Annotated in this window: 51 protein-coding genes (1 of these 51 only partly in view); 31 read left to right on the top strand and 20 right to left on the bottom strand. The window is 41.6% G+C overall.

All coding sequences use genetic code 11. From position 1 onward, the window contains the following. The 3 genes from GL182_RS04905 to GL182_RS04915 form a co-directional block, all read left to right on the top strand. Nucleotides 1–76 carry the end of a SusC/RagA family TonB-linked outer membrane protein gene (locus tag GL182_RS04905; RefSeq protein WP_163378423.1) on the top strand. It extends 3,011 nt beyond the left edge of the window, so only the last 76 of its 3,087 coding nucleotides appear in the window; its start codon lies beyond the left edge, outside the window; the stop codon is at nt 74–76. Between the two features lie 45 nt (nt 77–121). Continuing rightward, the gene (locus GL182_RS04910) at nt 122–1,870 is read left to right on the top strand and encodes a RagB/SusD family nutrient uptake outer membrane protein (protein ID WP_163378424.1); all 1,749 of its coding nucleotides are present in this window, start codon (nt 122–124) and stop codon (nt 1,868–1,870) included. Nucleotides 1,871–2,135: 265 nt separating this feature from the next. Beyond that, entirely contained in the window at nt 2,136–2,810 is a 675-nt protein-coding gene (locus GL182_RS04915; RefSeq protein WP_163378425.1) for a phosphatase PAP2 family protein, read from the top strand. On the opposite strand, the gene GL182_RS04920 is transcribed toward GL182_RS04915, so the two are convergent. From GL182_RS04920 to GL182_RS04930, 3 genes are all read right to left on the bottom strand, one after another. Then, nucleotides 2,811–4,364, bottom strand: coding sequence for an ArnT family glycosyltransferase (locus GL182_RS04920; protein WP_163378426.1), 1,554 nt, complete (start codon nt 4,362–4,364; stop codon nt 2,811–2,813). It lies immediately after the preceding gene. Nucleotides 4,365–4,781: 417 nt separating this feature from the next. After that, entirely contained in the window at nt 4,782–5,183 is a 402-nt protein-coding gene (locus tag GL182_RS04925) for a hypothetical protein (RefSeq protein WP_163378427.1), read from the bottom strand. Further along, entirely contained in the window at nt 5,180–5,575 is a 396-nt protein-coding gene (locus GL182_RS04930; protein ID WP_163378428.1) for a hypothetical protein, read from the bottom strand. Before GL182_RS04930 ends, GL182_RS04925 begins: the two co-directional genes overlap by 4 nt. A gap of 471 nt (nt 5,576–6,046) precedes the next feature. Between GL182_RS04930 and GL182_RS04935 the strand changes: the two genes are divergently transcribed. Then, nucleotides 6,047–6,439, top strand: coding sequence for a 3D domain-containing protein (locus GL182_RS04935; RefSeq protein ID WP_163378429.1), 393 nt, complete (start codon nt 6,047–6,049; stop codon nt 6,437–6,439). 56 nt (nt 6,440–6,495) lie between these two features. On the opposite strand, the gene GL182_RS04940 is transcribed toward GL182_RS04935, so the two are convergent. Then, nucleotides 6,496–6,648, bottom strand: a complete 153-nt coding sequence (locus GL182_RS04940; RefSeq protein WP_163378430.1) for a hypothetical protein — start codon at nt 6,646–6,648, stop codon at nt 6,496–6,498. A 58-nt stretch (nt 6,649–6,706) separates the two neighbouring features. Here GL182_RS04940 and GL182_RS04945 point away from each other — a divergent pair, with 58 nt between their 5' ends. The 4 genes from GL182_RS04945 to GL182_RS04960 all read left to right on the top strand — a co-directional run bounded on the left by GL182_RS04945 (nt 6,707) and on the right by GL182_RS04960 (nt 10,398). Then, on the top strand, nt 6,707–7,081 hold the full coding sequence (locus GL182_RS04945; RefSeq protein WP_240469589.1) for a beta-lactamase family protein: 375 nt from the start codon (nt 6,707–6,709) through the stop codon (nt 7,079–7,081). 377 nt (nt 7,082–7,458) lie between these two features. Continuing rightward, on the top strand, nt 7,459–9,072 hold the full coding sequence (locus GL182_RS04950; protein WP_163378431.1) for an AAA family ATPase: 1,614 nt from the start codon (nt 7,459–7,461) through the stop codon (nt 9,070–9,072). A gap of 348 nt (nt 9,073–9,420) precedes the next feature. Then, nucleotides 9,421–9,708, top strand: a complete 288-nt coding sequence (locus tag GL182_RS04955; protein ID WP_163377523.1) for a hypothetical protein — start codon at nt 9,421–9,423, stop codon at nt 9,706–9,708. Between the two features lie 99 nt (nt 9,709–9,807). Then, a complete protein-coding gene (locus tag GL182_RS04960; RefSeq protein ID WP_240469591.1) occupies nt 9,808–10,398 on the top strand; it encodes a four helix bundle suffix domain-containing protein in 591 nt (196 codons plus the stop codon). 251 nt (nt 10,399–10,649) lie between these two features. On the opposite strand, the gene GL182_RS04965 is transcribed toward GL182_RS04960, so the two are convergent. The 8 genes from GL182_RS04965 to GL182_RS05000 form a co-directional block, all read right to left on the bottom strand. Beyond that, a complete protein-coding gene (locus GL182_RS04965; protein ID WP_163378432.1) occupies nt 10,650–11,045 on the bottom strand; it encodes a hypothetical protein in 396 nt (131 codons plus the stop codon). Nucleotides 11,046–11,048: 3 nt separating this feature from the next. Then, nucleotides 11,049–11,567, bottom strand: a complete 519-nt coding sequence (locus tag GL182_RS04970) for a hypothetical protein (RefSeq protein WP_163378433.1) — start codon at nt 11,565–11,567, stop codon at nt 11,049–11,051. 142 nt (nt 11,568–11,709) lie between these two features. Beyond that, complete coding sequence (locus GL182_RS04975; RefSeq protein ID WP_163378434.1) at nt 11,710–12,081, bottom strand: hypothetical protein; 372 nt, start codon at nt 12,079–12,081, stop codon at nt 11,710–11,712. Continuing rightward, the gene (locus GL182_RS04980; RefSeq protein WP_163378435.1) at nt 12,082–12,618 is read right to left on the bottom strand and encodes a hypothetical protein; all 537 of its coding nucleotides are present in this window, start codon (nt 12,616–12,618) and stop codon (nt 12,082–12,084) included. It abuts the gene before it with no gap. Between the two features lie 261 nt (nt 12,619–12,879). Continuing rightward, nucleotides 12,880–13,395 (bottom strand): hypothetical protein, encoded by a 516-nt coding sequence (locus tag GL182_RS04985; protein WP_163378436.1) that lies wholly within the window; start codon nt 13,393–13,395, stop codon nt 12,880–12,882. A 17-nt stretch (nt 13,396–13,412) separates the two neighbouring features. Further along, nucleotides 13,413–17,507, bottom strand: a complete 4,095-nt coding sequence (locus tag GL182_RS04990) for a DUF6443 domain-containing protein (protein WP_163378437.1) — start codon at nt 17,505–17,507, stop codon at nt 13,413–13,415. Next, the gene (locus GL182_RS04995) at nt 17,504–20,992 is read right to left on the bottom strand and encodes a hypothetical protein (RefSeq protein WP_163378438.1); all 3,489 of its coding nucleotides are present in this window, start codon (nt 20,990–20,992) and stop codon (nt 17,504–17,506) included. Before GL182_RS04995 ends, GL182_RS04990 begins: the two co-directional genes overlap by 4 nt. A 61-nt stretch (nt 20,993–21,053) precedes the next feature. Further along, nucleotides 21,054–21,686, bottom strand: coding sequence for a hypothetical protein (locus tag GL182_RS05000; protein WP_163378439.1), 633 nt, complete (start codon nt 21,684–21,686; stop codon nt 21,054–21,056). A gap of 573 nt (nt 21,687–22,259) precedes the next feature. Between GL182_RS05000 and GL182_RS05005 the strand changes: the two genes are divergently transcribed. From GL182_RS05005 to hsdR, 13 genes are all read left to right on the top strand, one after another. Then, the gene (locus tag GL182_RS05005; RefSeq protein WP_163378440.1) at nt 22,260–22,478 is read left to right on the top strand and encodes a hypothetical protein; all 219 of its coding nucleotides are present in this window, start codon (nt 22,260–22,262) and stop codon (nt 22,476–22,478) included. A gap of 95 nt (nt 22,479–22,573) precedes the next feature. Next, on the top strand, nt 22,574–22,774 hold the full coding sequence (locus tag GL182_RS05010; RefSeq protein ID WP_163378441.1) for a hypothetical protein: 201 nt from the start codon (nt 22,574–22,576) through the stop codon (nt 22,772–22,774). 468 nt (nt 22,775–23,242) lie between these two features. Then, entirely contained in the window at nt 23,243–23,539 is a 297-nt protein-coding gene (locus GL182_RS05015) for a Bor family protein (RefSeq protein ID WP_240469594.1), read from the top strand. Nucleotides 23,540–23,936: 397 nt separating this feature from the next. Then, the gene (locus GL182_RS05020) at nt 23,937–24,419 is read left to right on the top strand and encodes a hypothetical protein (RefSeq protein ID WP_163378442.1); all 483 of its coding nucleotides are present in this window, start codon (nt 23,937–23,939) and stop codon (nt 24,417–24,419) included. A 225-nt stretch (nt 24,420–24,644) separates the two neighbouring features. Then, complete coding sequence (locus tag GL182_RS05025) at nt 24,645–24,956, top strand: hypothetical protein (protein WP_205603576.1); 312 nt, start codon at nt 24,645–24,647, stop codon at nt 24,954–24,956. A 3-nt stretch (nt 24,957–24,959) separates the two neighbouring features. Beyond that, the gene (locus GL182_RS05030; protein ID WP_163378443.1) at nt 24,960–25,367 is read left to right on the top strand and encodes a putative toxin-antitoxin system toxin component, PIN family; all 408 of its coding nucleotides are present in this window, start codon (nt 24,960–24,962) and stop codon (nt 25,365–25,367) included. Between the two features lie 863 nt (nt 25,368–26,230). Further along, nucleotides 26,231–27,268, top strand: coding sequence for a hypothetical protein (locus tag GL182_RS05035; protein WP_163378444.1), 1,038 nt, complete (start codon nt 26,231–26,233; stop codon nt 27,266–27,268). A 149-nt stretch (nt 27,269–27,417) separates the two neighbouring features. Next, the gene (locus GL182_RS05040; protein WP_163378445.1) at nt 27,418–27,885 is read left to right on the top strand and encodes a hypothetical protein; all 468 of its coding nucleotides are present in this window, start codon (nt 27,418–27,420) and stop codon (nt 27,883–27,885) included. Between the two features lie 11 nt (nt 27,886–27,896). After that, nucleotides 27,897–28,082, top strand: coding sequence for a hypothetical protein (locus GL182_RS05045; RefSeq protein WP_163378446.1), 186 nt, complete (start codon nt 27,897–27,899; stop codon nt 28,080–28,082). Nucleotides 28,083–28,319: 237 nt separating this feature from the next. After that, nucleotides 28,320–29,822: an N-6 DNA methylase gene (locus tag GL182_RS05050; RefSeq protein ID WP_163378447.1), complete on the top strand. Its 1,503-nt coding sequence runs from the start codon at nt 28,320–28,322 to the stop codon at nt 29,820–29,822. Next, entirely contained in the window at nt 29,819–30,970 is a 1,152-nt protein-coding gene (locus tag GL182_RS05055) for a restriction endonuclease subunit S (protein WP_163378448.1), read from the top strand. Before GL182_RS05050 ends, GL182_RS05055 begins: the two co-directional genes overlap by 4 nt. Continuing rightward, the gene (locus GL182_RS05060) at nt 30,967–32,382 is read left to right on the top strand and encodes a P-loop NTPase fold protein (RefSeq protein ID WP_163378449.1); all 1,416 of its coding nucleotides are present in this window, start codon (nt 30,967–30,969) and stop codon (nt 32,380–32,382) included. The genes GL182_RS05055 and GL182_RS05060 overlap by 4 nt, the downstream gene beginning before the upstream one ends. Next, nucleotides 32,382–34,856 (top strand): EcoAI/FtnUII family type I restriction enzme subunit R, encoded by a 2,475-nt coding sequence (gene hsdR / locus GL182_RS05065; RefSeq protein ID WP_163378450.1) that lies wholly within the window; start codon nt 32,382–32,384, stop codon nt 34,854–34,856. Before GL182_RS05060 ends, hsdR begins: the two co-directional genes overlap by 1 nt. Nucleotides 34,857–35,028: 172 nt before the next feature. Here hsdR and GL182_RS05070 read toward each other — a convergent pair whose 3' ends face one another. Continuing rightward, nucleotides 35,029–35,952 (bottom strand): YncE family protein, encoded by a 924-nt coding sequence (locus tag GL182_RS05070; RefSeq protein ID WP_163378451.1) that lies wholly within the window; start codon nt 35,950–35,952, stop codon nt 35,029–35,031. Nucleotides 35,953–36,019: 67 nt separating this feature from the next. Between GL182_RS05070 and GL182_RS05075 the strand changes: the two genes are divergently transcribed. The 6 genes from GL182_RS05075 to GL182_RS05100 all read left to right on the top strand — a co-directional run bounded on the left by GL182_RS05075 (nt 36,020) and on the right by GL182_RS05100 (nt 41,118). After that, complete coding sequence (locus GL182_RS05075) at nt 36,020–36,163, top strand: hypothetical protein (RefSeq protein WP_163378452.1); 144 nt, start codon at nt 36,020–36,022, stop codon at nt 36,161–36,163. Nucleotides 36,164–36,268: 105 nt separating this feature from the next. Further along, complete coding sequence (locus tag GL182_RS05080; protein ID WP_163378453.1) at nt 36,269–37,156, top strand: dienelactone hydrolase family protein; 888 nt, start codon at nt 36,269–36,271, stop codon at nt 37,154–37,156. Nucleotides 37,157–37,784: 628 nt separating this feature from the next. After that, nucleotides 37,785–38,390 carry a zeta toxin family protein gene (locus tag GL182_RS05085; protein ID WP_163378454.1) on the top strand — a complete coding sequence of 202 codons (606 nt, stop codon included), beginning with the start codon at nt 37,785–37,787 and terminating at the stop codon, nt 38,388–38,390. A 281-nt stretch (nt 38,391–38,671) separates the two neighbouring features. Further along, nucleotides 38,672–40,117: a transporter substrate-binding domain-containing protein gene (locus GL182_RS05090; protein ID WP_163378455.1), complete on the top strand. Its 1,446-nt coding sequence runs from the start codon at nt 38,672–38,674 to the stop codon at nt 40,115–40,117. 391 nt (nt 40,118–40,508) lie between these two features. Continuing rightward, nucleotides 40,509–40,754 (top strand): hypothetical protein, encoded by a 246-nt coding sequence (locus GL182_RS05095; protein WP_163378456.1) that lies wholly within the window; start codon nt 40,509–40,511, stop codon nt 40,752–40,754. Next, nucleotides 40,708–41,118 carry a hypothetical protein gene (locus GL182_RS05100; protein WP_163378457.1) on the top strand — a complete coding sequence of 137 codons (411 nt, stop codon included), beginning with the start codon at nt 40,708–40,710 and terminating at the stop codon, nt 41,116–41,118. The genes GL182_RS05095 and GL182_RS05100 overlap by 47 nt, the downstream gene beginning before the upstream one ends. 278 nt (nt 41,119–41,396) lie before the next feature. On the opposite strand, the gene GL182_RS05105 is transcribed toward GL182_RS05100, so the two are convergent. The 5 genes from GL182_RS05105 to GL182_RS05125 form a co-directional block, all read right to left on the bottom strand. After that, entirely contained in the window at nt 41,397–41,855 is a 459-nt protein-coding gene (locus GL182_RS05105; protein ID WP_163378458.1) for a DUF305 domain-containing protein, read from the bottom strand. A gap of 79 nt (nt 41,856–41,934) precedes the next feature. Further along, a complete protein-coding gene (locus tag GL182_RS05110) occupies nt 41,935–42,090 on the bottom strand; it encodes a hypothetical protein (protein ID WP_163378459.1) in 156 nt (51 codons plus the stop codon). 312 nt (nt 42,091–42,402) lie between these two features. Continuing rightward, entirely contained in the window at nt 42,403–42,795 is a 393-nt protein-coding gene (locus tag GL182_RS05115; protein ID WP_162342883.1) for a type II toxin-antitoxin system HigA family antitoxin, read from the bottom strand. A gap of 12 nt (nt 42,796–42,807) precedes the next feature. Further along, nucleotides 42,808–43,101: a type II toxin-antitoxin system HigB family toxin gene (locus GL182_RS05120; RefSeq protein WP_163378460.1), complete on the bottom strand. Its 294-nt coding sequence runs from the start codon at nt 43,099–43,101 to the stop codon at nt 42,808–42,810. A gap of 538 nt (nt 43,102–43,639) precedes the next feature. Beyond that, nucleotides 43,640–43,990 carry a hypothetical protein gene (locus GL182_RS05125; RefSeq protein ID WP_163378461.1) on the bottom strand — a complete coding sequence of 117 codons (351 nt, stop codon included), beginning with the start codon at nt 43,988–43,990 and terminating at the stop codon, nt 43,640–43,642. A gap of 316 nt (nt 43,991–44,306) precedes the next feature. Here GL182_RS05125 and GL182_RS05130 point away from each other — a divergent pair, with 316 nt between their 5' ends. The 4 genes from GL182_RS05130 to GL182_RS05145 all read left to right on the top strand — a co-directional run bounded on the left by GL182_RS05130 (nt 44,307) and on the right by GL182_RS05145 (nt 48,386). Then, nucleotides 44,307–45,155: a hypothetical protein gene (locus tag GL182_RS05130; RefSeq protein ID WP_163378462.1), complete on the top strand. Its 849-nt coding sequence runs from the start codon at nt 44,307–44,309 to the stop codon at nt 45,153–45,155. A 25-nt stretch (nt 45,156–45,180) separates the two neighbouring features. Continuing rightward, nucleotides 45,181–45,471, top strand: a complete 291-nt coding sequence (locus GL182_RS05135) for a hypothetical protein (protein WP_163378463.1) — start codon at nt 45,181–45,183, stop codon at nt 45,469–45,471. Between the two features lie 830 nt (nt 45,472–46,301). Continuing rightward, a complete protein-coding gene (locus GL182_RS05140; protein WP_163378464.1) occupies nt 46,302–47,924 on the top strand; it encodes a hypothetical protein in 1,623 nt (540 codons plus the stop codon). Nucleotides 47,925–48,194: 270 nt separating this feature from the next. After that, the gene (locus tag GL182_RS05145) at nt 48,195–48,386 is read left to right on the top strand and encodes a type ISP restriction/modification enzyme (protein ID WP_262889320.1); all 192 of its coding nucleotides are present in this window, start codon (nt 48,195–48,197) and stop codon (nt 48,384–48,386) included. Between the two features lie 697 nt (nt 48,387–49,083). Here the strand turns inward: GL182_RS05145 and GL182_RS05150 are convergent. Next, the gene (locus GL182_RS05150; RefSeq protein WP_163378466.1) at nt 49,084–49,767 is read right to left on the bottom strand and encodes an RDD family protein; all 684 of its coding nucleotides are present in this window, start codon (nt 49,765–49,767) and stop codon (nt 49,084–49,086) included. 286 nt (nt 49,768–50,053) lie between these two features. Continuing rightward, a partial coding sequence (locus GL182_RS24040) for an ATP-binding protein (RefSeq protein WP_240469620.1) occupies nt 50,054–50,171 on the bottom strand: 118 nt, incomplete at its 5' end.

Here is a 50,171-nt window from a genome sequence, read left to right on the forward strand (position 1 = left end):
TCAGACCTTTGGCATAGACCGATTTACCTATCCAAGGGCAAGAACAATTCTGTTAGGATTAAATTTAACATTCTAATAATAAATCCAGGAATTTTTCCATCAAGTTGAAAACTAAAACAAAATGAAAAATATAAGATTTAATAAAAAATTACCGGTAATTGTGTTTTTTCTCACATTTTTCGGTTGTACTACTTTAGAAGAAGAAGTACTTGATGAGTCGCTGACCGGCACGGGGCAGGCAGAAATTGTAAGCGGATCTCTGGCACCGGTTTATGGCTTTCTGAGGTATCAGGTTTGGTTACATACTTCAAACTTTGGCTTACAGGAAGTAGCTTCTGATGAAGGAATTCTCCCTTACCGTGGGGGAAGAGACTGGTATGATGGAGGCAAGTTCATCGCGGTTCATCAACACCTGATGACTCCCAGTAACGGACTGGTGGGGGATACCTGGACCAATATTACCTTATGTTTATCCAGGGCAGTAATCGCCGCCGAAAGGCTAAGCCTGGAGGCTGAAAATGGTAATTCGGAAGCCCAGGATGCCTATTATGAAATGGTAGCCATGAAGGCATACCTGAATATGCTCGCTCTTGATAACTGGGGGCTTGTTTTCAGGAAGGAAAATTCAAGCGAAATATCTGAAATTTTAAGGGGGCAAGAGGCAATTGATCATATTGAAAGTGAGCTGCTTTCTGTGGTGGATGTCCTTAACAATGACAAAGGTCCCGGTAGGTTAACCGCAGATGCCGTTAAGGCTTTGTTGGCTCGATTATATTTGAATGCTGCCGTTTATCGGGATCCCTACGGAACACCTGATTTTAGAAAAGAGGATATGGATAAAGTGATACAATATACCGACGCGATTATTTCCGGTCCTTATGCCTTGTCTGCAGAATATTTTGATTTGTTCAGCGATGGAAACCATACCAATCCCGAACTCATATTTGCAATGGACCAAAGGGGTACCTTACAAACCGATCACCAAAGATGGGCCTATTGGCCTATATCCGGCGACCTGATTCCAAGACCGGAATTTCCAAATACACGTGGAACAGACGCCGTAGCTGCTACATCTGATTTTTATCAGACCTGGGTAGATGCCTATGGCAATGTAGATCCTGCCGATGCCGATGCCCGTTTTTTTAAAGAAAATACAGTAATACCCAAGGAACTTAGAGACCTTACCGGGGTAAGCCCGCAGAATGACTCGGATCACTATTATTGCGTGCCTGCCGAGGACTTTGAGATCGACAGGGGAATACTCCGTGGAATCATATGGGGTCCCAGGAAAGACGAAGGAGGTAATATTCTCACCTGCGATGATGGTTCGGTACGGATATATCCCGTTATCAATAATAGAACAAGTGGTGCCAACCTGACCTATGTAGACCATACGCTCAGGGTAGATTTTTCTGATGAGGGAAGTTTACACAATACAGGTTACCGATTTTCTAAATACCAGTTCAGCCATACGGCTCCTAATTGTTGTTCCAATAGCAGTGTAGACCTGGTTTTGATTCGCCTGGGAGAGATTTACCTGATGCGGGCTGAAGCCAGGTTGAGAAATGGTGACAATGCAGGGGCTTTGGCAGATGTAAACACCTTAAGGACCTCCAGAACTGCCCGTCCTGAGCAAGTCCCGGAGCCGTTGACCGCCATCGATTTGGATGTGTTGTTCCGTGAAAGCGGCTTTGAATTGTATTGGGAAGGCTTTAGGAGAAACTACCAGATTCGATTTGGTAAATATGAGGGTGCCTGGACGGGTAAGTCCGACAGCGATGTCAACAAAAGATTGTTTCCTATTCCTCAAAGAGCCGTGGATGGCGCTTCCAACGAAGAAGGATTTTTAGTGCAAAACCAAGGTTATTAACCATTCAAAAGTACGGCAGGTATATTTTTTCTTGCCGTACTTTTTTTACCTGTTTATATCGCAATACTTTAATCAGGGAGGTCCTACCATTGATAAACCGGGCATGGAGAAAGCAACTCAGGCACAGAAAATGATCAACTGGTAGCCGATCTTTTGAATGGCGTTTGGCCCTTGCAATCTGTATGCTGAAAAGGAAAAAATAATAAAATACCCGTAACAATGATTTAACCAGAGCCCTTTATTTTATGCTTAGCTTTCTGATGTTATGAAAAAGAATAAAACCAAAGGCGAAGCATATATTAAGGCGTACTGTCTTTTTTTAATTCTCGTTTGTGCTTTTCTTCCATTTTACGAAAAAGGGTCATTTGAAGTATCTATCAACAGGGCACATACGCCATTTTTGGATCAATTTTTTGTTTGGATTACGCAAATGGGAGATGGGGTAATCTTGATTTTTCCTATACTGATATTGCTGTTTGTTAAATTCAGCTATGCCATTTTTCTGGCGCTGTCGACCATTATTCATATACTATTTGTTCACCTGGGAAAGAGGGTGTTTTTTCCGGGAATGCCACGACCCATTGAATTTCTTGCAGGTATAGAGCTTCATATGGTGCCGGGTGTATCTACCCATCATTGGAATACCTTCCCTTCGGGGCACACGGCTTCCATCTTTATGTTGACTTGCGCATTGTCATTTCTGAGCCCTAAGCAAAAATGGTTGCAGATCGTTTTTCTACTCCTTGCCATCCTTACCGGGTTCAGTAGGATATATCTGATGCAGCACTTTCTAACAGATGTATTGGCAGGTGCTGTTTTAGGGGTGATAGCTGCCTACTCTGGCAGGTGGATAACCTTAAAATTCTTTTCAAAGAAAAAATTCAGGAAAAGTCTTCTATCGAATCGGAAAAGGAAGATTGCCAAACCAGTCATGGAATAATCAATCCACCATAAGAATGATGGTTACTGTATTTTCAAAGAGATCTTCCCCTTCATACACCTGGGTTGTTTTTACTCCAAGGTTCTGAAATTCAGGTAGACTTTTCTTGTTGGTTAAGATCAAATCTCCCTTTCTCAACTGATGCATGTGATGTGCTACATCAGGGACTCTCTTATTCAAATTGAAAATAAAGGCAGGATTAAAGGTCTGAAAGTGAAAAACCCTTTCAGTTTTATTCCAGACTTCCCTGGAATTCCGGACCGGATTTTTTAGATCTATGGCCGGCAGCGCCTGCGTGAAAAGCACAATGGAGAAGGTGACGAAACCAAAACTGGCCGTTATCCATCCATATTCCCACCTTGTCGAAATAGTAATCACCAATGCCGTTAAACCTATCAATGCCGGGACAATAAACCAACCAGAGATCGCGTCTATTTCTTTTATGGTCAAAAGATCAAGGGCTAAAAATAAGCCAACAGGAATAAGTATAATGATAAGCGAGGATATATAGGAGGGGAATTTTAATCCCCGGGGATCCATCTCAGCAAGGTGCCAACCTGCGATAATTCCTAGAAATGGATATACAGGAGCGGTATAGTTTGGTAATTTGGTTCCAGAAAGCATAAAAAATAGCACGGTGACTGCGGTAAAAATGGAAGCCAACGAAACAATCACAGGGGGGGTTCTTTTTATCCATACCTTTTTAAAGGCTGAAAATAAAACCAGGGAAGCTGGTAAAAACCCTAACCAAACAAAAAGAAAAGTCAAATAAAAACCTCCTCCATGGCCCTCCATGGGTTTGGAAAACCGGTGTAGGTTATGATGGAAAATAAATTCTCTTAACCAGATTCCGTCCGTTTTCCATGCAATGAGAACGTACCAGGGTAAAGTAACCACCAGGAACAATAGCCAGGCCTTCAGGTCCAATATCGCCTTTAAATGTATTTTGAGTGGTTTTTTATCCATCATCATGAAAAGCAGGATGGTGATCCCTACCAGGACAATGGCCACCGGCCCCTTACTCAAGGTGGCTAACCCTAAGAAGAGGGCAGATGCCCTCAAACAATTTTTTGACAATAGTTTGGAGGAAATAAATTTTTCATAATAAAGGATGGTCAGAAAGACGAATAGAATCAAAAATGCATCGGGTACCGCTAAGTGGAATTGTAAAATCCAGTGAATAGAGGAAAGCAGCGCCAATCCGGCAAAAAATCCTGCCTTTTTACCAAAGGATTTTGCAGAAAAAAAATAGACAATTACAAAACATATCCAGCCTAAAAGGGCCGGGAAAAATCTTGCCCCAAATGGCCCTACCCCAAAAAGCTTGTATCCCAGCATGAAAAAGTAGTAATGGAGTGGAGGTTTATCGAAGCGGGGCAATCCATTGAAGGTGGGTAAAATCCATTCCTGCTGCCGTTGCATTTCCATGGCGGCAGCAGCATTTTTAGCCTCGTCCAATATATAAATACTGAAACCTCCAATTCCGATCACATGGACAATAAGACCAAATAATATAAAGGCAAACGGAAACCAGGGTAGGTCATATAGTTTCATGTGTTTATAATTTGTCTTTAAGCGGTCAGATGGAATCTCGCAATGATAATCATCCCTCTGTGTGTCGCCTCCGACATGCTCGATTTCATGTGTTTATAATAGTCTTTACTGGCCATAACTTGCCCCGGTCAGATCGGGCTGGAATCTTCACATGATTTCCCCGACAGCTACCGGGGCATCCCAGGGTGTGTCGGGTATTTCATGTTCGGTTTCATCATGGCAAATAAAAACAGTAATTTTGATATGTTTTCAAATTCCCTGTTACCCTTATGTTAGTTCATGTCCTTGGAGCAAAGAAGTCTGTATAATACCCATTTTTACCCAAAAGGATGAACCCTTCTAAGGGTCGTTGATTGGTCGTTGAAATTTAGATTACCAGGTGCTGAAAAAACCGGATGGAGTCCTGAGACCAAATGCCTACTTGTACTGGGGCCATGCCCGGTTGGCCAGCATGCCGCCAGATACCAGTAACAACAGCTGAAGAAACAAACCTGGTGCTGTTTCCAGGCTTCTGCCAATGACAAAGAGCAGCAGCACCATGGAAAAGAAAGCGAACATTCCGGTTATTTCTTCTTTCTTGTCACTGGCTTTTCTGTTAAAGAAAATCTTGGCTATCAGCCCTCCAAATAGGAAGGTAAACCAGATCAGCCGGTGCCGGAGGTCTTTGACCACATAGCTGAAGGTAGGAAAGTCCTTGCCTTCCAAAGTGACCAGCACAATATCAATCACTACCATCAATCCCAGCATGCTCGCCACAATGATCTTGATCGTTCGTATTTCAGACAAATGCCTTTTTAAAAACCTTTTGAATTTGCTCATGGCGTTACCGTATAATTCATGGACCAGAAAAAATGTCCGTACAGGAAACCTGCGATTAACAGCGTTGTCAAAAAGGCCTTGGATTTCTTAAAGGGTACCTGGAACGCAATCAGTACCATCAATAGGGTGAGGCCAAACAGGATCAAAACCGGAAACATGCCATTGGACATTTTGAAGGCCGCATTGGAGGTTCCCAAAAACAGGTGCCCGCCTATGGCTCCCAGGGCAAAGGGGATAAAGAAGGATTTGCCCCTGGACCATTCCAGCAAGAGTTTATTCGAGGTATCCTGATCAATTTCATTGAGCATTAGCAGGATTTCAAGTACAAAATAGGTAATGGTAATACCTATCATGATATTGACTACCGATATGTATGGGGCACCTTCGATCATCAGCCTGTCGATTTCAATATTAAATGTAGGGGTTTCTTGGATAAAATGATATTCGTCGCTAATTTATTTTTTACGAAATAAGATATGGAATTGGATTGCTTTCTCGGATGATTAGGTGTTATATTCATTGTTTTAGGGGTTTTCTGATCCTTTTCCGGTAACTTTAATTCAAGATAAATCCCTAAAAAACCACCTAACGATACCAGAATTATTTTCTCCTAAAAGTTTCAATCATCGAATAGTCACAAATCCTTCATTCTGCGACCTTTGACTTTCCAGGAAAGAAACATTTGTGCGTTAATTTTTGTTAATAACGGCGTACAAGGCGTCTGCCAATTTACAATATGATATATGGTTTGAGCATTGACGGGCCTTAAACCAGCTGATGTTGATGATAAAAAGGGTCTTGTTTGAAAGTCATTCTGGCCCTTTGTGCAATTTCAGGGCCATATACATACTCCGACTTATATCATGGATACTAATAAAAAATACCTGCACCTAACCTTCTCCATAGTTTTTCTTCTACTGGCATCCTGTGTAGAGACCAAAACCATGGAAGTCACCGCAACTGCTTACAATTCAGTGGAGAGGCAGACCAAAAAAGGAGATGCGGTGACCGCCGCCTGGGGAGACAAGTTGAAACCCGGAATGAAAGCCATCGCCGTATCCAGGGACCTGCTGCAGGAAGAAGGCATTGAGCACGGTTCAGACCTTCGGATAGAAGGATTGCCCGGAAAATACAAAGTGCTGGACAAGATGAACAGGCGCTGGAAAAAGAAGATTGACATTTACATGGGTGAAAATGTGGCAGAAGCAAGAGAATGGGGCAAGAAGAAGGTCGAGATCAGCTGGGAAGTTGATTGAACAGGCAAAGTTTTCACAATGGGTATTTCCTGATATTTATTCCAGCTCAATCTTTTTTATTTACAGGTGAAAAATGCCGGAGAAAGAAATACAAATTGGTCCTTAGAGATGGTATATTCAGCGGCACCATCTTCCAGTTCACCAAAGGGTGCCGGTACCTTATCTGTCAGATGGAACAATTGAGCCTCGAATACGCTTTCACAATCCAAACCCTAGGATGCTTTGCCCAAATGAATCGCCCAATCCCGGTCATTTTTTCCAAGCACCTTGCTAGTCTCCGGAAATACAACGGCGTTTTTTCCCTTATATTCCCCTTTTCAGGGAAGTTCAGTCAAATCAAAATATTGGCAGGAAGTAAACATTAGAACTGACACTAAACCTAATGCCAGTACTATTTTTGAAAAAAAGCATTTTCATTCGTATGGCCTGGGCTGGTTTCTTTCGGATAGAAACGGGTTTGTTATAGTCGAACATACCGGAGGTTTGCCCGGAATGCTTTCAAACACGATTTTAATTCCTGAATTAAATGTGGGAATTCTGGTTCTCACCAACACCGACCCGGGGGGCTTTAGTTTTTATTCAATGGCCAACTTTTATATGGTGTTTTTAAAGGCATCTATCCCAATTAAGCTCATATCCTAAACCAACCGTTGGTGAAATGGTATTTTTCCGGTATATTGGAATGGCGTTTTTAGTGATTGGCGTTTTTTTCAAAGGAATGAAAGGAGGATTCCGGAAGAAAATGCGATGAGGGCTGGTATTGGGCTGTTTTTATCGGGTAGTGTACAAAGGGGAACAGCACTATCCATATATACAGTAGGTAATAGGAAGCAAAAGGGATCGGAAGGAGTAGGCCTTATGTATGGTATGATGGAGTTAATATATACCTGACAGGTTAGTTTGGAATAAGGGCGATAAACTGGTTTTTATGCAATCCTATTTTTAAAATAAGGTGGGTAAAATAGTAACAATAAACAGGTTGGGTGTAATTAAAAAACGACCGTAATCAAATTAACTAAATGACTGAAAATAAATATAAGTTCAACATACCTACATCAAATAATGGAACTTTAAAAATTCCATTGACCGAAGGAAGTACAGTTTTTGTTTTAGGAGCAAATGGAGTCGGAAAATCAACATTAATGCATAATTTGTTTAGTCAAAATCAGAATCACGCTAAACGCATACTTGCTCATAGACAAACTTGGTTCACAGATAATGCAATGAATATGACGGCTTCTCAAAAGAAGTCAACTGAAAATAGCATAAGAACAAGCGATACTCGTACATACTCAAGATGGAAAGATGATTATTCAGGGGCAAGAACTTCTTTGTCAATTTTTGATTTGATAAATTCACATAATATTAGAGCAAGAAATATTGCTGATGCTTTTGATGACGATAATATAGAACTTGCGAAAGAGCATTCGAGAAATCAAGCACCTATTGACGCAATAAATGAATTATTAGCAATATCAAATATTCCAATAAAAATTACTCTTGGTAAAGACGAACAACTATTTGCCTCAAAAAATGGTAGTGAACCATATAGCATCGCAGAGTTATCTGATGGCGAGAGAAACGCACTTTTAATTGGATCAGATGTTTTGACTACTGAACCTAATTCATTAATTATTCTTGATGAACCAGAAAGGCATTTACACAGGTCAATTATTTCTCCATTATTAACCTCATTGTTTAGAAAAAGAGAAGATTGCGTTTTTGTTATTTCTACTCACGACATTCATTTACCAATTGATTGTCAAGAATCTAGCACACTTTTAATTCGTAGTTGTCAATGGAAAGGAAAAAATATTAAAGATTGGGATGCTGATTTGATAACAGCTGACTTGTCTATTCCCATTTCTATTAAAACAGATATTCTTGGGTCCAAAAGAGAATTACTATTTGTAGAAGGCCAATCAACAAGTTTAGATAGACAAATCTACCAACTCATTTACCCAAATGTTTCTGTTATACCACAAGGAAATTGTAGAGAAGTAGAAAAAGCAGTTAACGGAATAAAAAAAACAGAAAACATTCATTGGATTGATGCTTATGGCTTAATAGATACAGATGATAGAACACCAGAACAAATTCAAGCATTATTAGAAAAAGGAGTTGCTGCTATTCCTTTTTACTCGGTAGAAGCATTATATTATCATTTATATATTATTGAAAAAGTTGCCCAAAAAATCTCTGAATTAACAGGTCAAAATTCCACAACATTATATAAAAACGCTACAGAAAATATAATTTCAGATATCTCACAGCATAAGGAGAGGCTTTGTTCTAAACTCTGCGAAAAAAAGCTTCGTAATGACATAATGTTATCTACGCCAAAACATAAAGATATTCAAGAAAGAGGGCAGTTCAATGTAACATTTGATTTAAACCAAATCCTACAAGATGAAGAAAACTATTTCGACAGCCTTGTTACAAATAGTAATCAGTTAGAATTAATTACTCGCTATCCGATTAGAGAAACCCAAGTTTTAAATAGGATAATATCAGGCTTGGGACTGAATAAACAACAGTATGAAAATACAGTTAGAAAATTAATTCTTGACTCAACCGAAATAAAAGCTTTTTATAGAACGCTATTACAACCTTTGACAGAACTTATCGAATAAAAACTGCGCCCAATCGAGTAGCCCGACCTGAGCCATTTGGGTCAGGTTGAGGCTCTCTTACCATCAAGCGTGCTGGTTTCGTACTTGGCTGTACACGGGATTGTAGGTTGAGATTTGAGATAAGGGGAAAGCATGAGTTCATACCCCTTTCTTCTCAGACGTGACAAAGTAATAGTGGTTATCTTAGGTTTTTAAGCCGCAGACCGTCGTTCCTTTAAACCAACTATTTCCTCCCATACTCCCTCAAACTGAATTTTTAATCAAATTTCAACCGCTTAAATTTGTATTTTACATTCAAAAAATATATTTTCATCATGGTAATTATGTTTAACCTAAATTTAATAGACCATGAGTACTAAAAACTCAATTTCCATTCAAATCCCTGAGGAGGAGCTGACATCCATCAGGGATGCTTTAAACACACTTAAAAGCACACTCGGCCCCTATCTTGTTGCACTTAGCCCTTCCGAGCGGCAGACCATACCCAAAATGGGAGATGGCACCGCCCCTTTTGTAGAAAAGGTGATGGAATATGCGCAGGATGACGGACAGTTTTTACCCCCTTTTCTGGATTTGCAGGAAATGGATAAGGACTGGACACGTAGTATTATCGGTTGGGACCTAGGGCATAATTAATAAACTTGGCTAATGAATTTTTCTCAATTGCATCGTGAAGAAATGGGGTTATTGTAACTACAGTATTTAGAAGATGTAAGCAGGTGATTTTTTGAAATCATGGATTTATCGATGAGCAACGAAGGAAAAAATCCCGAAGGTTTTATCCCCCCACACGGAGGTTATCGTAACCTATTCAGCTATCAGAAGGCAGAAATCATTTATGACGGCACGGTTTATTTTACCAATCGGTACTTTCATAGGTATGACCGAACAGTAGGTCAAATGGTGCAAGCGGCCCGTAGTGGTAAGCAGAACATTGCCGAAGGCAGTATGGGTTCTGCTACATCCAAAGAAATGGAAATTAAGCTCACAAATGTAGCCCGGGCAAGTTTAGAGGAGCTTCAGATTGACTATGAGGATTTTTTGAGAAGCAGATCGCTTCCGATTTGGGATAAGCATCATCGCCTTGTCAACCGCATGCGCGAACTAAATAAAAGCACACCAACACCAACCTACGACACATTCAAAAAAGCCATCGAGCACAAAGATCCGGATATTAGTGCGAATGCCATGATTACGCTAATTAAAATCTGCACCTATCTCTTAAAACAGCAAATTAAGCAATTGGAAATTGCTTTTGTCAACAACGGAGGGCTCAGAGAACGAATGACCCGAGCCAGGATTGAACAGCGGAAGAAAGGCCAATAAGTTGTTGGGACATATTAGGACACTTGGGATGCTGTTTCACGAGTCCCAAGTGTCCTGAAAAAATCAACTAACCAAACCCCAAACTTGGTGGCACGAATTGACCGAAACGCATCGCTCTCTGATAGGACCGGAGAAATTCCGAAATCCTAAAAAAACCGAAACTCCTCCTGGCGAATTCGCAGCTGCCGGGTACCAACGATCAATCAAGTCAGCGAAGGAGAAGTTGCCTCGCTAACCGGACAGATTGCTTTTCAATTTTCTACCTCTCTCTTTTTCAAGAACTCCGGTATTTCATCCCAGCCTTCGTAGGGGGCTTTTAGCGTGTCGGGGACGGGATAGTCCCAGAGTATTTTGCTTTTTCTAATATCCTTAATTGGAACTTCTATAAGATAAGTGTTCTGGTCTTTTTTTATTTCATTATTTCCTATTCCATTCTGTGAATTATTTACCTTCCCTTGAAAGGTGAAGGAAAATCTTACTTTTGTTCCTTGTCCATAGGGTTTGTATGTGCTCCCTAATTCACCGATGGTGTAAGCCTTATCCAATGAATTGTAATAATCATTGAATAACCGATCCGCAATTACAATTACTATCAAGGTAATTGCGATCTTTATAAGATTTATTACTATTACTTTCTTTTTCACCATAACTTATCTATTTGGTGATGCGGCTTCGCTTACCATTGTTCTTAATCCTCCATTAAATACTGAAACAAAATTCACCACACTATTATTGATTTCAGATGATTTCAGTAGCCTGTTGTACCCTGCGTTAAATCCGCCTACCCCAAAATCAATCGAAGTATCCCATATCGATTTTTCTCCACCAATTCCAAATATAGTCTTTAAACCTTCCTCGGATTCATAATCGATTAAGGCCTGCCCGATAAAAGCCTTCCCTCCAAATAAGCCGGCTAGTCCTATATCTGCATAATCAATGGTCTCAAAATTTCCACTAAAAACCAAACTCGTCCCCATCTGCAACCCAGCTTCAATCCCCATCCGTTGAACGACCTGGGCACCCAATCCATCCACCAAGCCCCTCACCAGCGCCGGCGAAGCAAAGGCCGCTACCATGCTACCGGTAATGCCATAGGAAACCATCATGCCAATGCCATCCAAATACCGGCTGTTTCTTGATGCCAGCGCTTCGGATTCGCTGAAATGCAACTTCCTGCCCCGCTGGTACAGGTCTCTGGCTGCGTGCAGCCCTTCCCTGTAGGCGATTAAGCCCAGGTTTCGGTAAACGGGGTTGCGGCTTTGTCGCAGGAGTTGCAGTTGGGATTCCAGCTTTATCCGATTTATCTACGATTCAGTTACCTTCCCTCTTTTTCAAAAACTCGGGGATTTCCTCCCAGCCTTCGTAAGGCGCTTTTAGGGTGTCGGGGACAGGATAGTCAAGCAACATTTTAGCCTTGTTGATTTTTTTTACAGGAATTTCCACCAAATAAAACTCCCCTTCACTAACCGAATAATTTTCTTGAGAACTAGTGTTTGTTAATTTCTCTCCTTGAAATTCAAAATTAAAATTGACATAAAACCCTTGCCGTAAACCAGTTTCCTTTCCTACTACACACCCAACGGCATACTTTTTCTCCAAAGAATCGTAATTCTTCTGATAGAAAAATGCGATAATTATCCAAATGAAAATAAAAGCAACAATTTTCAGCGTAATTTTTAACATCTATTCCCTTGTTTTTATTATTTCACCAACCCCCAATGTTATTGTATTATTAAAATTGGAAATGGTGTTAATGACAACCTTATCAATATCAGAATTATCTAAGGTGTTTTTCCATTTCCAATTGAAGCCGCCTACTCCGAGATCAACCAAACTTGCAGTAGTCGATTTCGTGCCTCCGATTCCGATCTCACTTGCTAATCCCAAAGCATCCTGAAACCCGGCTTTTGTAGTAAAATCGCCAAAGCCTTGAAAAAGAAAGGCACTTTTTCTAAACACTCCAGCTGCTGCTATATCAAAAAGGTCAACCTTAGATAAGTCGCCATTACCCAGGTAACTGAAAACCATTTGTTGGCTTGCTTCAATACCCATCCGTTGAACGACCCGGGCACCCAATCCATCCACCAAGCCCCTCACCAGCACCGGCGAAGCCACTGCTGCGACCATGCTGCCGGTAATCCCATAGGAAACCATCATGCCGATCCCATCCAAATACCGGCTGTTCCGTGAAGCCAGGGCTTCGGATTCGCTGAAATGCAACTTCCTGCCCCGCTGGTACAGGTCTCTGGCTGCGTGCAGCCCTTCCCTGTAGGCGGTTAAGCCCAGGTTGCGGTAAACGGGGTTGCGGTTTTGCCGCAGGAGCTGCAGCTGGGATTCCAGCTTTATCCGATTTATCTACGATTCAGTTACCTTCCCTCTTTTTCAAAAACTCGGGGATTTCCTCCCCGCCTTCATAGTGGGCCACCGACGCTTCCGTGTCCGGGTAGAAAATAAATATTTTTCCATTTTAGCACTTTCCAATTAAGGAAGCGGAGGTAAAATACGGAAACTCAAAAAAACTAGGACAATCGTTCCAGCCACAAAGGCCAGGGATAAAAACCCATATTTTCGCTTTTCCTGTTTTGATCGCTTATCAAACTTTTTGAAGTATTTAATGTATTTTTCATTTTGGAAAACAAATAAATGGCAAATAGAGTAGGCCAAAATAAGGCAGAATACAAACGAGTGCCAGGTAAAATTAAAGGGGTAATTTAGCAAGCTATTCACAACGAGAAATATTACCCAAATCAAAAAAAAGATTAACATAGTTAATGTCGCACCAGATATCATTATCCCAAAACCATACCGCCTATCTGTCCAGAATTTATTTCCAAATTCCTTTAAGCTTGAACCTTGATCTTTAAAATTTTTTTCCACGGCCGGTATTTTCCCTAAAAGCAAGAAAGGGTTTATCTTATTGGACAGCAAGTGAAGTCTATAATCTAATTTATAGATGCAGTAATGTACAATATTTAACCAAAGTTCAATTTTTTCCATAATAAGTATAATTAATGCTATGGGTTATGAAGTTGATCAATTGCAGTCTCCCCAACAAATTCGCCGAAATAACTTCCTCCCAAGCCTAAACCAAAACCACCTATAACCCCTCCTATTACGGCACCTGGAATTGCTCCAACCCCTCCAAAAAAAGAACCGGCTGCTCCTCCAATCAATACTCCCGCTTTAGCTCCGGCTACTCCTCCCAAAATACTCCCTGCACTGCCCGCAACTGCCTTTTGCGCATTATAACCAAATTTCTCGCCGTCAAGCTGGTATCCGTTTAATGTTAAATAAAAACCAATTCCTGCGGATCCAATCAATGTGGCTTTACCGGCTAATCCATAAGCCTTTGCCGCTCGAAATGCTCCAGCCCTGCTTCCTGTATATTGGTTTCCTCCCCAGCGGGCCGAATAGTACTTTTCGTTTTGGCCAAGCCAGAAACCTTGGCTTGTTGAGAGTCCCTCCAGTCCTCCGTATAGCCCCCCGCTGATAGTCAATGCAAGATTTACGCGATCGTGATCGGCCCAATTTTGTTCTAAACCGGAGGATTCGACAGTAAAACCGTCAAGCATTCCTCCATCCCTTGTCCATTCCCCATTACCAAAAATATATTCAGCTCCTCCAGTGGAATGATAAACCTGACCTTCATATGGGTCCTTTACCTTTTCCTCACATTCAGGACACCTTCCATCCGGATCATTGTACCTGATCGGATTGTTCCACATGGCAGCATATGGAGACTTGTCTAATTGCTTTCGGTGGTCCGTTAAGGGATCCACCACATTCCATCGTCCAACAGTTGGATCATATAGTCTGGAACCAAAATCATACAGATTAAGACCGGAATCGGCTATTAATTCCTTTCCATTAAACCCATATTTACTTAACTCCCTATCCTCCTTACGGTATTCCAGTCCACTGAGCTCTAGCCCCCAGGGATCGTAATGGTCTTCCTGCACCACCAGGGGACTCAGGGTCTGCACGCGGAAGTCGTCAAACCAAACATCTGTCTCCGTCTCGTTTACCAAAAAGGCTTCCAGATAACCTGCCTTTTCAATATAAAAATTTGTCTCCAGAAATTCATGTTTCCCAGCCGCTTTTTTTGTTAAAGCCTGCTTTTCCTTTCCGTAAAGGTTTCCTTCTTTGTCGTACAGTACGTACAACAAATAAGCTTCTGGTACCGGCTTGGTCTGCAGCTCTTTGATCAGCAGGTCTGCCAGCGAAAGCCACAGCACCGGATTACCGGCAGGCACCGGAGTATTCCCAAACTCGGTCAATTGATCCAGCAGCCGGGTTTTGGCTCCGGAGGAGACAAAGGTCTCTGGTTTGATCGTGTGTCCTGGGCTGTCCCGGTATTTACCCCTGACCGATAGGGTGATTTGCTCTCCAATCTCCACCTTTTGCCTTCTGGCAGGGCCAAGGATTCGTCCCCGGCCTGCATGCAGCCAGGCGGAATGACTGCCTCCCGGTGTGCTGTTGTTTTCCACCCCGGCCTGACGGCTTTGGTCTATTCCTTCAAAATGCTTGTTTTCCTCTTTGCTTCTACTGGGTTCCATGCTGGCCAGAACGGTGGACCTTACCGGTTTTCTGAGCACCTGCCTTACATTCCCCAGGTGGTCCCTGATAAAAAACTCGGGAACCCACTTTCCTTTTTCCCAAACTGACCTTCCTTCCGGGTGCAACAACTGTCGGGGTTTGCCGTCAACCAGAACCAGTTCGCCCAGTTGGTCGGTTCGCCCGGCTGGTTTTCCTTTTTTTTCCAGCTGCCTGTATAGCAATTGTCCTTCGGCCGAATAGGCAAACAGCAGTTTTTCGCCTGAGTCAAACACCATTTCTTGGGGAAGGTTCAGGTGGTTGTACCGGATGCGCTTGATGCCCTTGTCCGGGTTGGCTGTCAGGTTGCCATTGGGGTCGTAGCGGTAATCTCCAGGGACTGGAGCGGAGCTAAAATCCTTTGCATCAAAACCTGCGTCGGGTACCGCATCACTGATGCTTTCCAAGAGGTTGCTGTGAGGTGCATAGTGGTAACTGAGCCGGTCCACTTCTCCGAAGCTGTCTTTTCCCTGCCTGTTGTGCCGGGTAAGGCCAAGGATATTACCATTGGTATCGTAGCGCATTTCCTTAAGGCTGTACCTGTCATTTTCGGTATTTTTACCTGGAACGGCATAGCGCGCTTCCTTCAGTCGGCCTGCCGGATCATAGGCAAATCGATAAGCCCGGTGTTGCTGGTCCCTTCCGCTCCATACCATTTCGGATATATTACCATTGAACAAGGGCTGAGGGCCGGTTTCATAAGAGAGGCTCATGGCAAACAAGCCGGGATCCTTACTCTTGGGCCTGATGGCAGTACTCCAGCCCTGAATATGCCTTTCATATTGGAAAGTGGCCAGGCCACCGGGATGCTTTTCTTCGAGTTGACCGGTCAATCCGTAGGAGTAGGAGGCCAGCAGGGTTTCCGGCTCCTGAGCCAAGCGTCGGTATATGGCATTTAAGTAGCCTTCCGGACTGTAGCTGTACCGGTCAGAATAATCGAATGCCAGGCTTCCTTTGATGTGGGTATGGGTTTCCACAAGTCGGCCAGCAAAGTCATATTTGTTGGTCTGTTTGGTTTCTCCTCCCAGGTGATCTTCTGTCAGCAAGAGGATCTCTCTGCCCTCTTTGTCGTAGTGTACGGCTCTTTCTGTCAGGTATTCTGCCCTGATCAGCCCTCCTGTATAGTGTCCGGTGGCAGGGAGAGGGGACCTGGATGATGCAGGCTCCTGGAATGCCTTCTTGCTATTGCTGTAGTCGTCGTAATAGCTGACGGTAAGGATCTCACCTTCATCCCGGGGAAAGCTTCCTGTAGTTACCTGCTTTTCCGGCTGTGAACCGATGCCTGCAGAAAAGGAGCGGCTTCCTTTTGCCACAAACTGAAAGCCTGGTTTCAGTACCACGGCTTGCGCAGCCGTGTAGCGTTGGTGCCCGTCAAAGGAACTAGCCGTTATTGTTTGTCCGAACCGTACCCTGCCAGTCTCCGGTTTGGCTTGATCATGCCGGGGGCTTTCGGCATCCAGGTCATTTTGCAGGGTTTTTCTGTCTCTGCCATCTGCAACGATGCCCGTCTGCACAGGTCTGTTGTGGACATCATATTGGGTGTACCTCCACCGGCCGGATGCTTTCAGGTTGCCATCTCTGCTTCCCACTAGCCGACCCCTCTGGTCATAGAGGAATTGTTCGGTTTCCTTTCCTGGGCTTTTTTTCTCGATGAGGCGCTTCAGTCCATCAAAACTATACAGAAAATACAAGCCATCGGACAAGTCGGTTTCCAGGGAACGCTGCCAGTTGCCGTCCAGGATTTCTACTGCTTTGGGAGGGAGTATCACCCTTAAATCCAGCAGCTTGTCATATACAAAGTAGGTACAGTGCCATCCTGCATGGGCTTTTGAGGGATTCGGTGTGGCCTGGGTCTTTTTCAGGATTTCCCTGCCCAACCTGTCTGTGTAGATCAGACTGCGGATTCCTTCTCCATCGGTAATGGTGCTGACCCAAAGCTCTCCTGCTGCATAGCTTTCCTGCGTCAAGGGCAGGCCGTCACCATTCACCGTCCAGCGGCGGACCTGCTCCTCGGCAAGGTTGGGCCGTTGATGCAATTTTGTCTCCCTGCCCGATCCGGGTCTCCAGGCTTTCCCGGGAGGGGAAATGGCCTGAGGTAAATGGAGAGCAGAAGATTCATAAACCGTCTGCTGATAGCCATAGGCATCTCCGGAGTAGGCCTTGCGGTGATAATCGGCATGTTCTGCTTCGTAATCTGAGCGGAATGCACCGGGCACCATTTCTGCGGTGGTGGCATAGGGGAGGTATTCCCGGTGTGGCCTGCCGAAGGAATCGTAATGATGGGGCTTGACAATGTCCCCACCACCGGGCGAAGCCCCCTGTTTTACCGTTTGCAGGTCTCTGCCCAGTCCGTCCAGGTATAGGGTGGATATTTTCACGGAGGGAGCAGACGGTAATGAGGATGTCTCCTTTAGCGGCACTTCAGGGATGAAGGTACGGATGCTGTTCTCCTGGGCAGTGGCAGTCATGCCGGCACAGGAAAACACGGTCAGCAGGATGAGGATTATGTTTTTCATGGCATGGCCTGGTTTTGGGCTTGGTAGCTGTAGGCGTAGTGTTCCAGAATATCCCTATCCATGTTTCGGATGGTTGCCAACCTGCCCATGTCATCGTATTCATAGTAGCGGGTATGGTGTCTTTGGTCGGTTTTACTGCTGATGCCGATCAGGGGTTCATGGGTATAGGTTTCCATAAAGGCATCTTTGGGGTGAAGCCTTAATTCGTCTATCAGGACACCCTGTCCGGACAGGGTAAGCTTGTCGCTGGTCACCTCTCTTTGAATCAATTGCCATTCATCGGTCAAGATCTCCGTTTTGCCCAAAAAGCTCCAGGAGCCGGAAGTCCGGCGGCTGGTTTTTTTTGCCCAAAAGGAAAGTAGAAACACCTTTTCATTATTTGCCGGTATGTTGGATTTGCTGATGGCTCCCCTTCCCAGGTGATACAGGTTGGCTCCGGTTTTGGCACTATTGCTGCCATAGGGTTCACCACTGAATGTCCATCCTCCCTTATCGTCAGTTTCGAAGGAGGTGTAAGCAATTTCCGAAGCAGCTGCATTTTGTACAGCGGCCGCCATCAGGTTCCCCTCTTCAAACCAGAGAAAACTTTGCCTGGGACCAGTCCGGGGCTTCTGCTCCAGGATATTTCCAAATGGATCATAGGACAAAATGTTGAGATCCTGGTATTCGGGATGCTCAGCATGCTTTTTGAGTAGTCCTTCCGGCAAGATTTTCCCGTGGTACCGTTTCAAATGGAGCTGTTGCTGCTCGACAAGCTGCCCTGCCATTTTTTTGACCTGGGCCAGACTGGGAGTAATCCTGTGGGCCTCCATCAAGCCTGTAAGCATGGCTTGCCCGCCGGAAGCATTCAAGGCTTCAGGAAGATTGAAAGGGTAATAATAATATTCCTCCAGGCTTGTGTTTGAAGATAGGGAATGGGTCTTCTTTAGGGGTAATAGGTAGTTTTCATCATAGCTAATGGTACTGGTTTTCTCAAAGGCAGCACCTGTCTGAGGATCATACCTGATCTCCTTTATTCCGATGCGGGGATTCCAGATCGTGGTATTGAAATATTTGAGGTACCGGACATCCTGACATCCTCTGGGCCCGTAACCCATGCAGGAAAAAACAAAATTTTCATGGGAGGCCCTTTCAGATGCCTGATAGGTATAGGTCAATTCCCGGGATTTTCGGAAACCCTCTTTGCTTTGGACATAATAAATCACGCCGGCGGGTACACCCCGTTTGACTTCAGCGCTGCGGACGATGCCAAAGGGAGCCACATAGCGGGACTGATCCGGAAAATCCTTTGGGGAAAGGTATTGGTAATCTGTGCGAAGAATTTCCCCTTGCTTATTTTCCCTGATCTCCTTGACGTTGGCATAGCCAAAGAAATCCGCACCCGAGGATAAAGGCAGCTGAGAATAGGACCGTAATTCAAATTTCAAACAGTGATCCACCAAAATATCATTTCTACCCGGAACCTTTTGGATGCTGGTATTGAAAGTGATAAAATCGTATTTTGGAAAGGTGGCCAGCGAACCTGATGTGATGCTGTCCTCCGATTGCTCATAGCGGTAAAGGATGGTTTCGGATTGGTTACCAAAGTCTTTGGTAATGGATTTGACCCGCAAGCCTCCTGTAGGAACTTCTATCTGACCGGTTTCCTCCTGTTTTGGTGGATTTTTTCTTCCTGAAACAGTAGCCACTACTCCCTCTGTCATTCTGGCAGGGCCCTCTACATGCAGTTGGTATTGGGTTCCTGCTTTCAGCCAAATCTCACCAGTAATGCGCCCATTTCTGATGGTTTTGTAAAGTAAACTTATAAAAGACTTCTCCTCAGGGGAATACAGGTAAACATCCATTGAGCCGCGGCAATCTTTTCCTCGTGCATCACAATCTCCTAAAGAAGCTACGTGGACGGTGTATTGGATCAATTTGTGCGTATCCTCTGTGGATTCCTGAGGTTCCACCTGGAAATAAGCCTTGGGGTTTTTGCTGTTTACCGATGCGGAATATATGGGTTGATCCTTTTCCAGGACTACCGGACTAAAATAATTGTAGTAATCACCTGAACGGACTACTGCCGTATTGCTTTCCATTTCATAGCTGATGCTTCCTCCGGTCGGATAGGAGATTTTTTTTAGGCATCCCATTGCGGCCTTTTCCGGAACTACCAGTCGGTTGGCATTGGCTTGCCGGAATTTCAAATACTGGGGGATAAGGCTCCTGTTGCTTTCTCCATTGTAAAAACCCCAATGGTCCTGGGCATTGGAAAACAAATGCGGTAGGGCATTGCCGTTATATTCCAGGAAATATTCCAGTCCCTGACTTGTGGTATTTTCAATGATTTTTGTAAGCCGAAGCCGTCTGCCGGGCGTAGCCCTGTCAATGAAATCCGGAAGGTTGATGTGTTCGCCAGACAAGGTCGATTGGTAATAATCATGGTCAAACGAAAACGATTTGATGAGTCGATCCCTGTTATTGAACACCTTGATGCCCGAAAGTCTTTTGGAGGCAGCATCTTGCCGGTCGTTTTTGCTTTCGATCAGCACTTTACCCAAGCCAAAATGGATCGCCTGCAATTGTTTCCCCCGGATGGTCACTTCAGAAAACCCATTGGTTATTTTGTTGGTGCCGCAGACTCCCTTTCCGGAAGTTCCACTTAAAAAGTAGGAAGCCGATTGGTTGGATCTGGAATAATAGGAATCGGTATAGCCTTCGTAAAGGAAGGTGATTTGCCTGCCCCTATAGGTGATGATTTTACTCAGGTGCCAGGCGGAATGATAAATGGAACGAAAAAGTGTCGACTTGCTTTCAGAGATTACTTCTGTGATGGTTTGTTCCAGGTCTTCAAAAATGTACTGGTTGCCATTTCCGTCCCATACCTTCCACCGGACAATGTCCCTGTTAACCTGATCAAATTGAATTTTTAAATGGCTGGCTCGCAGGAAGGCAACATCCCCATTTTTGCCAAGCACAAATTTCCCAGCGAAGTCACCGAAGGCAAAATGAAAGATATCCTGCTCAAAATCAATGGTTCCATTTTGTGTGCGGTAATAATAGTCCGCCAATTGGCTGGTAGACAGTTGATCAGGTGCCACATCATGCTGGATATAGCCACTGCTTGACAGGTTATGCTCATCCGGGAGACCCTTCATGGTCCTGCTGATGCTTCCTCCTGCATTCAGGGCCCAACCCAGGCCTGCCCATCCCGCCCTTTCTTCCACGCGGATGCCGCCGGCGTGGTAACTGAGGGTAATGGGTACTTCCAGGTCTTGTTCCACAAGGTTATAAAGGGGGATGTTGATATCGGGAATCCCTGAATAATGTGATATGCGGGTGTCGGCAAATTTGGCCAGGGCACTCACCTCCGGAGAAGGAGGGTTGACCTGAGGTCTGAAAGAGAGGTCCTGGCCTATAGTGACTGCAGGCATCAGGTTCATTTGCACATAGATGGCTAAGCAAACCCACCGGTGTTGGTTGCATTTATTGATGGTTTTCATAGTAGGATCAATGAGGTTTTAAAAATTAATATTATTTCTAACCGATAACCGGATTGCCGGCTTATTCAGCGATTGGAGCAGTTTTGGTTTGTGCAATTTTTTTCTCCAACTCGGTGATTTTTTCTTCGCAGCTGATCAGGTACAGGGTCAGTTCCTCTACTTTTTCCAGCAGTAGCCGGGTGGTTTCAGCCAGTGGTATTCCATTTTCCTGGTAATGGGAAGCAGCCTGGAATCCGGGAAGTCGGCCATGGGATTGGATATGTCGCTTTACGGCAGGCAGGGGTGTTAGGGAATATTCGGGAGCAAAGACGTAATCCGGCCAGTTGGCAATTTCGAGTTTGAGCTCACGGGCGCGGATGGGACCGTTGACAGTCAGCCGGGAGTCGGGGTTATCGGTGCCAATGCCCACATTGCCATTGTGCAGCAGGCGCATCAGGCTGCGGTTGCCGGTAGTCTGAATGTCCAGCCCTCCTGTTGCACCGGTGCCATTGCCACCGACCCGTATGCGGGCGGTGTCGTCCAGCCAGTTGAGCGATGCGGAGGCTTTGTTGTTGTTTGGATTCTGTACCCTTAGCGTGGATGAGGACATGATATAGCCCTCTACAATAAGGCTTTCGTTGATTTTTTCCTGGGCATACAGCGGTTCCAGGCACAGGCTTAGCAGTCCTGTCAGTAGGAATTGAAAAGGTTTCATAAGTAAAAAGGCATGATTAGGTTAACACACAGAAATGCCGTACTACTGTTTACATGGGAAACACAAGCTCGATGAAACGAAAACCTTTAAGCATTAAGTGTAAGTGTATTCAAAAAGTCACCAGGGACCGCAACGACACCTAAAGGTTGATAAATTGGTAGATTTGTTTTTTTAAAAAAAGCTGTTTAATGTCAACAGTTTTCGGCTTTGCAGTTGATTGAAAAACCTTTTAGCTCCAAAGTTCAACGGCTTGGAATCAAAAAGGACCTTTGACAAACCAATATGTCAGCAAAGAAAACGAGGCAGTTAAAATAGTGGTGTTGGTTTTTATGATAGTGAATTTAGTTAATTCATGTAAATATCCAAATTTTTTTATGGATAAATTTTTGTTTTCTAGGAATGGATTCAGAATGACGTCCAGGTGGATACAATAGGCGCAAATCGGATTGGAGGGTAACACAAGGTGTAAACGAGCGATTTGTTTTTTAAAAAAGTTTAAATTTCTATTCGTTTTTACTGAAGCATACTCAATTGATTCGCTTAAATTACCATCTGGGAAAAACTACGATTACTATGAAGACATTTGGATTGGTTCTTGGCGTACTGGCCGCATTGGGTATGTTGCTGGGATTTATCCCGCTTTTGGGTTGGTTTAATTGGATCAATATCCCTTTCGCCATTCTCGGCTTGATCATCAGTGCTATCGGGAAATCCAATGAAGGCATGGTGCTCTGCGGCATCGCCGTGGTGGTGGGACTTATTCGATTGGTGTTGGGAGGAGGGATCCTCTAAAAAGGCGATCACTTGGAAACATCCCTTATCCGGAAAAACCGGTAGTTTCGAAGGAAGTAGCCGAAGCAAAATTGCGCGAAAAGCGAGTTAACATCATGCTACGAAACCTAAAGAAAAGAGCGATCAATCCCATGGTTTACCTTTCCTTTTGGAGTGCTAACGGCAAACCCATTTCGTCCGAGCAATTTCTAAACGACCTTTGTGGAGAATTGCCCAAGCTGTTTATCGAATTTCAGGAGCACCTGTACCAACAAGGTGGGGCCAAGGCTGTATCCCGGGATCGGGTATATTTTTGAACCTGCCAGCCAGGAAATTTTGAAACCTGAATTAAGCTTAAATCCTAAACCAACCGTTGGTGAAATGGTATTTTTCCGGTATATTGGAATTGTAACTTAAAATGGATTTTTTTCTGGGACCAAGGGAGAGGTCCGGAAAAGTCGGGTGTGGTAGCCAGATGTTTTGTGTGTGTTTTCTTATGGGAAACAAAAGGCACAGCACGATCCATGCAAATAGTGGATTTTAGGACGTGACATCAATAGGCACGCGGATGGATATTAAGAAAAAGGTTCTAATTGTGGTGAAATGTAGTTGGTTTTTGCTTATCATTGCAGTTTGAAATACGGGTAATAAAACGGCTTTTTTACTACTACATGTTAAAAATCAGGCCTATGGGCCTGTTGGTGCAAATTAATTGTAAACAATATAGACTGAAAGAACTCAAAATGAGTATTACTAATATATGTTTAAATTAAATTTTTAAAAAAATGATTGAAAAAACAATGAAAATGATGGCAGTTGTATTTACTACATCTTTGTTATTAACTTCTTGTTATTCTTACACGAGTGTGGTAGGAGACGGAGCTCAAGGAAATCGTCAAACGACAGAATGGAATCATTATGTAATTTATGGATTAGCACCTGTAGGAGTATCTGATTCACAACTAATGGCAGATGGTGAAGAAAATTATACCGTTCACACAAGACATTCTTTCGTGAACGGCTTAGTTGCTGCGATTACATTCGGTATTTATACACCGACTACCACGACAGTAACCAGGTAACATCTGATCTAGAGAGTTTGTTAGGGATTAACAAACTCTCTTTTTAATCAATTTTATGAAAAAATGGTTTTTTTATGTTTCATTAGTAATATCAATTATTCTTCTAATAAACATTATTGAAATATTGATAAATGATTTAAATCGACTCACTGAATATGGTTATGGATATTTAGTGGGAAAAATTATTTTACTCCTGATTTTCGGAACAATTACTCTTCTGACGAGAAGACATAAAACTGAATCTAAAGAGGAACTGTAAAAAGGTAAACCAACAATTCCCCTCTCATACTTCCTCAAACTAAATTTTCAGCAAATTTCAACCGCTTAAATTTGTATTTTACATTCAAAAAATATATTTTCATCATGGTAATTATGTTTAACCTAAATTTAATAGACCATGAGTACTAAAAACTCAATTTCCATTCAAATCCCTGAGGAGGAGCTGACATCCATCAGGGATGCTTTAAACACACTTAAAAGTACACTAAGCCCTTATCTTATCGCACTGAGCCCTTCCGAGCGGCAGACCATACCGAAAATGGGAGACGGCACCGCTCCCTTTGATGAAAAGGTGATGGAATATGCGCAGGATGACGGACAGTTTTTACCTCCTTTTCTGGATTTGAAGGAAATGGATAAGGACTGGACTACCGTAAAAAGCCTGATGCCTATCCTTAGGGATATGGAGCAGTTGACCAGTAATCTGAATGATACGGTGACTCTTGCCGGATCAGAGGCCTACGTGAGTGCTCTTGGTTACTATAATTCCGTAAAGTATGGTGCTAGAATTAATGCTGCGGATGCCAAAGTAATTTATGAAGACCTGAGGCAAAGGTTTGAAAGGTCCGGTAGCCCTTCAACCAACGGAATGGATGTTTAATAAAAGAAAAGTTGCTTATGTCACCTGGAAATAACTAAAGGGTGCAGATGGTTTTCTCCAGGCTGCACCCTTTTTCAGTTTTCGGACCGTTTGCGAATTAAGCCTCCATTTATAGGTTCCTGGGCCCTGCGTTTTGTGTCTGAACTTCAATGTTGCGGTGCAGAAGTCGAATTTTCCGCTCTTTATCTTTAGTCAAACGCATTTCTGCTCCAATTTCCCGGCACAATGGCACAATCTTCCCCTTTTAACTTCAAGGCTTGTTCTTGGACGCAAAACATAAAATCAGTAAATTGGAAGAAAAGTGAAAAAATCATGGATGAAATAAAACAGCCATTATCCAACGTGCAACTTGAAATTTTAAAAGCCTTTTCCCACAATCTGACCGATGAGGAGTTAAAAGAATTCAAGGAAACGATTGCTAAATATTTCGCGGACCGAGCGATACAATCGGCAAACAAGGTTTGGGATGAAAAGGGATGGACAGACGAAGACGTTAACAGCATGCTTCATACAAAAATGAGAAAATCGAAAAAGTAAGTTTTGCATAAAGTAGTTCTCGATACCAACGTATTACTGGTCAGCATTTCTAATAGGTCAAAGTTTCATTGGATTTTCAAAAACCTGATTGAAAAAAAATATGCCTTGTGTGTGACCACAGACATTTTGAACGAATATGCCGAAATCATCGAGCAACATATGGGAAATGAGACCAGTGAAAGCACAATGGGTGTAATTGAAAACTTGAGTAATATACATTTTATCACAAAGTATTATCAGTTTCATCTACTGAAGGATGAGGACGACGATAAGTTTGTGGATTGTGCAATTGCCGCAAATGCGGATTTTATTGTCAGTCATGACAAGGATTTTAATATTTTAAAGGGTATTAACTTTCCACATGTAAGGGTGATCAAGACAGAAGCATTCAAGAAAATATTAAAAATATAATTCCATTCCATTTTTGGGCAGCCCCAAAGTACCCCTCCATTTTTCGATTATAGCGTTTCGTTTCCGATTTCCAATGCTGCGGTTTCGAACAGAAACGCCTCGCCTTTTAACTTCAACCATGCGGCTTTTTACTCGAATGATCTGCCAAAAAGGCGCAATTTTCCGCCTTTTAAATGCCATGACCCACTTCCGAACTTCAAGCTTCCGGTTCAGAACCTGACAGGCCGGGTTCCGAAGTACTCCCCCCCACTTCGGAAGTACCCCTTTCAAATAAGAGCCTGAATAATTTCCGGTCAAAATGTCAGAAATTTTCATTTTTTTCCGGAAAGATCCGAATTTTGGGTAAAAATCCGAGCTTCCGAGCCGCAAATGGATACTTCCAAACCGCAACGTTCGTGTTCCGAACCTCACGCTTGTCAGTTTGAAGTCCCTTACACCACTTCGGAAGTGGGGGGAGGGACTTCATAAGTGGAGGGGGGTACTTGCGAAGTACCCCTGGGGATTACGGAAGTATGACTTCTTCAATTTTTCCTATCCGGTATTTTCTGGAAATCACCTTTTTTGATGGCCGGATTGGATTTTTCGAAATCCACCCCTACCCATTCAAGAAAAATCCACTATATTGTTTGTGTATTTTAGTAAGGCTTCGAGCCTGATTACAAGGGGAGCACTTGCCTAATTCCTTTGAAGTGAAAAACCACTACAAAGCCAGAGTAAATTGGTTTTTCTTGAAGAACGGTATGGTGATGCCCCGAGAGGAAAAACTGAGGATTGAGGTTTTTTTACTTTTTTTAAGTGGATAAACTAGATTTTTGTCAGTGATATAATATGTTGTCTGTAATTAAAACCATCCAATTGCACAAATGAACATTGATTTAATAAATACCATTGTAAGTGCTGGAGTTGGAGCTGCAGTCGCACTTATAACTCTGTATGTAGATGGGCTAAGGAAAAAGAAAGATAGAAAGCGAGAAGAGTATAACATATATAAGTCATATTCCAAACCTATAATTGCAGCTGCGGAATCACTAGCGTGGCGCTTAAGAGAAGTATTGATGTTTAATGGAGCATATCTACTTCCAGATGCCCCAATGAATGGATTCTTTAAGTATAAATTTGATAGCACAGTTTATAGACTTTGCTTTCTTATTGGCTGGATAAGGGCGGTACAAAAAGAGCATTCTTACATTGAAGGTATTAGGGACAATCAGAATCCAAAAATTAGAAAAGCTATTAACTCTTTCCAGAAAGTTTTAGCAGATGGTTCTCACGTTGAAGTTTCGATACTTGAAGAACTTTGCAAACTCTATGGATTAGAAGAGAAGCAAATTTCGGATAGTATTCGTCAAAAACTTGGTGTAGAAATTGAAAGAATCGTTTTTGGATTCATTCCTGACCAAGTAAAAAAAAATGTAACTAATCTTCAGACTGACCAAAAGACGGAAATGATTTCATCAATAATGAATTTGATTTCCGAACATACAGAACAGAATATAATTGAAAAGGCTCACATAAAGGAGAAAGTTGATATTGCTATTGATGAGTTGGCTAGAGAATTTTGTTGGATTTATAGAGATTGGCAAAATGCCATTGGTGATGAGATGATTTTAAAGCTTGAAGATGCAAAACGTATATACGATGTTATCGGTTTTTCTGAATTTATGAAAAGACGTTCAGAAAATGAGTGGATTCAAAAAGCTGACAATCTATTCGCAAATTTAGATGTTTCCATAGATAACAGATTTGACACTAGAGTAAGTCAGGTAAAGCGAATTTATATTTCGCTAATTGAATTGATAACAGTTTTAAGCGAAACAATAGAAGATGAAGAAGGAATTTCTAAGTCTGGACTTGAGACTTTGACTGAATTGAAAATAGAACTTGAACAGGAAGAAAAATAACTACAGACAACTCTGGATAGGGCAAAGTGAGGTTTACGGCTAAAATTAAGTCTTTTGCTCCTAATATACTTTGGTGAGAACGAACAATTAATCGATTGGAAATCTCGAACTAAGCGAATGTTGAATGTTAGAAATCATTAGTTGGTACTATGGAATCAAGAAAAGATAAACACGTTAGATATCTTTATAAGTTGGAAAAGCATATTTCATTGGCTAAGGAATCATCGAAGTACTCATCGGATAGATTTGATATTTTGCTTATCTCGCTTTCTACAAGTGCATTAGTATTGTCTATAGGTTTTGTCGAAAAAGTCATCCCTACTCTTTACAGTGTTAACACTACATTACTTAAAATATCATGGTTGCTATTTGTAGTCTCCCTAATTTCAAATTTAAAATCACAAGTGACTGGATATTACTCAAATGAATTTGAAATTAAGGTAACGAAAAATCTAATCAGAGAAGAACGTGGAAAACAATTGAGGGGAAACCAAAAAAAGATGGAGACATATTGCCGAAATTTAAATAAGTTAACTTTAATATTAAACGGAATTAGCCTATGTAGTCTTTTAATTGGAATAATAATATTGGTACTATTCTTTTCAAATAATGTTTAAATATTCAAACTATGAGTGACGAAAATGAAAAAGCTAGAATACGTCAAGAAGAAGAAAAAAGAAGGCTGGAAGAAGCTCAACGAAGACAAGATGAAGAACTAAGACGGATCAGAGAAGACCAGAAAAGGCAGGAGAAGCTAAATAAAGAATCTAGAAGAGGAAGGCCTACTGATGAACGTCCCGATAGAGACGATTAAATTTTAATATTGATAACTTAGTCCAATATAAAGTTAATTTTTCTCTAGAATTTCGTCTTCCCAAAATAATTAATTGGTTAGGGTTTATTTTAAATTAGTCTTAATGGATTATAAATAGATAGTTTTCACTTATTATTAAATTGGTGAATTGATTTTAGTGTGATTTTTTATTGATTCGGAGTCTAGGCAGTCATCAAATGAATATTTAAAGACAAAAAATTAGTATAATAAAACCAAATGTTCGAACAAACTTTTAAAAATATAGACGATATACTCCACAAAGATGCCGGCTGTGGCAGTGAGTTGGATTATGTGGAGCAAACTTCCTGGGTGTTGTTTCTGAAATACCTGGATGATCTGGAGGGTGATCGGGCTACTGCTGCGGAACTGACCGGAAAAACCTACACGCCCATCATCGAACCGGAATACCAGTGGAGTATTTGGGCAGCACCCAAGCTTCGACGAACTCAGCTTTCGAAAGGCGGGTCGGTCACTGAGCCTGTCGAAGTGGATCACAATGCCCTGACAGGGGACGATTTAATCGATTTTGTAAATGGGAAATTGTTTCCCTACCTCAGTAAGTTTAAACTGTCTGCGGAAAATGCCGATACCATCGAATACAAGATTGGGGAGATTTTTAGCGAGCTAAAAAACCGTGTCCAAAGCGGTTACAACCTGCGGGAGGTCATTAACCGGATTGATGAGTTGCGGTTCCGTACCCATGCGGAAAAGCACGAAATGAGCCACCTCTACGAAGACAAAATTAAAAATATGGGCAATGCCGGCCGAAACGGGGGAGAATACTACACGCCCCGACCGCTGATTACTACCATCGTGAAAGTGGTTGACCCGAAAATAGGCGACAAAATATATGACGGCGCGGCGGGTTCTGCGGGCTTCTTGTGCGAAGCATTTGACTATTTGGCTTCGACTGGCTCAGCCACCGGTAATGGGCTTTCTACCAAAGATTGGGAGACCTTGCAAAAGCGTACCTTTTACGGCAAGGAGAAAAAGTCATTGGCCTATATCATTGGCATTATGAATATGATCTTGCACGGGGTGGAAGCTCCCAATATCATCCATACCAACACCCTTGCCGAAAACCTGGCCGATATACAGGAAAAAGACCGCTACGATGTGGTGTTGGCCAATCCCCCTTTTGGTGGAAAGGAACGGGCCGAAGTGCAACAAAACTTTCCCATCAAAACCGGTGAAACCGCTTCCCTCTTTTTGCAGCACTTTATCAAAATATTGAAAGCGGGCGGCAGAGCCGGAGTGGTGATTAAAAACACCTTTTTGAGCAATACCGATAATGCCAGCATTGCGCTGCGTAAGGAACTGTTGCAAAACTGCAACCTACACACCGTGCTGGATTTACCGGGCGGCACCTTTACCGGAGCAGGCGTAAAAACCGTAGTGCTCTTTTTTGAAAAAGGAAAGCCCACCCAAAAGGTTTGGTATTACCAATTAAACCCCGGTCGTAACCTGGGCAAGACCAATCCGCTTAATGAAAAGGATTTGGAAGAATTTGTAGAACTTCAAAAAACGTTTGCCGATGGTCCGAATTCCTGGACCATTGATGTGGATGCGCTGAACGGAGTAGAAGTAGATTTGAGCGTAAAAAATCCCAATAAAAAGGAAGAAGCCGCTCTACGACCCCCGCAGGAAATCTTGGAAGAAATAAAAGCCTTGGATGATGAAAGTGCTGAAATCCTAAATTCAATTTCGGAATTGATATGAAGGAAAGTTGGGAATATTGTCAATTAGAAGATGCCGTTAAGAAAGGTTCTTCAAACATTTCACTGAACAAAATAAAAGGTGAAGATGGGGAATATCCTGTCTTTGCTGCCAAGGGTTTTGTTCAGAATATTTCATTCTATCATCAGGAGGAAAATTATTTGGCAATCATAAAGGATGGAGCAGGAATCGGGAGAGTTTCAAAACACCCCTCAAAATCTTCTGTAGTTGGTACAATGCAGTATTTAATTCCTAAAGAAGGTTTTGATATTGATTTTATCAAGTACTTTTTGGAAGGAATTGATTTTGAAAAGCACAGAAACGGAAGTACGATACCCCACATCTATTTTAAGGATTACAAGTCAGAAAAGTTTCCTAAAATCCCCTTGTCCGAACAACAACGCATTGTGTCCATTTTAGACAAAGCCTTTGCCGCCATAGACAAGGCCAAAGCCAATTCCGAACAAAACCTCAAAAATGCCAGGGAGCTTTTTGAAAGTTATTTACAGGGGGTTTTAGAACAAAAAGGTGTAGGTTGGGATGATAAGACGCTTAAGGAAATTTCTTTAGAATTTGCAAGAGGTAAGTCAAAGCATCGACCTAGGGGAGATTCTTCACTTCTTAACGGGGCATACCCTTTAATTCAAACAGGAGATATTAGTAATGCAGACCACTGGATAAATGAGTTTTCCCAGACATATAATGAAAAAGGATTAGCTCAAAGTAAACTTTGGAGGAAAGGTACGATTTGTATAGCGATTGTCGGTGCTAATGTAGCTGAAACAGCAATTCTTAATTTTGATGCCTGCTTTCCAGATAGTGTTATTGGCATTGTTGTAAATCCTGAAACAGCAAATAATGAGTATGTTGAATATCTCTTACAGACATTTAAAGTATTTTTAAAAGAAAAAGGAAAAGGAACAGCAAGAGACAATATTAATTTGGGAACGTTTGAAAATCAAAAATTTCCATTTCCTCCTCTTGAACAACAACAAACCATCGTCCGGCAATTAGATGCCCTGAGAGCTGAAACAAAAAAGTTGGAAGCGGTCTTTCAAAAGAAAATGGATGATTTGGAAGAACTGAAAAAGTCTATTCTGCAGAAGGCTTTTGCGGGGGAGTTGGAAACTGAAAAAGCGGTTCAAACATGAAAATTAAACATCACGAAATAGAAATACCTCAAGAAAAACCATTTGCCAACTGCAAACTTGCAAGAGAACCATACGCAAGAGTCTTGTCTGATATTGTGAGCACTTTTTCGGATGGTTTTGTTTTGGCGATAAACAATGAATGGGGTACAGGAAAAACAACTTTTGTGAAGATGTGGCAACAGCAATTGAGAAATGATAGTTTTCAGACTATCTATTTCAATGCTTGGGAAAATGACTTTGATAATAATCCATTAGTCGCTCTAATGTCAGAATTAGAAACCCTAACCAATGCAAAGAATGAAAAGATTTTTAAATCAGTTGTTGAGAAAGGTGCTGTTTTAGTTAAGAACATTGCTCCCGCACTGGCAAAATCTTTGATTAAAAAATATCTAGTTGATATTGAAGGGATTACCGTTGATTCCATTGAAAGCGCCACGAAAGCATCAACTGAGATTTTAGAAGAAGAGATCAAAGAATATTCTTCAAAAAAGAAAACCATTGTCGAGTTCAGAAAAGAACTAGAAAATTTTGTAAACCAAGCCGAGAATGAAAAACCCCTCATTTTTATTGTTGATGAGTTAGACAGGTGCCGTCCGAACTATGCAGTTGAAGTATTAGAGCAGATAAAACACTTTTTCTCTGTTTCAGGTATTGTGTTTGTACTATCCATTGATAAAAAACATTTAGCAAGCGCAGTTAAAGGATTTTATGGTAGTGAACAGATTGACAGCAACGAATATTTAAGACGATTTATTGACTTAGAATATTCGATACCAAAGCCTTCTACTAAAGATTTCATAAAATATCTTTTTGAATATTATTCATTCAGAGATTTCTTTTCTTCACAAGAAAGAATGCAATTCAGAGAATTCCAAAATGATTCAGAGAATTTCATCTTAATGGCTGATTTTCTTTTAACAAAATCAAATACTACACTAAGACAACAAGAAAGAATATTTGCACTAACCAGATTGGTGTTATGTTCATTCAAAATTAAAGAATACACTTTCCCACACCTATTATTTTTATTGGTTTATTTGAAAATAATGAAAGTAGATTTATATCAGCAAATCGATAATGGGGAACTATCCTTACAAGAATTAAGTGATTCTATCGGCGACTTAATGTTTTCAGAAGAAAAAGACAACAATAGGATAAATACAGTCTATGTTGAAGCATTGCTTTTGTGGTTTTACAATAACACTAGAGAATATCGAAAAAAAATAGATTTACTTGCCAGAGATGAAGAAGGTAAGCTAACTACACCTATACAGTCAAAATTGCTTAGAGATAATGATAGATTGGCAAGTTATTTTGAAAATATTGATAGGCAGCGTTACGATCACATAAAACTTGATTTTTTATTGAAAAGAATTAACTTAACCGAAACCGTTACCATACAACAAATATAATGAACGAAGCAGAAACCAGAGCGGAACTGATTGACCCCAAGCTAAAGGCTTGTGGCTGGGGACTGGTGGACGGCTCGAAAGTGCTTCGGGAGTACCGCATTACCGAAGGAAAAATTCAGGCCGGTGGTGGGCGTGGTAGAAAAATCATCGCTGATTATATCCTGGTACACAAAGGAATCAAGCTGGCGGTTATAGAAGCCAAAAGCAGTTTGCAGGAAGTGGGTGAAGGAGTGATGCAAGCCAAGCAGTATGCTCAGAAACTTCAATTGGAAACCACCTACAGCAGCAACGGTACCGATATCTACCAAATCTGCATGAAAACGGGCGAAGAAGGTTTGGTAGAAGACTTTTTAAGTCCCGAAGAACTCTGGAATAAAACGTTTTCGGTGGCTTCGACAGTTTCAGCCACCGAAACAGAACAAACGCGCCTTGAGCTTGTCGAGAAGTGGAGAGAAAAATTTGCCAGTGTGCCCTTTGAGGATAAAAGCGGCACCTGGCAATTGCGGTATTACCAGGAAATAGCCGTAAAAAACACCCTGGAAGCATTGGCAAAAGGCCGGGACCGGATTTTGCTTACGCTTGCCACCGGCACCGGAAAAACAGCCATTGCTTTTCAAATTGCCTGGAAACTCTTCCAAACCCGATGGAACTTATCCTCCCGGCCACTGAGCGAAACCGAATCCGAGCGGTCACTGACCGAAGCCGAATCTTCGCGGTCACTGAGCGGAGCCCAATCCTCGCGGTCACTGAGCGGAGCCGAAGTGAGCCGCAGACCCCGAATATTATTTCTGGCAGACCGGAATATTTTAGCAGACCAGGCATTTAATGATTTTTCTGCCTTTCCGGAAGATGCGTTAGTCCGGATTAAGCCCAGGGAGGTAAACAAGAATGGCCGCGTACCTACCAATGGCAGTATATTTTTTACCATTTTTCAGTCTTTTATGTCTGGATCGGACGAGTCGGGCAATCCCATACCGAATTATGGCCAGTATCCGCCAGACTTTTTTGATTTTATCATCATTGACGAATGCCACCGGGGCGGAGCCAATGACGAAAGCAATTGGCGGGGCATATTGGAGTATTTCAGTCCGGCCGTGCAGTTGGGTTTAACTGCCACGCCCAAGCGGGACGACAATGTAGACACCTACAAATACTTTGGCGAGCCGGTGTATACGTATTCCCTGAAAGAAGGCATCAATGACGGGTTCTTAACGCCATTCAAAGTAAAACGCATCAAAACCACCCTGGACGATTACCGGTACACTTCGGACGATACCATTGTAGAAGGCGAAATCGATAAAGAAAAACTCTACGAGGAAAAAGACTTTAACCGCAGCATCGAAATTGTAGCGCGAGAAGCCAAGCGGGTAAGCATCTTTTTAGCCGATGCCAACCAAAAGGAAAAAGCCATTATTTTTGGAGCGAACCAGGCCCATGCGGCCCTATTGCGGGATTTGGTCAATCAAAATGCAGCGAGCAAGGATCCCTTTTATTGCGTTCGTGTTACCGCCAATGATGGAGAAGAGGGTGAAAGAATGTTGAGAAAATTTCAAGACAACGAAAAATCCATTCCCACGATTCTGACCACTTCCCAAAAACTCTCCACGGGGGTAAATGCACGAAATATTCGGAATATTGTTTTGCTCCGTCCGGTCAATTCCATGATTGAGTTCAAACAAATCGTTGGCCGGGGCACCCGCTTGTTTGACGGCAAGGAGTTTTTTACCATTTACGACTTTGTGGATGCTTACAAACATTTCTCCGATCCCGAATGGGATGGAGAGCCCTTAGCACCCGAGCCAACAGGGCCTAAAACTTACCCAGTACCTGGGCCTAATGACAAGCCAGCTGTTGAAGATCCTGAGGAAACACGACCTAAAAAGAAAAGAGTTAAGGTAAAGCTTCGGGACGGAAAAGAACGAACGATTCAACATACGGTTCAGACTTCCTTTTGGAGTGCCGATGGGAAACCCATTTCGTCTGAAGAGTTCCTAAGCGACCTTTTTGGGGAATTACCCAAACTGTTTAAAGACGAAGAGGAATTGCGAAAACTGTGGAGCAATCCCTTAACCAGAAAAACCTTGTTGGAAAAACTGGATGCGGCGGGTTTTCCCAAAGAAGACTTGCTGACCTTGCAGAAATTGGTAGACATGGAAAACAGCGACCTGTACGATGTGCTGGAATACGTGTTTAATGGGGATTACATCGCCATGACACGGGAGGCCCGGGCCAAAGCAGCTGAAGCCACGATATTTGCCTTACTGAATGAGCAACAAAAAGAATTCATCGCATTTGTGTTAAGCAAATACGTTGAAACCGGCGTGGACGAACTCGAGCAAGAGAAGTTGCCCATCCTGCTTACCAATAAGTATCAGTCGCTGGAAGATGCGAAAAGTATGTTGGGAGACGTGGGCACGATAAGCAAGCTGTTTATCGAATTTCAGGAGCACCTGTACAACCAAAGTGTGGCCTAAGTTTCTATTCCGGATTCTTTTTCCAACCTTCCTTGCCGAAAAGGAATAAGTTTCCCGGGTCGTAAGCCATTTCTTCCGAAAACCATATAAACTTGCTACAAGCCCTTTTTACCCATAAGACCCATCGATAAAAAGACCTGGCCCAGGAAGTTTTTGACCGAAATGATCCCGCTCAATACAAGGAACGGACTTTAATGCCATGAAAGTCACTGGATTCCCTGTCCTCTATAGGTGCGGGTTGGATCACCTTGACTTTTTTTCTGTTGGCGGTATTGATCACCGAAAACCCGGGTGTCTCACCGGTGGCTACATGGGCAGCCCCGCTTTGTGGACTTGGACCCCGCAGTGTAATAAAGGCATATTTACCATCCGGGGAGAAATCCAGTATATCCGGACTGCTGCCAATGTCCTTCAGCTCATGGACAATATGGTCTGTCCGGGTGTTGATCACGATGCCATTGTCACTGCCCCGGTTGACCTGCCATAACCAGGGCCCGCGAGGGGTGATGCGGGCACCGTGTGCATCGATACCCCGGGTTTCGTTGCTGGTTTTTATCAAGCTGTGATCGGAGGTGTCAAAAACATACCAGGCACCACTCTGGGCAGGCGGGTTGTCTGGATCCCCGGGATCCCCCCAGCTGGCATACATTTTACTTCCATCCTGGCTAAGTGCCAGCCCGCAATTGGCCTTTACTTCATCCCGGGAAAAGGCCTTCACAATTCCGGGAACTTCGGATAAAATATCCACCACCACCAGTCCCCCTGCACCTGGCCCAAGGGTAAGGTAGGCATAGGCGCCATCAGCTGTATACGTATGGCAAACGGGTGCCGGCACATTCTCCCCTACAGCAGCTCCACCGCCACCTGCAACTCCTTCAAAATTCTCTATCCATTTGGGTTCGTCCAGTAAATTGAGCTCGCGGCCGATGGCGAATTCTTCATTCTCCAGGTCGACCGTAATTTCAGTGAAGGTGACGGTGCCGATATTGGCCACCCAGATGGACCGATCGTCTGGCGTAAAGCTGGCCATGTGAGCACCATTTCCCGTCGCGATGACGTCAATCACCTTCCTGTCTTCTGCCCGGATGATGGCCACATTGCCCGATTCAGGTGAGAAATAATCATTTAAATAAAATGATTTTTGTAAGTTAAATATAGCATTTATGTCACTTAATCCAAACTATATAGCATTCCACTTTTCAGTAGAAACACCAAATTCGAACCAGGTGGGAACCCAATTTGAAGTCCTGCTCACCGATATCAGCGATCCTGGAGGCAACCTGATCAGGAGGATAGGCTGGTTTTAGGTAGCTTTTGATTCCATGATTGGCTGTTTAACCCGGATAAATAGGATACCTACAAAAAAAACGATAAATTTATCAACCAAGCCTTTAAAACCAAACTACACATACATGAAGCCAATTGATAAGAAAGACCTGGACCAGGAAGTATTTGATCTGTACGACGATTATGCGCATAGCCGCATAGAACGCAGGGATTTTGTACAGCGCCTGTCCAAATTTGCCGTAGGCGGGCTGACCGTTTCGGCCATTATGGGCTACTTGATGCCCAATTACGCCGCTGCCCGGCGCTATACCCAGGACGATCCCCGACTGATCTCGGAATACGTGAGCTACTCTTCGCCCAAAGGCGCTGGTACCATGAAAGGCCTGCTCACCCGTCCCAAAGACCAAAGCGGGCCCCTTCCGGGCATATTGGTGGTGCATGAAAACCGCGGCCTGAATCCCTATATCGAAGACACCGCCCATCAGGCGGCATTGGATGGCTTTATTGCCTTTGCTCCGGATGCGTTGACCCCTTTGGGCGGCTACCCGGGATCGGATGACGAAGGCCGCACCATGCAGTCCAAACGGGATCGGGAAGACATGCTGCAGGATTTTATCGCCGGCTACGAAATGCTAAAGGGCCATGAACACTGCACGGGCAAGGCCGGGGTGGTGGGATTCTGCTTTGGCGGCTGGATCTCCAATATGATGGCCGTGCGGGTACCGGACTTGGGAGCTTCGGTGCCGTTCTATGGCGGACAGCCCACGGCAGAAGAAGTGCCACAGATACAGGCACCCCTGATGCTGCATTTTGCAGCGTTGGATACCCGGGTGAATGCCGGCTGGCCGGATTACGAAAAAGAACTGAAGGCCCATGGCAAGGAATACCAGGCTTTTATGTATCCGGAGGTAAACCACGGATTCCACAACCATTCCACCCCCCGCTACGACGAAGCTGCGGCCAAACTGGCCTGGGGTCGGACCATTGATTTCTTTAAAGAAAAATTGGGCTAGGTAAATCCTTTTGGGTAGCTGCTATCTAAGATCCACAAACCTGTCAGGTTTTTGTTGATATTCAACCCACAAAAAACGTTGATTCGATCAACCTGACAGGTTTTACCTTGTTTTTATCAGTTGAATATAGCGTAGTGAAGCAAATTTAAGGATCTACTAATCCAAAAAAAACGGGAAGGAGAAGCGAAAGCGTTCTCCTTTTTTAGCATTTAGTCAGGTTTGGAAATGACCTGAATGGTAAGGTGGAGAAACCATTAGAATTTCCCTTCTATATCTTGATGTTTTTAACAGAGGGCCAGCTTAGAAAGCCGAATCCGCTGTTCAAAACGCATGATTAGAAAATAAAAAATACAGCGAAGTATTTCGTTAGTGGCATTTATCCCTCCTAATCCCAAAAAATGAATTATTGCCGATAATAAATACTATTTGATTATTTTACTAATCTTGATTTATTTGTAATTTTGAGATATGGGTAAAGAGAGATTAATTACAGGCATAAAAGTCACTCAACAAATGAGTAAGGCTAGAAATATTCTCAACAGCCAGGTTATTCCCAGGGAGGAACTTTTTCAGATTCGAAAAAAGGAAGGAAAACTAAGCCCTGAACTTATGCGAATTTTAAAATTAAATGCCTAATCTAATCGTCATTGCAGGATGTAATGGCGCAGGAAAGTCAACTTTTGCCTCTTCATTTTTACCAGAAGGAATGACTTCTTTTGACTATGATCGAATATTTCTTGAAAATTATAACTGTCTTTTTGATAGTGAATTGAGAGAGGATATTGCTAGAAATCAAACAATCAGAGACTTCGAATTGTCGATTGATAAAGCTTTAAACGATCAAGCTGATTTTTGCTATGAAACCAATTTCGACTCACACCCTTTAATTTGGCCTGAATTGTTTAAAATAAATGGGTATCAAATTAACTTGATCTTCTTCTGCCTTGAAAACCAAGATATTGCCAGGCACCGTATTCAGGTAAGGGCAGAGTTTCAAGGCCATTTCGTTGATGATAAAACTGTTGATTTAAAATGGAAAGCAGGTTATAAACATGTAAACCAGCATTTTCAATTCTTTGACAATCTTTTATTCGTAGATAATTCAAAACAGAATGATGTATATACAAACATACTGCAAATTGAAAAAAGCAATTTTGTTTTGATGATGGAAAATTTACCTGAATATTTTAAAAGTCGACTACCCGATATTTATGCTTTAATAAATCCTAAATGATTCATTTTCGTGTTCAAATTTACTAGTGGTACAATGGCCCCATGAAAAACCGATCAGAAAAATCTGTTATAAATTTGAAATCCCCGAAATAATCCCCCAGCCCTTCGCTGCGGCGAAGGGATTTGTACTCGCCCAGATTAAGGATTATCGAACCCAGGAGTTAAAAATCAGTTCATAAACAGCATTTGCAACCTAAAACCCCAGCTTTATCGGGGTCAAAAAAGGCAATGAATTAAACAATTCCTTGCTTAATTCATTTATTTCCATATAATGTATAGCTTATGGACCTACGAATAAATACTTTATCTATAGTCGTGTTACTGATTTTGGCTGCCTGTTCCCAAAGCCCCGGTGAAGGGGAGCCGGTGATGGAGCCGTATCTGGTACCTTATAAGGTTTCAAAAGACCTGGAAAGCATCAAAGAGGATGGGGTGCTGCATGCCATTACCATTTACAGTTCTACGAGCTATTTTTTGTATAAAGGCATGCCCATGGGTTTTGAATACGAGTTGTTGTCCCGCCTGGCAGCTCACCTGGATCTGGAGCTGAAAATTACCATAGCCGAGGACATCGATGAGCTGTTTGACATGCTGAACAACGGGGAGGGGGACCTGATCGCCTATGGACTGACAATCACCGAGCCGAGAAAACAATTGGTGAGTTTTACCGAAAATCATTACGTGACCCACCAGGCCCTGGTACAGCGGATGCCCGACAACTGGCGCTCTCTGCCCGGCTACAAAATTGACAAGGAAGTCATTTCAAATACGCTGGAATTGGAAGATGATACCGTTTGGGTAAGAGAAAACAGCTCCTATTCGCAACGGCTTCAAAACCTGCAGGATGAGATAGGTGCTGACATTCCGATTAAACGGATCGATGGCAACGTACCTACCGACGAAATCATCCGAATGGTAGTAGAAGGGGAAATCGATCGAACGGTGGCTGATTACAATATCGCGGCGATTAATAAAACCTATTATCCCATACTCCATATAGATACCCGGATTTCTTTTTCCCAACGCATCGCCTGGGCGGTAAGGCAGAATTCGCCTGAATTGCTACGGGCCATCAACCAATGGATAGCAGAAGAGAAAAAGAGCGATGATTATTATGTGATTTACAATAAGTATTTCAAAAATACCAAATCCTTCCGGGGCAGGATTCAAAGCGATTTATACAGCAAAAACGGGAATAAAATCAGCCTGTACGATGAGATCATCAAGGCCAATGCCCCCAAAATCGGATGGGATTGGCGTTTTCTTTCCTCTCAGGTGTATCAGGAGTCAAGGTTTGATCCCCAGGCTACCTCCTGGGTGGGAGCCAGCGGCCTGATTCAGTTAATGCCGGCTACAGCCAAGGAAGTCGGGGTCAGCAATAGTTTCAATCCGAAGCAAAATGTAAGCGGAGGTGTGAAGTATTTGGGCAAGATGCGCAATTACTTTGAAGCGGTAGAAGACTCTATCCAGCAAGTCAAATTTACGCTGGCTGCCTTCAATTGCGGAGCAGGACATGTATTTGATGCCATGCGTTTGGCGGAAAAGCATGGCAAAGATCCGAATGTCTGGGACCAAAATGTAGAAGAGTATATGCTGAAGCTGGCCGATAAAAAATACTACCATGATGAGGTGGTGCGAAATGGCTTTATGAGGGGAGCAGAACCCTACCATTACGTAAGGGATATATTTTTGCGTTATGAGCATTACAAAAAGTTTATAGAGATGTGATTCCATGGTTTTAATCCGAAAAGGATTTACCTGGTTAAACCATAAGAGAAAGGGGGATTTTGTATCATTAGGCAGGGCCATATCAATAGGATTAGTTGTATCTTAGGTTTTCAACAAATTCCCCTTTCCAGAGGTTGATTTTGTCCCGACCAAAATCGGGAGGGATTTTTTCGGGTATTTTAGATTTATTGCAGCAGCCATGTAGCAGGTGTGGTTTACATACCCCGGGATTTCAAATCCCCGGGATCGGGTAGCTGCCTGGGCAGGGCCTCAGCCAGCGATAAGGCCGGACAATTGTTAATCTCCGTTAATTTTAGTAGCTGCTTAAATTTTATTTACTATTTTAGTTGCTGAAATTGGGCGAAGCTCCCAAACCATTCGCCAGCAGCCTATGAAAACTGAAAAAACCAGCGCATTAAGCACCTTTTTCCTGCTTTGGATAGCAGGGTATGCCTTCCTTTTTATGCTGCCGTTTCCGGTCAGGCACATTCCCTTTGCCCATGAACTGATTGCTGCTCCCATTGCAAAGGGCATGGAAAGCCTTAATTTTTTGGTGGGTCGGCAGTTACCTGGACTGGCAGACCTGGCCTATGATGGTAGGGCATGTTCTATCCCAATCCTACCGGAGTTTCGATAATCCCTGGGAGGGCGCGTATGAAATTCTTAGCAATGGAAATGAGCCGACCAGCCTTCAGGCCGATGCCACATGGGCGAGGGTGATTCTGGACGGAAAAACCCTGGTTGTAGAACGGGTTTCCGGAGAGAAGTCCTATTATTCCATTGCCAAAGCCGGAGAGGATGGCCTGATTTCCCTGGTCAATTCCTCTGAGCGGGACGAATCCCCGACCTTGTTCTTGCGTGAAAACGGGAATGAGTATCACCTGGAAGCAAAATTCGAAGACGAGCAGGTTAGCCTGCAGGCAAAGCGAAAAATGAAATCAGACTATTTTCTGCTGAGCAGGGGATTTCATTGGATAAATGAATACCCATTGAACCGGTAACCTTGCTCAAGATATCTCTTTTAAGGTCAGAAGATGCCCAGTTACACCAAAGTGGCCTCGATTAGAGAAGCTGTTTCAGGTCGCTACCTTAACGTTTTCATAGGTTGATTTCTTACCCCGAATGGTGACTGTAAAATCAAAGGCATTCATCTTAGATAGGGTTCGTTTACCCGAAACCCTCAATAACAACAGCATGGCAGGGGGTATCCCAGGGTGGTTAAACAAACGGTACGGATCAGGCTTTCCCAGTTATCAAACCAAATATTTTCCATCTTTTCCTATTGAATATTTTCCAATCGCCTGATCATGGCTTTCATCTCGGCTATTTCTCTTTCCTGGGCTTTGATGATTTCATCGGCTAATTTTTTCACCTCCGGGTCCTGCAAGTCCGCCTGTTTGCTGGTCAGGATGGCAATGGAATGATGGGGTATCATCGCCCGCATCCATTTCACATCTTCAATGGGAATCTGCTGCCTTACCAAAAAGGTGGCGCTTGCCATCAGCAAAATACTGCCCAGGATAACGGCCATATTTTTTATCTTGTTGGCGTACATTTTCCGCATAAACAAAAACATGATGATGGCCATGCCACCGATACCGATCAGGGTCATGTACATTCTGGTCCAGCTGAAAAAGACATGACTTAGCTCATAGGTATTGAAATACATGGTGATGTACATGGAAATGGCCGAACAGGCCAGCATCAAGACAAAGGTAGTGTACGGTGCCTTTTTCATAGTGAGTTTTATTTGGTCAAAGGGTTCAGTTGTAGTTACAGGATTATCGGGACCTGTTTTATGAGAGGGAGTAGCCTTTTCAGGCTCGGTTATAGAGTACGGGCATTTTCCCTTTCCATTGCTCCCAGCATTCATTTTCCACCAAAAGCCGGGCCATAAAATTCCCCACATGGATGCGCCTGTAAACCGGTGAGGGAATGGGCGTTTGTTGATGGGTAAGGGGAGTGGTTGGCATGATTGGCTTTTTTTTGCGTTGAACAGGCCCTTTCCAATGGTGGGTTTTCGGAACAGGCCCCTATTATTCCTGATGATGACCCTTTCAATATAGCACAAGAAATGGATACAAATCGGAAAAAAGCGGTAAATACTAAAAAAATTGATAATATTAGGGCTGGGTTTTTCGCTCCTGGAGCCGCGCTGTTCGACATTTGCCATCTCGAATCTCAGATAAATCAGGATTTGCAATCCTGGTGTCGTACAAATCCTTGCGATTACAGGTCTCTTTGAGTAGTGAATTGTGATGATCCAGTCCTATCATCCCTGCAAATTAAATGGCTTTTTTCAGCGGGTATTCCTTTATAAGCCATTCTGCCGGTATTTTCAGTAACTGGCTGAATTTTCTGATCATGGTCAATGACAGGGACTGCTTATAATTCAACACCTTGCTGATGGTACCCCTGTCACCGTAGGCTTTTGCCAGGGTGGAGGCATTATAGCCAAAATCGGCCATACGGATTTTGATCATTTCGATGGGATCCACTTCCGGCAAATTCCAACGCTTTTTTTCATATTCGGAAATCAGGTGAACCAAAAGCATTTTTTCCTTATGTGCTACCGAACCTTTTTCCGCATCTTTCAACTGCTCATACCTTTCGCTTGCCGCCTCAAAATCAGCTTCTGATTCCAGTAAGAACCAATTATTGTTTTTAATCGCTTTCATTTTACCTAATTTTTAAATGGTAGTGGCATCGAGCTTGTCATATTGATCATGGGTTCCGATAAATCGAACTTCTACTGTTTTATCCTCAAAATTTACCTCGATGACCAACCGGTATTTATTTCCGACAATCTTAAAGCGTGCCCTACTGCCTTTAATGATCTTAGCAGTCGGGAAACACTCCAATATATCCTGGTTTTTTTGCCAATTGGCATTTTCTACAATCACCTTCCAGGTGGTTAGACTTTTGGCCGAATCGGAATGCTTCTTTGCAAAAACAATCAATTTGGTCAAGTAGATAATTACCATGTTTCCCGTTTAACGTAAAATTACAAACACGTTGGTAAAATACCAACATTTTAATCATCCCAATTCTTGGTGCTTTTAGACATTTGTAATGTCGGGCTTTAGATAAATCAGGATTTGCCATCCTGCTTAGGTTTCCGAGTTGGGGATTACAAATCCCCTTCATCTGCCCCACGGGATTACAAATCCCGCGGAGCGTATCGGGGACGAGCTGTTCGACATTTGCAATGTCGGACTACAGATAATGCAGGATTTGCAATCCTGGTTACGTGCCCATCCTTGCGGTTACAGGTCTCTTCCTGGCCTACCACTACTGAAAATTACCAACCAAAGGAATAATGATCATTTGAAGGATTTAGTTAAATAAGCAAGCATATCATCCGAAGCGGATTGCATTTACTTTGAGAATGGTGTAAAAGAGACCTGTCAAAAGCATAAACTGGTTTTGCTGGCTTTTCTTACCCTTAGACCAGCAAAGATTAACTTATGTCGAAAACCATAGTGGGAAACAGGGGGAGGGTATATTACTCGATTTGACTCTTTAGGGAGTTGGTTTAATTTTTTCGATCGATACTATCTTGATCAGGGGTACAGACATCAGGAAAACAGGTACATCATTGGGAGCTGGTTGAAAGATGTCTTCCTGGTCATCCAGGAGTTGAAATTTGATGTCTACAGGTATGGGTTCCTGAGATACCACCTTAAATTCCTCTGGTAGGTTTTCAGGATAATAAAGATCGTCGTCGAATTTGATGAGAAACTGATAAAATCCCCTCGAAGCCACTGAGATGACCACCTCGGCAGTACCTTCTCTATTTGGGCTAGTGTAATTTTCACAGGAAAAAATCAGGATGAGGGAAAATAGCAAGGTTTTGACGTTACAAATCTTCATATGTTCAAGACGCATGGGAGCGGGGAATTGCGACAGTGCAGTCGGTTAAGTATGAGAAAGGGATCAAAAAACACCATGTAATCCCCAAATACAAGTTGATAGATAGGCACACGGGAAGTAGAACCTTTATGACTAATGCAATCTTTGCTGGAATACCATTGCCTGTGATCCAGAAAACAACAGGAGATAGACGGGTGAGTACACTTCAGCGCTATGTGGAAATATCCGAAATGTCTAAAACGATTGAATTTGAAAAGTATAGTGAGTATCTTACAAACTAGGGTGGTAATTCCCTCTTGGTTTTTGTAATATGGCTATGAAATCAAAAACACTGTTTTTTTTACCAATTGTGTATTTAATTTTTTCCTGCTCAGGAAAAGATAGCGAAACTCATTATTCTGAAAATTTAAATTCATTTGTAGAAAAAGAATTCAAAAAGGAGCCAATTCGAGTGTTTGGGCAGTTAAACCTCAATGTCCACTTTGATAGTTTGGATCTATTTGGCTTTTCCGTAAGAGAAATTAAATCAGGTCCTGACAACAACGAGAAAATATATTACAAGCATTCTCCTTCAGAGGAATTCGGTAGTTTTATGGGAGTTAAATTTAATGAGGTAAGAATTTCGACTTTAAATGATTCTATTTACGAAATAATTCTATCGTCAAATGGCATCGGAATCAAGAATCATTTTTCATACCCTTATGGATATCCAAGTGACGATAGTATCGAAGAAATTGTTGAATTGTTTGGTAAAGAATACGGGAATCCTTATCATGATTTGCCAGGATTTGAGAGCTCCGATATTTTCAAATTGTGGAAGTTTCCAGGACATACGGTAACCCTGAAGGTTAGAAAGTCTCCGACAATTTTGTCCATTCCGAAAGAGTCAATAAAGGATGAATATTATAAGGACTTGGATAGCTTCTATAGTAAAGAAAGATCTTTATCGGAAATAATTAAATTTAACCAGAAAGCAGATAAAAAATATAAAACAGATGATTTCATTAAAATTGAAGAATTTAATGAGCTGAACCACTTTGAAATAATTTATACCTCGAGTTATTTCAGTACAAAGAAAAAGTTGTTTCAAGAAGAGCAGGACAGAATTGAGGCAAAAAAGGATTCATTGCTTAAAGAGGTTGAGAAGCAAAAGATTATAGATTAATAGTTATAAATTAAGGTGTAAATAGATGCTCCAAGAATTCCTCAAAGATGTCCAATCCTCCCTAAAATCCTATAATCAGGGATTAGCCAAACAGAACATGCTGGTAGATATTCCCTGGACCATGGTGGATGGTGAGCTAAATATTCAACGACTCATTTTCCGTAAGGACAAATCCCTGTACATTGTCAAAGAAGGTGAAATACAAGAAAGTAAATGGGAGTATTTGGCTGCCATGGATTCTTTAGTGGTAAATGTTGGGGGTAAGAAGCTACTTTTAAACGAGGTATTTGCTGATGGTAATGCTCTAATTCTTTAAAAGGATGGAATAACCAATGATTTTTTCTGCTTTGTAAACCAAAAGGAAATACCGGATTTAAACTTGGAAGGCTACCTGAAAAGGATTAAAGAATTAGAACCTCCTACTAAATTCGATGAAATCAGCCAAAACGAATCAGATACTGATAAGTTTATTATTTTTACCGTACTTGTGGTAATAGTACTTTTTTTTATTTGGAGTTACTTACAATAAAACCACCTCCTTAAGTCAAATAATATTTGAAATCCCCAAATTTGCCCTTTAATTGCACTAAAGCCTTTTTAATCCTGCTTTTTTACCATAGACCTAATGATACAAGAACTCGAAAAAACCCTCTGGGCTACCGCAGATAAACTTCGGACCAATATGGATGCTGCGGAGTAAAAACATGTTGTATTAGGGCTCATATTACTAAAATATATCTCTGACAGGTTTGAGGAGCTGTACAACAGGATTCAAAAAGATGAGCTGGAAGATCCGGAGGACATAGATGAGTATTTGGCGGAAAATGTTTATTTGAAAGAATTAGTTAAATTAGCAGGAAAAGCATCTAAATCCGAATACATTCATTTTGAAAATGGGATAGGGAAGACTTGTCAAAAGCACCAATAGGTTTTGGTGGCCTCTCATACCTTCAGAAGGGCATTGCAATTAGTAAGGGTTTTCATTGCGCGTTATTCAACACAAACAGGAACCTTAAACCTTAAAATATTATAAATTTTCTGAATAAATTAAAGTTATAGATTTCGGTTTAAATTTTGAATATACCTTTTTGTTTTAAAGAAAGTTAAATAGTGAATGATATGATTCGATAATTTTAAACTAATAAAATGATCTTACTTAAAAAGCACTTTGAAAAAATAGATGGAGTCAATGTCTATGATGGGAATTCGGAAGTTACAATTCATGGAATTTCAAGTGATATATATGAATTAGATGGACAAAACTTTAAAATTTTCAATCTTAAAGTAATAGGGAAAGTAGAATTTTGTTTTAAAAATAAAGTTATTGAATTTATTAATCCGGTTTTTAATAATCTAGTCTCATTTTTAGGAAATAATAATAAAATTATATTTAGTATAAGATTCTCAAGTCAGGCAAATAAAATAATTATTCATGAACCTAAAACAATAGTTGAATATAATCATAAAACACCCGGGAAAGATAATGCCGTTAACCTTATGAATATATATTGTAAAGACCTTTATTTTCAATTTAAAAATATAAAAGTATTGAATGTATATAATGTTAATATTTTAAATGACTTTATTATACTAGGATCTAGTTCAATTCGTTGTGAGGTGGATGAAATCTTAATGGAAGAATGTTCTATTAATTCACTGTTTTTTAGTAGGGTTAAAAATGAATATCCTCATTTAATTAAAACAAAAATAAATAATTTTATCTTGGAAAACATAGTTTATGAAAGCCTTTATTCTTCTGAAAGTATTTTTCTTCCAATTTGTAATAACTATTTTATTTATAATATTAATGCAAATAATATAGAATTTAATATATTCTTTGATAGGGATAAAAATCAAAGTTTGAAAATAACAACGTTTAATATCGAGAAGGTAAACGCAAAAGCAATTGTATTTGAACAAAACAAGCTAGACTTCTATGAATTTTTTATACTTAATTCAAATAGCCAAATCAAATTTAATTCCTCAAATAAATTTGAAGAAATATATGTTAAAATTGGAACCTTAAGGTTAATGGGTGAGGTTACTAGTTTCAAATATGTAAAAAACCTTAGAGCCAACAATTTGGAATTAAACGGTTTTAACCCTTCAACAAATTTTCTCTTTGACGAAGTTAAGGATACTCTTAATAAAGATGGTGATTTTGTAGTAATCAATTCAAATTTAAATAAAGTTACCTTTAAACCGTCTATTCTGCATTTATTTTCAAGGATTTTTATTATTTCTTCTACTATCCAAGATTTACAGTTAATAGGTTTTAAATATGTTGAGCCCAATAACATTAAAAATAAGTACAACGGAGAAAATTGTGATAGGATTGAAATCCTAAGGTTTCTTAAAAACACTTCTGACTCTAAAAAGGATTTAAATTCATATTTAAATTATAAAGCTGCTGAATTTGATGAAACTTTGAAAGGAGATAAAAATTTAAATTGGGGCGAAAAGTTTATCCTTTATTTAAATAAATACACTAACAAGCACTCTACTGACTGGAGGTTTGCTTTTTATGAGATTATTTTTTTAGTTGTTATTTATGCAATTTTTTTGTATTCCATATTGGATAATGATTCATTTGATCTTTTAATTTCAGGTCATATAGACTATTTGCTACTTCCCTTTAATTTTCTGATTAATATTAAAAATGAATTAGACCTTATATACTGGTTGTCTTACGTTGATATTGGGTATAATTTTACTTTGAGTTTTTTAATCTATCAAATGATTGCAGCGTTTAGGAAGTTTAATAAGTAGGAAAATTTAATAAATATGCACAACCTGGGACTGATATTCTTAAAGTATATTTTCGATAGGTTTGAGGAGCTGTACAACAGGCTTCAAAAAGATGAGCTGGCAGATCCGGTGACAACGACGAGTATTTGGTAGAAAAGTTTTTTCCAAATATTTAGTTAACTTAGTAGGTATGGAAACTAAAGAGGGTTGCACTTAATTTGAAAATAAACAAACCTGTCAAAAGTACCAATAGGTTTTGGTGGCTTCTCATACCGTCATGGCAAATCGGCCATTGAATGGATCATGGAACGCTACCAGGTAAAAATAGACAAAGCCAGCGGCATCAAAAACAACCCCAATGATTGGGCAGAAGAAGTCGGTAATCCACGATATATACTGGATCTGCTACTCAGCATTATCAATGTGAGCGTTCAGACAGTGGAGATTGTGGAGGGGTTGCCGAAATTGGAGTTTAATTCGTAATCAATTCAGATGCTTCGATCCAAAAAAGATTTTCAAGAACGAAATTTGCACCGGCAAGCTGTTTTAGAACAGAAAAGCAGAAGTGAGGATGATTTTGAAAAATACATTACCTTCATTTCCTCTGGTGCATTGGCCATTACCGTAACCTTTATTGACAAATTGAGCCCATTGGACCAATCGGTTTATATTTGGGTAGTTTTGTTAGGCTGGTTTTTTCTGGCCAATACACTATTTCTGAATTTAATTTCGCATTACCTTTCAAGTCGATACAATGAAAAAACGATCCAGGACATTGATGAAAATATCTCAACTCTGGATTTGATAAAGAATATTGATCGACGAAACAAAATAATATCGAGATTGAATATCAGTTCAATAATCTTGCTCGGGATTGGTATTCTGTGCATTTTAACTTTTACTGGAATAAACGCATACCATCATGGCTAAAAAAAATAATCCAACACCGACTACTCGACCAACCTCTCCAAGCAGAGAACAAAAAGGGAGAACTGTACCAAAACCGAGTAGTCAACCAAAGCCTCCGTCGAAGAAGTAGATTGCATCATACGGCTTTATATATAAAAGCGAGAACCTCAGAACACAACTTACATTTCAGTAGGTATACGTTTACGTCCGGTGTTCCGAGCGGCAATCCCAGTTAGAGCAATTTGGGGGCAGTATACAAGATTGGGCAACGCTATTGTTCTTCAAATCCTTCGTAAATCCAAAGCCCCACAAAAACGACTATCCAATAAATAACTAACCCAAGAATTAAAACACCGAAAAAGACTTCACCGTCTGAGGAACTGTCATTTCTCTCAGCAATTATTGATGTAACCAAAGGTAAAAATATGCTCAAGGTTATAATTAGCCTAAAAACACCTTTTTTCCGCGATTTTAGTTTTATAATTCGTTTTTGCAAGAAGTTAGCTGATGAATAGTCTACCTTAGTGCTTCCTGTTTTGTAAATTCGTCTCGATTTGATGGTAGTAACCATTGTATTTGGAATTGAGTCGTGCCAACCCCTTGGTTTTCTTGAAAGAAAAGATAATGCGTCAAATGGGATTAATTTTGAAAATGACCTACCTAAGACTTGACCAAAAGATGGCTTTTCAAACGTTCTACTATTAATAACAATAGTGCCTGTCACAAGTTTCCCTAATGTACGATGAAAAAGTCCTTCTAATATTATACAATAAAAAACATAAATCATTACAAAATAGAATTGTTGCATTTCTGGCTCTCTATTTTCTTGAGCAATTGCTGTAGACAACATCATTATTGGGAGGGCATCAATAAACCAACCAATTAATCGTCTCCACCATTCTGCCTTTTTTGGTTTTTCTGATGATGTCTGATCGATTGTGTCAATGTTTTCCATTTATCCTATGTTTGTTTTAATGTTGGTCAACGGTTAGCTTAATATTACTAATGGTGGATTTCGAAGCACTATCTGTTCGACTTACATCGAACTTTCTTAAAACTACAACGCTTGAATTTATCACTTTACCCGCCATAGGTTATATTTTCAATTTGTTAATGCTCTAGTTGTCAGGTTTCTGATTCATCTTAAAATTACCGCTAACTGGGTATTCCGGTCGGACCATGCCAGCGTTTTCGGTCAAATGGTGCCACTCTAAAAGATGCTGCAAAGTAGTGAAAATTTTTTATTCTTCTTTTAAGATACCCTTTCTCATAGACTCCCCTTTTAGGTTGATTCGATGGGAGGAATTTACCAATCTGTCAAGGAAGGCATCGGCCAGCGTCCCTTCTCCACCGAAGAGA

It is taken from the genome of Cyclobacterium sp. SYSU L10401 (assembly GCF_010993705.1).
Classification (GTDB): domain Bacteria; phylum Bacteroidota; class Bacteroidia; order Cytophagales; family Cyclobacteriaceae; genus Cyclobacterium.

Bases quoted from the DNA above. Each gene is read 5' to 3' on its own strand.
- GL182_RS04910 (WP_163378424.1), top strand. From the start codon at position 122: ATGAAAAATATAAGATTTAATAAAAAATTACCGGTAATTGTGTTTTTT.
- GL182_RS04915 (WP_163378425.1), top strand. From the start codon at position 2,136: ATGAAAAAGAATAAAACCAAAGGCGAAGCATATATTAAGGCGTACTGT.
- GL182_RS04920 (WP_163378426.1), bottom strand. From the start codon at position 4,364: ATGAAACTATATGACCTACCCTGGTTTCCGTTTGCCTTTATATTATTT.
- GL182_RS04925 (WP_163378427.1), bottom strand. From the start codon at position 5,183: ATGAGCAAATTCAAAAGGTTTTTAAAAAGGCATTTGTCTGAAATACGA.
- GL182_RS04930 (WP_163378428.1), bottom strand. From the start codon at position 5,575: ATGATCGAAGGTGCCCCATACATATCGGTAGTCAATATCATGATAGGT.
- GL182_RS04935 (WP_163378429.1), top strand. From the start codon at position 6,047: ATGGATACTAATAAAAAATACCTGCACCTAACCTTCTCCATAGTTTTT.
- GL182_RS04950 (WP_163378431.1), top strand. From the start codon at position 7,459: ATGACTGAAAATAAATATAAGTTCAACATACCTACATCAAATAATGGA.
- GL182_RS04955 (WP_163377523.1), top strand. From the start codon at position 9,421: ATGAGTACTAAAAACTCAATTTCCATTCAAATCCCTGAGGAGGAGCTG.
- GL182_RS04960 (WP_240469591.1), top strand. From the start codon at position 9,808: ATGGATTTATCGATGAGCAACGAAGGAAAAAATCCCGAAGGTTTTATC.
- GL182_RS04965 (WP_163378432.1), bottom strand. From the start codon at position 11,045: ATGGTGAAAAAGAAAGTAATAGTAATAAATCTTATAAAGATCGCAATT.
- GL182_RS04975 (WP_163378434.1), bottom strand. From the start codon at position 12,081: ATGTTAAAAATTACGCTGAAAATTGTTGCTTTTATTTTCATTTGGATA.
- GL182_RS04985 (WP_163378436.1), bottom strand. From the start codon at position 13,395: ATGGAAAAAATTGAACTTTGGTTAAATATTGTACATTACTGCATCTAT.
- GL182_RS04990 (WP_163378437.1), bottom strand. From the start codon at position 17,507: ATGAAAAACATAATCCTCATCCTGCTGACCGTGTTTTCCTGTGCCGGC.
- GL182_RS04995 (WP_163378438.1), bottom strand. From the start codon at position 20,992: ATGAAAACCATCAATAAATGCAACCAACACCGGTGGGTTTGCTTAGCC.
- GL182_RS05000 (WP_163378439.1), bottom strand. From the start codon at position 21,686: ATGAAACCTTTTCAATTCCTACTGACAGGACTGCTAAGCCTGTGCCTG.
- GL182_RS05005 (WP_163378440.1), top strand. From the start codon at position 22,260: ATGAAGACATTTGGATTGGTTCTTGGCGTACTGGCCGCATTGGGTATG.
- GL182_RS05010 (WP_163378441.1), top strand. From the start codon at position 22,574: ATGCTACGAAACCTAAAGAAAAGAGCGATCAATCCCATGGTTTACCTT.
- GL182_RS05015 (WP_240469594.1), top strand. From the start codon at position 23,243: ATGATTGAAAAAACAATGAAAATGATGGCAGTTGTATTTACTACATCT.
- GL182_RS05020 (WP_163378442.1), top strand. From the start codon at position 23,937: ATGAGTACTAAAAACTCAATTTCCATTCAAATCCCTGAGGAGGAGCTG.
- GL182_RS05025 (WP_205603576.1), top strand. From the start codon at position 24,645: ATGGCACAATCTTCCCCTTTTAACTTCAAGGCTTGTTCTTGGACGCAA.
- GL182_RS05035 (WP_163378444.1), top strand. From the start codon at position 26,231: ATGAACATTGATTTAATAAATACCATTGTAAGTGCTGGAGTTGGAGCT.
- GL182_RS05040 (WP_163378445.1), top strand. From the start codon at position 27,418: ATGGAATCAAGAAAAGATAAACACGTTAGATATCTTTATAAGTTGGAA.
- GL182_RS05045 (WP_163378446.1), top strand. From the start codon at position 27,897: ATGAGTGACGAAAATGAAAAAGCTAGAATACGTCAAGAAGAAGAAAAA.
- GL182_RS05050 (WP_163378447.1), top strand. From the start codon at position 28,320: ATGTTCGAACAAACTTTTAAAAATATAGACGATATACTCCACAAAGAT.
- GL182_RS05055 (WP_163378448.1), top strand. From the start codon at position 29,819: ATGAAGGAAAGTTGGGAATATTGTCAATTAGAAGATGCCGTTAAGAAA.
- GL182_RS05060 (WP_163378449.1), top strand. From the start codon at position 30,967: ATGAAAATTAAACATCACGAAATAGAAATACCTCAAGAAAAACCATTT.
- hsdR (WP_163378450.1), top strand. From the start codon at position 32,382: ATGAACGAAGCAGAAACCAGAGCGGAACTGATTGACCCCAAGCTAAAG.
- GL182_RS05075 (WP_163378452.1), top strand. From the start codon at position 36,020: ATGTCACTTAATCCAAACTATATAGCATTCCACTTTTCAGTAGAAACA.
- GL182_RS05080 (WP_163378453.1), top strand. From the start codon at position 36,269: ATGAAGCCAATTGATAAGAAAGACCTGGACCAGGAAGTATTTGATCTG.
- GL182_RS05085 (WP_163378454.1), top strand. From the start codon at position 37,785: ATGCCTAATCTAATCGTCATTGCAGGATGTAATGGCGCAGGAAAGTCA.
- GL182_RS05090 (WP_163378455.1), top strand. From the start codon at position 38,672: ATGGACCTACGAATAAATACTTTATCTATAGTCGTGTTACTGATTTTG.
- GL182_RS05095 (WP_163378456.1), top strand. From the start codon at position 40,509: ATGAAAACTGAAAAAACCAGCGCATTAAGCACCTTTTTCCTGCTTTGG.
- GL182_RS05100 (WP_163378457.1), top strand. From the start codon at position 40,708: ATGATGGTAGGGCATGTTCTATCCCAATCCTACCGGAGTTTCGATAAT.
- GL182_RS05105 (WP_163378458.1), bottom strand. From the start codon at position 41,855: ATGAAAAAGGCACCGTACACTACCTTTGTCTTGATGCTGGCCTGTTCG.
- GL182_RS05110 (WP_163378459.1), bottom strand. From the start codon at position 42,090: ATGCCAACCACTCCCCTTACCCATCAACAAACGCCCATTCCCTCACCG.
- GL182_RS05115 (WP_162342883.1), bottom strand. From the start codon at position 42,795: ATGAAAGCGATTAAAAACAATAATTGGTTCTTACTGGAATCAGAAGCT.
- GL182_RS05120 (WP_163378460.1), bottom strand. From the start codon at position 43,101: ATGGTAATTATCTACTTGACCAAATTGATTGTTTTTGCAAAGAAGCAT.
- GL182_RS05125 (WP_163378461.1), bottom strand. From the start codon at position 43,990: ATGAAGATTTGTAACGTCAAAACCTTGCTATTTTCCCTCATCCTGATT.
- GL182_RS05130 (WP_163378462.1), top strand. From the start codon at position 44,307: ATGAAATCAAAAACACTGTTTTTTTTACCAATTGTGTATTTAATTTTT.
- GL182_RS05135 (WP_163378463.1), top strand. From the start codon at position 45,181: ATGCTCCAAGAATTCCTCAAAGATGTCCAATCCTCCCTAAAATCCTAT.
- GL182_RS05140 (WP_163378464.1), top strand. From the start codon at position 46,302: ATGATCTTACTTAAAAAGCACTTTGAAAAAATAGATGGAGTCAATGTC.
- GL182_RS05150 (WP_163378466.1), bottom strand. From the start codon at position 49,767: ATGGAAAACATTGACACAATCGATCAGACATCATCAGAAAAACCAAAA.